The organism is Rhizobium sp. L43, from assembly GCF_002531725.1.
Taxonomy (GTDB): Bacteria; Pseudomonadota; Alphaproteobacteria; order Rhizobiales; family Rhizobiaceae; genus Rhizobium.
This window is the reverse complement of sequence record NZ_NWSQ01000007.1, coordinates 229,002-273,978: the sequence shown is the minus strand read 5'-3', so window position 1 is coordinate 273,978 and position 44,977 is coordinate 229,002. Positions and strand designations below refer to the sequence as shown.

General features: G+C 59.0%; 34 protein-coding genes and 11 pseudogenes (1 of these 45 running past the window's edge). 14 read left to right on the top strand and 31 right to left on the bottom strand.

Going from position 1 to position 44,977, the window contains the following annotated elements; translation table 11 throughout:
- A pseudogene (locus CO667_RS11970) lies at window positions 1-289 on the bottom strand (integrase); the annotation flags it as partial.
- A gap of 124 nt (window positions 290-413) precedes the next feature.
- Between CO667_RS11970 and CO667_RS11965 the strand changes: the two are divergent.
- Window positions 414-548: pseudogene (locus CO667_RS11965) on the top strand (transposase domain-containing protein); the annotation flags it as partial.
- A 95-nt stretch (window positions 549-643) separates the two neighbouring features.
- Here the strand turns inward: CO667_RS11965 and CO667_RS11960 are convergent.
- Window positions 644-1,057: a hypothetical protein gene (locus CO667_RS11960; protein ID WP_097618560.1), complete on the bottom strand. Its 414-nt coding sequence runs from the start codon at window positions 1,055-1,057 to the stop codon at window positions 644-646.
- Window positions 1,058-1,337: 280 nt separating this feature from the next.
- On the opposite strand from CO667_RS11960, the gene CO667_RS11955 reads away from it, so the two are divergent.
- Window positions 1,338-1,967, top strand: a complete 630-nt coding sequence (locus tag CO667_RS11955) for a septation protein IspZ (RefSeq protein WP_097618559.1) — start codon at window positions 1,338-1,340, stop codon at window positions 1,965-1,967.
- 442 nt (window positions 1,968-2,409) lie between these two features.
- Here the strand turns inward: CO667_RS11955 and CO667_RS11950 are convergent.
- Window positions 2,410-2,547: pseudogene (locus CO667_RS11950) on the bottom strand (helicase); the annotation flags it as partial.
- A 120-nt stretch (window positions 2,548-2,667) separates the two neighbouring features.
- On the opposite strand from CO667_RS11950, the pseudogene CO667_RS35845 reads away from it, so the two are divergent.
- Both CO667_RS35845 and CO667_RS11940 read left to right on the top strand, forming a co-directional pair.
- Window positions 2,668-2,802: pseudogene (locus CO667_RS35845) on the top strand (IS110 family transposase); the annotation flags it as partial.
- Between the two features lie 572 nt (window positions 2,803-3,374).
- Complete coding sequence (locus tag CO667_RS11940; RefSeq protein WP_097618575.1) at window positions 3,375-4,370, top strand: AraC family transcriptional regulator; 996 nt, start codon at window positions 3,375-3,377, stop codon at window positions 4,368-4,370.
- Between the two features lie 336 nt (window positions 4,371-4,706).
- On the opposite strand, the pseudogene CO667_RS11935 reads toward CO667_RS11940, so the two are convergent.
- The 3 genes and pseudogenes from CO667_RS11935 to CO667_RS11925 all read right to left on the bottom strand — a co-directional run.
- Window positions 4,707-5,345: pseudogene (locus tag CO667_RS11935) on the bottom strand (PAS domain-containing protein); the annotation flags it as partial.
- Window positions 5,344-5,754, bottom strand: a pseudogene (locus tag CO667_RS11930) (integrase); the annotation flags it as partial. The pseudogenes CO667_RS11930 and CO667_RS11935, both read right to left, overlap by 2 nt.
- An 80-nt stretch (window positions 5,755-5,834) precedes the next feature.
- Window positions 5,835-6,419 carry a TetR/AcrR family transcriptional regulator gene (locus CO667_RS11925; RefSeq protein ID WP_245433125.1) on the bottom strand — a complete coding sequence of 195 codons (585 nt, stop codon included), beginning with the start codon at window positions 6,417-6,419 and terminating at the stop codon, window positions 5,835-5,837.
- 86 nt (window positions 6,420-6,505) lie between these two features.
- On the opposite strand from CO667_RS11925, the gene CO667_RS11920 reads away from it, so the two are divergent.
- Window positions 6,506-7,345, top strand: a complete 840-nt coding sequence (locus CO667_RS11920; protein ID WP_097618557.1) for a crotonase/enoyl-CoA hydratase family protein — start codon at window positions 6,506-6,508, stop codon at window positions 7,343-7,345.
- Between the two features lie 170 nt (window positions 7,346-7,515).
- Here the strand turns inward: CO667_RS11920 and CO667_RS11915 are convergent, their stop codons facing one another.
- Complete coding sequence (locus tag CO667_RS11915; RefSeq protein WP_097618556.1) at window positions 7,516-9,516, bottom strand: AI-2E family transporter; 2,001 nt, start codon at window positions 9,514-9,516, stop codon at window positions 7,516-7,518.
- A 207-nt stretch (window positions 9,517-9,723) separates the two neighbouring features.
- Between CO667_RS11915 and CO667_RS11910 the strand changes: the two are divergent.
- Window positions 9,724-10,069, top strand: a pseudogene (locus tag CO667_RS11910) (IS6 family transposase); the annotation flags it as partial.
- 36 nt (window positions 10,070-10,105) lie between these two features.
- On the opposite strand, the gene CO667_RS11905 reads toward CO667_RS11910, so the two are convergent.
- Window positions 10,106-11,272 carry a PAS domain-containing sensor histidine kinase gene (locus CO667_RS11905; protein WP_097618555.1) on the bottom strand — a complete coding sequence of 389 codons (1,167 nt, stop codon included), beginning with the start codon at window positions 11,270-11,272 and terminating at the stop codon, window positions 10,106-10,108.
- Between the two features lie 31 nt (window positions 11,273-11,303).
- Window positions 11,304-12,092, bottom strand: a complete 789-nt coding sequence (locus tag CO667_RS11900; protein WP_097618554.1) for an alpha/beta hydrolase — start codon at window positions 12,090-12,092, stop codon at window positions 11,304-11,306.
- Window positions 12,093-12,408: 316 nt separating this feature from the next.
- On the opposite strand from CO667_RS11900, the pseudogene CO667_RS11895 reads away from it, so the two are divergent.
- Window positions 12,409-13,361, top strand: a pseudogene (locus CO667_RS11895) (PAS domain S-box protein); the annotation flags it as partial.
- Window positions 13,362-13,403: 42 nt separating this feature from the next.
- Here the strand turns inward: CO667_RS11895 and CO667_RS11890 are convergent.
- Together CO667_RS11890 and gatC are read right to left on the bottom strand one after the other, a co-directional pair.
- Window positions 13,404-14,027, bottom strand: a pseudogene (locus CO667_RS11890) (IS66 family transposase zinc-finger binding domain-containing protein); the annotation flags it as partial.
- A gap of 130 nt (window positions 14,028-14,157) precedes the next feature.
- Window positions 14,158-14,334, bottom strand: a pseudogene (gene gatC, locus CO667_RS35840) (Asp-tRNA(Asn)/Glu-tRNA(Gln) amidotransferase subunit GatC); the annotation flags it as partial.
- Window positions 14,335-14,676: 342 nt separating this feature from the next.
- On the opposite strand from gatC, the pseudogene CO667_RS35835 reads away from it, so the two are divergent.
- Window positions 14,677-14,760: pseudogene (locus CO667_RS35835) on the top strand (hypothetical protein); the annotation flags it as partial.
- Here CO667_RS35835 and CO667_RS11875 read toward each other — a convergent pair.
- The 3 genes from CO667_RS11875 to CO667_RS11865 form a co-directional block, all read right to left on the bottom strand.
- A complete protein-coding gene (locus tag CO667_RS11875; RefSeq protein ID WP_097618573.1) occupies window positions 14,728-16,554 on the bottom strand; it encodes an EAL domain-containing protein in 1,827 nt (608 codons plus the stop codon). The pseudogene CO667_RS35835 and the gene CO667_RS11875 overlap by 33 nt on opposite strands.
- A gap of 1,074 nt (window positions 16,555-17,628) precedes the next feature.
- Complete coding sequence (locus tag CO667_RS11870; RefSeq protein WP_245433124.1) at window positions 17,629-20,598, bottom strand: autotransporter outer membrane beta-barrel domain-containing protein; 2,970 nt, start codon at window positions 20,596-20,598, stop codon at window positions 17,629-17,631.
- A gap of 929 nt (window positions 20,599-21,527) precedes the next feature.
- Window positions 21,528-22,277 (bottom strand): sulfite exporter TauE/SafE family protein, encoded by a 750-nt coding sequence (locus tag CO667_RS11865; protein ID WP_097618553.1) that lies wholly within the window; start codon window positions 22,275-22,277, stop codon window positions 21,528-21,530.
- 457 nt (window positions 22,278-22,734) lie between these two features.
- Between CO667_RS11865 and CO667_RS11855 the strand changes: the two genes are divergently transcribed.
- The gene (locus CO667_RS11855) at window positions 22,735-23,637 is read left to right on the top strand and encodes a LysR family transcriptional regulator (RefSeq protein ID WP_097618552.1); all 903 of its coding nucleotides are present in this window, start codon (window positions 22,735-22,737) and stop codon (window positions 23,635-23,637) included.
- A 63-nt stretch (window positions 23,638-23,700) separates the two neighbouring features.
- Here CO667_RS11855 and CO667_RS11850 read toward each other — a convergent pair whose 3' ends face one another.
- The 5 genes from CO667_RS11850 to CO667_RS11830 all read right to left on the bottom strand — a co-directional run bounded on the left by CO667_RS11850 (window position 23,701) and on the right by CO667_RS11830 (window position 28,502).
- On the bottom strand, window positions 23,701-24,300 hold the full coding sequence (locus CO667_RS11850) for a nucleotidyltransferase family protein (RefSeq protein ID WP_348627811.1): 600 nt from the start codon (window positions 24,298-24,300) through the stop codon (window positions 23,701-23,703).
- Window positions 24,301-24,346: 46 nt separating this feature from the next.
- Window positions 24,347-25,321 (bottom strand): XdhC family protein, encoded by a 975-nt coding sequence (locus CO667_RS11845; protein WP_179874120.1) that lies wholly within the window; start codon window positions 25,319-25,321, stop codon window positions 24,347-24,349.
- 176 nt (window positions 25,322-25,497) lie between these two features.
- Window positions 25,498-25,872 carry a cytochrome c family protein gene (locus tag CO667_RS11840; protein WP_097618550.1) on the bottom strand — a complete coding sequence of 125 codons (375 nt, stop codon included), beginning with the start codon at window positions 25,870-25,872 and terminating at the stop codon, window positions 25,498-25,500.
- Window positions 25,873-25,878: 6 nt separating this feature from the next.
- Window positions 25,879-28,035, bottom strand: coding sequence for a molybdopterin cofactor-binding domain-containing protein (locus CO667_RS11835; protein WP_097618549.1), 2,157 nt, complete (start codon window positions 28,033-28,035; stop codon window positions 25,879-25,881).
- A 14-nt stretch (window positions 28,036-28,049) separates the two neighbouring features.
- On the bottom strand, window positions 28,050-28,502 hold the full coding sequence (locus CO667_RS11830) for a (2Fe-2S)-binding protein (RefSeq protein ID WP_097618548.1): 453 nt from the start codon (window positions 28,500-28,502) through the stop codon (window positions 28,050-28,052).
- Window positions 28,503-28,808: 306 nt separating this feature from the next.
- On the opposite strand from CO667_RS11830, the gene CO667_RS11825 reads away from it, so the two are divergent.
- Genes CO667_RS11825 through CO667_RS11815 form a run of 3 tightly spaced genes read left to right on the top strand, consistent with a single transcriptional unit; the run spans window position 28,809 to window position 30,786 of the window.
- Entirely contained in the window at window positions 28,809-29,594 is a 786-nt protein-coding gene (locus CO667_RS11825; RefSeq protein WP_097618547.1) for an SDR family oxidoreductase, read from the top strand.
- Between the two features lie 13 nt (window positions 29,595-29,607).
- On the top strand, window positions 29,608-30,387 hold the full coding sequence (locus CO667_RS11820) for a MoaF C-terminal domain-containing protein (protein ID WP_097618546.1): 780 nt from the start codon (window positions 29,608-29,610) through the stop codon (window positions 30,385-30,387).
- Between the two features lie 9 nt (window positions 30,388-30,396).
- Window positions 30,397-30,786, top strand: coding sequence for a nuclear transport factor 2 family protein (locus tag CO667_RS11815; RefSeq protein ID WP_017968736.1), 390 nt, complete (start codon window positions 30,397-30,399; stop codon window positions 30,784-30,786).
- 21 nt (window positions 30,787-30,807) lie between these two features.
- On the opposite strand, the gene CO667_RS11810 is transcribed toward CO667_RS11815, so the two are convergent.
- The 11 genes from CO667_RS11810 to CO667_RS11760 form a co-directional block, all read right to left on the bottom strand.
- A complete protein-coding gene (locus CO667_RS11810; RefSeq protein WP_097618545.1) occupies window positions 30,808-31,749 on the bottom strand; it encodes a helix-turn-helix domain-containing protein in 942 nt (313 codons plus the stop codon).
- Between the two features lie 10 nt (window positions 31,750-31,759).
- On the bottom strand, window positions 31,760-32,476 hold the full coding sequence (locus CO667_RS11805) for an SDR family oxidoreductase (protein WP_097618544.1): 717 nt from the start codon (window positions 32,474-32,476) through the stop codon (window positions 31,760-31,762).
- Window positions 32,473-33,210 carry an ABC transporter ATP-binding protein gene (locus tag CO667_RS11800; protein ID WP_097618543.1) on the bottom strand — a complete coding sequence of 246 codons (738 nt, stop codon included), beginning with the start codon at window positions 33,208-33,210 and terminating at the stop codon, window positions 32,473-32,475. The genes CO667_RS11805 and CO667_RS11800 overlap by 4 nt, the downstream gene beginning before the upstream one ends.
- A gap of 1 nt (window position 33,211) precedes the next feature.
- Complete coding sequence (locus tag CO667_RS36355) at window positions 33,212-33,916, bottom strand: ATP-binding cassette domain-containing protein (RefSeq protein ID WP_097618542.1); 705 nt, start codon at window positions 33,914-33,916, stop codon at window positions 33,212-33,214.
- Window positions 33,913-34,950, bottom strand: a complete 1,038-nt coding sequence (locus tag CO667_RS11790; RefSeq protein WP_179874119.1) for a branched-chain amino acid ABC transporter permease — start codon at window positions 34,948-34,950, stop codon at window positions 33,913-33,915. Before CO667_RS11790 ends, CO667_RS36355 begins: the two co-directional genes overlap by 4 nt.
- Complete coding sequence (locus tag CO667_RS11785; RefSeq protein ID WP_097618541.1) at window positions 34,947-35,813, bottom strand: branched-chain amino acid ABC transporter permease; 867 nt, start codon at window positions 35,811-35,813, stop codon at window positions 34,947-34,949. Before CO667_RS11785 ends, CO667_RS11790 begins: the two co-directional genes overlap by 4 nt.
- Window positions 35,814-35,896: 83 nt before the next feature.
- Window positions 35,897-37,153 (bottom strand): ABC transporter substrate-binding protein, encoded by a 1,257-nt coding sequence (locus tag CO667_RS11780; protein ID WP_097618540.1) that lies wholly within the window; start codon window positions 37,151-37,153, stop codon window positions 35,897-35,899.
- A gap of 69 nt (window positions 37,154-37,222) precedes the next feature.
- Window positions 37,223-38,818 (bottom strand): GMC family oxidoreductase N-terminal domain-containing protein, encoded by a 1,596-nt coding sequence (locus CO667_RS11775; protein WP_097618539.1) that lies wholly within the window; start codon window positions 38,816-38,818, stop codon window positions 37,223-37,225.
- Between the two features lie 3 nt (window positions 38,819-38,821).
- Window positions 38,822-40,228, bottom strand: a complete 1,407-nt coding sequence (locus tag CO667_RS11770; RefSeq protein WP_097618538.1) for an aldehyde dehydrogenase family protein — start codon at window positions 40,226-40,228, stop codon at window positions 38,822-38,824.
- Between the two features lie 126 nt (window positions 40,229-40,354).
- The gene (locus CO667_RS11765) at window positions 40,355-41,323 is read right to left on the bottom strand and encodes a helix-turn-helix domain-containing protein (RefSeq protein ID WP_097618537.1); all 969 of its coding nucleotides are present in this window, start codon (window positions 41,321-41,323) and stop codon (window positions 40,355-40,357) included.
- Between the two features lie 154 nt (window positions 41,324-41,477).
- Entirely contained in the window at window positions 41,478-42,404 is a 927-nt protein-coding gene (locus CO667_RS11760; protein WP_097618536.1) for a helix-turn-helix domain-containing protein, read from the bottom strand.
- A gap of 52 nt (window positions 42,405-42,456) precedes the next feature.
- Here CO667_RS11760 and CO667_RS11755 point away from each other — a divergent pair, with 52 nt between their 5' ends.
- Together CO667_RS11755 and CO667_RS11750 are read left to right on the top strand one after the other, a co-directional pair.
- Complete coding sequence (locus CO667_RS11755; protein ID WP_097618535.1) at window positions 42,457-44,019, top strand: 4-hydroxyphenylacetate 3-hydroxylase N-terminal domain-containing protein; 1,563 nt, start codon at window positions 42,457-42,459, stop codon at window positions 44,017-44,019.
- 9 nt (window positions 44,020-44,028) lie between these two features.
- On the top strand, window positions 44,029-44,541 hold the full coding sequence (locus CO667_RS11750; protein WP_097618534.1) for a flavin reductase: 513 nt from the start codon (window positions 44,029-44,031) through the stop codon (window positions 44,539-44,541).
- A gap of 43 nt (window positions 44,542-44,584) precedes the next feature.
- On the opposite strand, the gene hpaR is transcribed toward CO667_RS11750, so the two are convergent.
- Window positions 44,585-44,977 carry the 3' portion of a homoprotocatechuate degradation operon regulator HpaR gene (gene hpaR / locus CO667_RS11745; RefSeq protein ID WP_097618533.1) on the bottom strand. 81 nt of this gene lie beyond the right edge of the window, so the window shows 393 of its 474 coding nt (coding positions 82-474); its start codon lies off the right edge, out of view; it ends in the stop codon at window positions 44,585-44,587.

Here is a 44,977-nt window from a genome sequence, read left to right as displayed (position 1 = left end):
AAAGCAAGCGGCGGAGCGCCGATCGATCGCCCGAGTCGGGCTTCCAGTGTTTGAAACGATGCTCAAGAAAGCGGTCGACGTGAACCTCGCTCAAATCCTGCGGAGCATGTCCATTGCCAACATGCCAGTCCATCAGATCCCGAAACAGGCTCAGCGAGCGCCACGTGCATTGCTGACCCAAACCTTCGTTCGACATTTTGGCGGCGTAAACGCCCGCAAATTCCCGATGCGGACCATAGACCAGCTTCCGGTATAGGGCGCTGCGATTCAAATAGTCAGTTGCGTTCATGTGTCCTCTCCTTCGCGTCAACTGCGACGGAGAGACCCTAAACTATGCCGACTAGCTGCCCGCTATGATGCCGGAAACGTTGGCAAAAAGTTGATTAATCGGCATAGTTCGACGGTCGGCATAAACTGCCAAACTCAACAACGTCGAGCCACATGCCTATCTCACCGACGTCCTCGCCAAGATCGTCAACGGCCATCCCAACGGTCAGATCGACGAATTATTGCCCTGGTCATACCGGGCCGATAAAATACGCCAATAAAAGGAAGATGGAGTTGGGCCATGACAGAGGAAAGCATCTGGAGATCAGGGCGCTGTGAGCGGCCCTAAACCCGCCACAACTCGCATCGCTTGCCATCATTCTTCAAGGTCATGGCTTGGCTTTTGTGGACTCTCTCCCCATTCGGTCAAGCCGTATCCAAATCCCTTGAGGTTGTTAAATCGCTTAGAGGTGGCCAGAAAAGCAGAGAGTGTCTTTGCCGGAATCTTGCCGGTCATTGTCACCCCGGCATCTTGGACAATCGGAAGAAGTTCGCCGGAGGATGCTCTCACCCTTGTCTGCGCTAAGTGCTTGGACACAATCTCATCAACCAACGCGGCCTTTGAGCCTTGGCGATAACTGCTTGCAGCGGGCTTAGCGTTGTTGGAGTCGCCAACCTCGTAAACAGAAATAAGTCTTTGCACCTGCTGGAGCTTCTGCCGAGTGGCGTTCAGTTCCGCTTGGAGCCTTTCCCGCTCTCTGTATGCGATTGCTAGGATATCACTAGACATGGGCGTTCTCCGCGATTCTGGTGCAGCACCATATGTACCTTGCCGCCCAAATCAACAGATGCTCTGTTCATTTACGCCTACTATCTTCGAATGAAGACAGAGCATATAGCTGACGGCTCTGCGTTCGATGCAAAGGCTCACCCAAATCCTGAGATGTGGAAAGTCACGGCCCCGTTTGCGGCGTCAGTTCCAGCCAAATAGCAAGCTCGGCCCAAGGGCGTCAAAAAACGTGTGTGATTGCAACAGCGCTTACGTTGCATCGGGAGCGGGCGCACGCCAAATGAAAGCCTTTCTGCAAACAGTCAGATTGCTGTTGAGCGATCTCGCTTCGAGCCTACTCTTCCTTCTCCTTTTCTCCCTTACGCACAATGCCGCTCTATCCGCCTGCCTCGGAATGTTGCTCGGCCTCCTTCAGATCGCGATGCAGTTCCGCCGGCGAGAGCTAATCGAAGTCATGGAATGGCTAAGCCTTTTTCTGGTCATCGCGTCTGGCACGGCAACCGTGTTGACGGATGACCCGCGCTTCGTGCTGTTCAAGCCAATCGCGATCTACGCAATCATCTGTATTGTGATGCTGAGACGCGGCTGGATGAATCGCTACCTGCCCGCAATTGCCAAGGCTACCGCATCTGATATCGCCACTTATGTGGGCTTTGCATGGTCCGGTCTTATGTTCATTTCGGCCATTCTGAATGCATACCTTGCGGTAAGCACAGACTTCGCCACCTGGGCTCTGACGATGACGATATTCGGAATCGCCAGCAAAGCGATACTGTCCATCGCCGGATTTGCGGCGATATGGCTGACAGCGCGACACCGGATCAGAGCCATGCCGGCGGATGAGCGCGAAGACCTGCTAATTTCGACAGGCTGGCGTGTTCGGTCGCAATCGGCGACAAAGTCAGCTTAGGGCGGAAGTTGCCATTGGTGGCTTGCTATAGAACACTGCAAACACGTGATCGGTGAAGCCGCCTGCACCAGCGACTGCTCGCGGATATGGCGGCCGGCGTCGTTCATAAGCAGATCGTCGAGGATACAGGGCGCTTCGCTTAGAGCGGCGTTTTATAACTGGAAAGCCAAATACGGCGCCATAGAGGTCTCCTGCCAGATCATATCAGCCGACCGGAAGCCGATCTGCTACGACGGCGACTTCGCACTCGTCCGCCGATGGCCGCCGGGGCAAGCGTTCGCGCCAAAATGGCGCCATGTTCCCTGCGTCGATGCTTCCATTTTCATGAGATGTCCTTTCGCTAACCATCTCCTCCGGCGCTCTCGCATTCGCCCTTCTTGTCCGTTTCTTTTCTCCCCGCAGTTTGCCGAGACCCTTCCCGGTGGCCGGCGAAGAGCAAAGCGAATTCGGCGATAGTCTCGAGTTCGTCGCTCGGAAGAACGCCGAACTCGTCGCCGGACCTGAAAAGGGTCGCCGGAACGATAAGGGTGCGGGCGAGCTGGAAGGCGTGGTTCTGTGCAAGAGTGAGATCCTTGGACATTAGATCAATGCCTTGCGCGCTCACATGGGTGGGCTTGGCATCATCGCGACAACGGGGATCGCTAACATAAAGCCGTTGGCAGCGATCGTTCGGGATGAAAATGACGCAGGCGTGCCTCCGATGGCACGACGGCCGTACAAGGTCGTTTCCGTTGCCCTCGCTAACAAGACAGCGAGGATGATCTGGGCTCTCTTGGTCCGAGGAGGAACATACCGGGGTCCTATAAGATTAGCCGCGGAGCGCGTTCCCACGTGATGAGCAAAACCGCGCAGAAGAGCTGACCGGCAGAGGCCGGCAGGTCGAGGTGCATAAAAGACGATGAATTAACCGGGACAACACCCCGAAGCAGGCCAGGCCGAAACCCGCGACGTGCATCACAGCACGCACCCCTGATAAAGCCACTTGCTTCGCGAACCTCATCGAGGCCAGCGGTCATAAGCCGCGCAAGAAGGCCGGACACATGACCGCACCGTTCCCGTCTGATGAAATCGGAAAATGCATCTTGCACCGCGGGCCGTTCCAAATAAGCGGGTTGATGGTGGAAGATCCGGGGGCCGGACCAGGAAGCCATCACCAGAGAGCGGGATTGGACCGCCTTCCCTGGAGGTCAGGCATGCATCCTTGATCTTTCCGGCACAAAAACCCGAACAGTCACCGCCCCTGAGCGGCAGTCCGGTTCGTCGCCGGCGACTGGCAGCGTGATCACCCTATGCATGATTCATGCGTCTTTGGCCCGGAACTTGCTACAAACAGCGACATACCTATTCTGGGGCGCACCCCTCATTCTGTTGTTTTGTAGTTCTCCAGTGGATTCGACCGACTTTGCAATGCATCAAAAAAATACATCATTCGATTTTAATCCGCGCTTTCAAGGCTCAAATTTTGAGCAGATGGCCGAAATTTTCGCAGGAAATTTCGGCCCGTTCGATGCTTCTCCTGTCGGCCGAGTGCATGATTTTCACTGGAAGGCCGATTTCTGGACGGATCGCACATTAACTCTCGTGACCAGTCAGTATTTCACCGGGTGGAGCGTAAAAGCAGTATCCGAAACATCAGAGTGGCTGTCGCTCATCGTACCGCGCACCGGCGCGGTCGACGTGGCGCTTGGTCGCAATACGATCGAAGGCACGCCCGGCAAGCTGCTGTTGGTAAACAATCATGAGGCGGAGCGCTTTCTTGTCAGAGGCGATCCGCATTTGTCGGATGTACTGCGGCTGGACTGGGCCGTGATTGTTCAGACCCTTTCGGCACTTTTCGAAACGCCGCAGACCGGTTCGCTGGCGCTATCTCCCATGCTGGATCTGGTCTCTCCCGCCGGTCAACTGATAGCCAATCTGGCCCGCTCAATCATCGATGGCGTGCGAAATGACGGACCGCTGCTACACTCTCCAATCGCCAGGTCGCACCTCGCGCAGGCGTTAGCCGACCTTGTAGTGCGGACAGTACCGCATCGCCTCTCCCACCTTCTCGACAAACGCCCCTTCCTGATTGCGCCGGTACATGTCCGCCGCGCAATCGATTTCATGCGCGCCAACATAGATCAGCCGATCACAATGGCAGCGGTCGCTAACGCGGCCGGTGTTTCGCTTCGCGCCCTCGAAACCGGCTTTCGCGCGTTTAGGGAAGCTTCGCCGTCGGGCTATCTACGGAACATTCGTCTGCGGGCTGCACGGGAGGATCTGCTGGACCCAACGAACCGCCAAACGGTGCGGGAAATCTGCCTGAAGTGGGGCTTCTTTCATACCGGACGGTTTTCATCGGTTTACAGGACGCGTTACGGCGAAACCCCTTCGGACACCAAAAAACGGTGCGTGTCGCTCTAAGCAGGTTCCGAACGCGATCAGGAAGATGTCGCCGCATGACGACGCCTTATCAGATGCAGTGGAAGGCCGGCGTCAATCGTAAGCGTCCGATGAAGCAGCCTGTGAGATTTTGCCCAGTAGTTTGAAGTTACATCGCTAAGTCCGTAGTTAGCGACGTAGCCAAGGGTGAACTTGTGGGGCGGGTTGAGATTCTAACAGGCGTCGAGCGCAGCTGTGTCTGGAGGGACGAGGACAAGCTTCGGATTCTGGCGGCGGTTGAGGCGAGCGGCTCGGGTTTTGGCGTACGAAGCCGTAGGCCACTGCGAGGCCAAGACCCGCGCCTCCCTCCGCGTCGGTGCCGATCATGTTGCCCACCTCGTGGCTAACCTGGTGGGTCATGCGCATGATGGCATCCAGCCGTTGGATCTTCGCTGCCTCGGTTTCTTGCCGGTCGATTTCGGTGATGTCGCGCGCCAGCAGCACGATGCCGCCATCCGGTTGCCGGGATATCGACACTTCCGTCACGCGTCCGGCATCAGTGCGGTGGCGCAGCACATACCGGTCCGCTAGCAGGCCAGGATCGTTCTCGGCCGGCAGGGGTGCCAGATCGATCTCGGGCAGCGGCATGACGAAGCTGCGGAGTGGCAGTTTTCTGGCCAAACCAGACCAGCCGAGGAGCGCGATGACGCGGCGGTTCATGCTAATCGGTTGGCCGCGCGGATCGAACAGCGCAATGCCTTCGTTCATGCTGCGGAAGGTGGAGCGAATGGTGCGGGCGGCTGCTTCCGTCGTGCGTCTCAGCCGCGTTACGCGATCGACGCTCTCCCGAAACGCGCGGAAGGCTTGGAGCAGACGCGCCACCTCTGTTTCCGTGCCGGTATAACGCGGCGCTTCGACCTTCTTTCGCCCCTCAGCCAAAGCATTCATGCCGTTTGAAAGGGAGACGATGCCGCGCGAGACGCGCATGACGGAACGAATTGAGACCACGGCCATTACCGCGCCACCTGGTCAGCGTCGACCAGGTGGCGAGCCGTCGTCCGACGGTCGCCGGCGCATGCGGTCCCGACGTTCTCAGAAAACCGCCAGTCCGCAACACCTGGTCGATCTCATCAGGCATGCCATGCTCCGGATCAGTGGTCGCGCCGGGCCGGATCCCAGAGATGGTGGGCGACAAATTTCAACAGTAGGGCTTCCGGCGCCGGCCAGGCGGTGGATTTTCGGTCGCGGCCAGGCACCGGGCTTCGAGGTAGCCGAGGTCGGAGGTCAGCGCCCTGAGCGTGTTGTCGCCCATGCCCTGGTTGACGAGATGGCGCAGTGTCGCGACGTCCTGGTCGGTGAGGCTCTCGGCGAGCTTGTCGCGGTCGATCGGCAGCACCGGTGGAACTTTGCAGTTCGACTCGCCCATCGGAACGAGCAAAGAGCGGAAGTTCACTCGATCCTGCGTGATGCCGGTTTTCGCCCCCGAGGGAGGCGTAGAAAATCCGACTACTTCCCTGCACTCGCGGTACGGATCAGCGAACGGGCCGCGTCCCCGGCGGCTTCGATGTATGCCGGGTCGCGATGCAACAGAACGAGGGCGAACGAGCCATCCAGCAAGAGGACGATCTGGCGGGCGAGTTGTGGCGCTCCTGTCCCAATTCCTGCCGCCTCGAACATGACCCGCAGCCAGTCCTCGACTTTCTTCTTGTGGGCAGTCCCGATTTTCATTGCCGGATGGCCGGGCATGTTAGCGAGTTCCGCCGCGGTGCGTAGAAAGCCGCAGCCCTTCCATTTCGGATGACGGGCCGATGAGGCGAGATTGCGAAAGATGCCTTGCACCTTGTCCGCCGGATTACCCTCGGTTTCCGCGAACCAGCGTTTGAACAGGGCGAGATTGGGCGGGTCGCGCGCTTCGAGATAAGCCCCTATGAGGTCGTCCTTACTCGCGAAATGATAGTAGAGGGTGCGCTTCGTGACGCCCGCCTTTTCGGCCACCGCATCGACGCTGACGCTTCTGATCCCCTCGTTGTAGAATAGCTTGGCTGCCGCCGAGATAATGCGTTCGCGTGTCGGGATCGTATGTGAGGCCATGCAGCAATGTATACCGACTAGTGAATATACACAAGCGTCGACTAACGACATACTCTCCGGGTGCAGCATGCCGGAAAGGAAACCGAATGGCCGACACTGTTCTGATCGAGAGCCGCGATGGAGTAACCATCCTCACTCTTAACCGTCCCGAAAAACTCAACGCGCTCAACTACGCCCTGATAGACCGTCTGCTCGCGATCCTCGATGCGATAGAAATTGACGGCTCGATCCGTGCGCTTATCCTGACCGGCGCGGGCGAGCGAGCGTTCTCGGCGGGCGGCGATATCCACGAATTCTCCGAAAGTGTGGCGCGCGGCGCCGATGTCGCCATGCGCGATTTCGTCATGCGCGGGCAGCGATTGACAGCGAGATTGGAAGCGTTCCGCAAACCTGTCATTGCGGCCGTCAACGGTCTTGCCTTTGGCGGGGGCTGTGAGATCACCGAGGCCGTCCCGCTCGCCATTGCCAGCGAACGCGCCCTGTTTGCCAAACCCGAGATCAATCTCGGAATGCCGCCGACCTTTGGCGGAACACAGCGCTTGCCGAGGCTGGCTGGACGCAAGCGCGCTCTCGAAGTGCTGTTGACGGGTGATACGTTCTCGTCGCAGCGCGCCCTTGAACTCGGCCTTGTCAACCAAGTGGTCCCGCATAACGATCTGATGCTGGCGGCGCATGAACTCGCACGGCGCATCCTGCGTCATTCATCGCTGGCAACTGCGAGCATTCTGACGGCGGTGACGCGCGGTATCAACCAGAGCATCGCGGAGGGGCTGTTGATCGAGGGAGAACAATTCGCCCGTATGGCCCCGACCGCTGATCTGCGAGAGGGGCTTGATGCCTGGATTGCACGTCGCAAGCCGAACTATCGCGGCTCCTGGTCGCACGATGAAGCGCGGCAGGCATTGCGGCTGAATTCCGAGAGATAACCAGCCGAACAGATCGCCAGCCTAGAATAAGGCAGCGACTTAGTCACTGCGGAGGACGATGAGATCGTTTTCAAGAGTGACGGCTGCGAGCCTTCCACCGGCGAATGTGCTATTCTTATGATGAGCTCCATTGTTCTCACCGGCCGCTGGACGCCACCAGGAGTTGACCGCTAAAGCTCGGACCGCGCGGCGGTTATGCCTGTCTTTTTCGAGGACCGCCTGGTACGAATCTTGCGCGCGGGCGTCACCAATGATGCTGGTGCATCGGCGAGTGCCTCGCGGGCAGCCGAGGTCAAGGTGGTGGCAGCGAAATCCGCCTCCCGAAGCGCAGGCGGTTGCCTTTCCTTCTCGTTTTCGACCCAAAGGACCGCGCCGACGCGAATGGCCGGGTATATGCGCTTGAACCGACGAATAAGTATGCGGGCGTGCCTTGCCGAGTCCTCGTTGAGGAAGCAAACCACGATGGCGTTCGATCGTTTCGGAACGAGGCTCATGGCGCGGCGACTGGAAATGTCAGAATGCCTCGCTGCGACCACCTCGGCTCCCTGTACCTGAAGAACCTGGGCGAGCATCGCAGCCGACGCGTCGTCGAGCGGACCCCTGCCTCCGATGCAGACGACGGTCTTGCCACGTCCGTCAGGGAGTTCGCTTTCATCTCCATTGCCTTCTTTGGGCGGGGTGCTAGGCGGACCTGCCGATTCCTTCTCCTTCGGTTCTTCCTCTTCCTCGACGTCTTCTTGTTCTTCTTCCTGCGCAATTTCCGCAAGGTTCGAGACCAGCGTGATGGCGGTCCCGAACACCTGTTCCATCTGCTCCGCAGTCAACACGCCTCGACGCCTATCCTTCTCGGCGAGTAGAAGGGCGGGAATGGCGACCTTGCCGTAGTAATCTTCCAGATAATCCTGCTCTAGGAATTCCTCAGCGTAATCGGTCGCCTCGTCGGGATCGCCGGCAAGAAGCCGCTGGTACAGCCGCTCCTTAGGATCGAGCACCGGGTCACTACCAAAAACCACCTCAAGAAACTCAAACTGCGGGACATACCGCCCCAGGACTGCAAGACACACGGTCAGCGGCGTGGACAGAACAAGACCGACTGGCCCCCACAGCCATGCCCAAAAAATCGCCGCGACGATGATTGCCAGCGGAGAGAGTCCAGTACGAGAACCATAGAGCCAAGGCTCGATGACGTTGTTGCTGGTCAATTCCAGCGCGACGAAGATGGCCGCAACCCACAGAACCAGGCTCCAGCCAGGGTCAACTGCAAAGGCCAGGAACAGCGGCAGAACTGTCGCGATTACAGGCCCGATATAGGGGACAAATCGAAGGACGATGGCCAGCATTCCCCAGAGCGCTGGATTTGGAATGCCAACCGCCCACAGTCCGAGCGCCAATGGAACGCCGTAAGCGCAGTTCACCACCAACTGCATTAGAAGATACCGCGCGACGCGGCTTCCCGCCTCCTGGATGGCTTCTGTTGTGCGATGCAGATCGCCATAGCCAACGAGCCGGATAAACCGATCGCGAAGCTCTTCCCGCTCTAACAGCATGAATATTACGACGACGATGATCAAACCCAATGAGGCGATGGGGCCAAGCAGAGGACCAATCAGGCTAGTAAGCGTTTCAATTGGTCTGCTAGGCGCGAATATTTCAACAAGCACGGGCTCCCTTGGTCTTGATCCGGTACCTGGAGCAACTGGGCGCTCCTCGGCGTTGCTGAGCTCACGACCGACGCTCTCAATGACGGATGTCAGGCGCCGCACAATACCGCTATCCGTTCCACTTTCCTGGAGAGACCGAATTTTTGCTATGATGTTGCCCTGGTAGGCCGGAAGGTTTTGGGCGACTTCGGCAATGTGTCCCGCTACGACCAGCCCGAACAGGACGAGGACAAGAAAAGCGAGCACGACAGTGAATATTACAGCCGGAATACGGGGCAGGCCAAGCTTTCGAAGACGAGAGGAGATGGGAGCCAATGCGAACGTCAACAGGACTGCGATTGCTAGAGGAAGAAGTACTTCCTTGCCGAAATACAGAATAGCAATAACAGCGAGTACACTCGCAAAAGCAGGCATGCGTGAAGGGGAGGATGGCGAGGTCGAATAGACGCGACGGGGGCCGGGGTCATTTTCCAATTCCGCCTCCGTGATCTTGGCGTTGCTCCAATACATCGATGTGTCGGTCGCTCTCGCCAAGTCTTTTCAATTAGGGCGCAGTGTGGCCTCGGCAATGGTTGTGACGTACCTCCCTTGACGGCCTCTACGGCATCGCGTGCGGGAGGTGACCGCACGGGCAAAGAGATTGCCTGCAAATGGGCTCTGTTGCAAAAATCCCATTGATGTTTGAAAGAGCGCCGAAGATTTTCAGCGAGATTTTTGATGAGCGATTTCAAGCAGCGCCATTTTCAGGGTGATGTGATTTTGTGGACCGTGCGGTGGTATTGCCGCTATGGCGTCAGCTACCGCGATCCTGGACAAATGATGGGCAAATCGGGCGTGATTGTCGATCATTCGACAATTATCGCTAGGTCCAGAAATACGCGCCAGAGATTGAAAAGCGGCTGCGCTAGCACTGGCGACGGCCACAGTCAACAAGCTGGCGGGTCGATGAGACCTATGTGGAGGTTGGTGGCAATGGACGTACCTTTACCGAGCCGTCGGCAAATTCGGCAACACGATGGATTTCTATCTGTCTCCGACGCGCAATGCCAAGGCGGCGAGTCGTTCCCGCCCTTGTCGCGCATATCTTCTGCGGCCGCTGTTAGACCGGCAACCGGAACAGGAATTCGGTCTGGTTGTCGTCCGACTGGACCTCAAGCCTACCGCCATGGCTTCGAGCAATCTCATATGAGATGAACAGACCAAGGCCAAGCCCCTGCTTCTCCGCAGAGCTTGTGACCCGGAAGAAGGGCTCGAACAGGTGGTCCTTTACGTGCTTGGGGATCGGTTTGCCCTCATTCGCAACCGTTATCAGGATTTCATTCAGGGCCGATACCGCGACGACCTTCACCGGCCGGTCGGGGGCCCCATGCGCCAATGCGTTACCCAGCAGGTTGGATACCAGCTGAGCGACCCGGCCGCCGTCACAACGTACCTCGATCCCGATATCAAGCGAGCTCTGGATGTCTCGGCCGGGATGTGCGGTCTGTAATTCGTGGACAACCTGCTCAAGCACGGCCCGCAAGTCGGTCGGGTTCGGATTGATAGCGATGCCTTGGCCAGCTCTGCAGCGCGCAAGGTCGAGCATGTCCCGGATCAGGCTGGACATGCGCTCGGTACTTTGGCTCATCATCGTCAGAACGCGCCGTGCCTTGTCGGTCTGAGGTTCCCGCGACAGAATGTTGAGCCCTCCTGAAATCGACGCGAGCGGATTGCGCAGATCATGGCCCAGGATCGCGACAAACTGCTCCCTTAAGCGAGCCACCTCCTTTTCCGCAAGCAGCCCTTGCTCAAGCTGGAGCCGCTCGGCAATACCTGCATCGATACGCTCTTCCAGAGTTCTGTTCAGTTCCTCGAGCTCTCGGCGGGCTCGGTCGGCGGCGTTCTTCGCGTCCACCAGGTCGCGCTCGTATCGCCGTCGATCCGCCGCCTGAAACAGGGTTATGCGCGTAAACTGAACACCTCCGTCGCTCGATCGGCGTTCGGCCGCATTGGCCAGGACAGGCAGCTTCCGCCCGTCCGGACCGACGAGGTCCAGTGCGACTTCATTGAAGTACCCCTGCATTCGCAACAAAGGAGCAAAGTGTGTCTCGTAGAAAATCTTGCCTGGCACGTTCAGCAGATCGTAAAACCGCTTGCCGAGGAGCTCAAAACTCTGCGTACCCAACCATCCTGCAAGCGTTCGATTGACTTTTACGATCACGCCGTCAGCTGCGAGGGAGACGTAGCCACACGGGGCATTCTCGTAGAGGTCGTCCAGATCCTCCATGGTGCCCTCCAGCCCTCCTTGAGGCCCAGCCTTACACAAAGGCTTTGATCGCGGAAATAACCTGAGCAGGCGCGCTCAAGTTCGGACAATGCCCTGTTGCGTTGATCACGATCATTTCCCCGTTCGGCAGATGGTCCCGCACATACTCCCCCACCCCCTGCTGGGCGATGACATCCTGCTTGCTTTGGATCACAAGCGCCCGTGCCTGGCAGTGTGGAAGGTCCGCTCTATTGTCGGACAGAAAGGTGACGCGCGCAAACGCCTTGGCAATATCCGGGTCGGTACGGCAAAAACTGTTCACAAGCTCTTCGCTGAGCTCGGGCCGATCAGGGTTGCCCATGATCACCGGGCCCATGGCGGCAGACCATCCCATGTGATTATCGTCCAGGAATTCAAGCAATTCCTCGATCTGTTCTCGTCTGAAGCCGCCTTCATACCCTTCGTCGTTGATGTATCGGGGTGATGGCCCGATTAGCACAAGCTCGCCGAACAGGTCAGGCGCATTGATAGAGGCCAGAATGCCGATCATGGCGCTGACGGAATGTGCGACGAATATACCACCTGTGATATCCAGGGCCTGACCTATCTCAACGATATCGGCAGCGTAGCCCGAAAGACTGGAATATTTAGCATGGTCATAGGCTCTGAGGTCGGACTTGCCGCAGCCGACATGGTCGAAGAGGACGACCCTATAGTCCTGTTCAAAGGCTGGGGTGACATGCCGCCACATGTTCTGGTCGCAGCCGAAGCCGTGTGCAAAGACCATGGCGCGCCGTCCTTCGCCCCGCACGGTGACATTGTTTCGTGCGATAACAGACATAATCCCTCCGACTTCGGTACAAGCGCCAGCCGCTCCTCGTGGGCTTCCTGCCACCACACGCAGTGGAACATAGGAACATTATCGGCAGCCGTCGAGTGCCTTAACCCGTTGGCCGAATCTCGGTGGTGTGTCGGTAATCCCCAAGGTATAATGATGATGTAAAGCACCGGAATAAGCACGCGGTCGCCTGTTCGTGGCGCGTGGAACCATTTTCGATTGTAGCGTTTGTTGGGGTTACGCTCCCAGCGGAGCGGAATTTGGTGTGGCTGCGGCTGGCGCTTTGTTCCGGACTCACGGTCCGAGGGGATAATATTGCATGTCCAACATCGAAGAATTTCCTCATGCCCCGCGACGGCTGACCGAGTTCGAGGCGCTCACGGCAGCTGCCCCAACTGTTCTCGAATGCCATTCCGGGCGCGGTTTACCTTTGCGACCGCGATGGCTGGCTCGTCCGCTATAATTCCGAGGCAGCGGAGCTGTGGGGGCAAAGTCCTCCAGTGGGCGACGCACGCCACCGCTTCTGCGGATCGCATGCCCTCTTTCTCCCCGATGGCACCCCGCTTGCCCATGACGTTTGTCCTATGGCAACCGCCGTTTTTGCCGGCACTTCGACCCGCAATGCTGAAGTCGTCATGGCACGCCCCGATGGCTCTCGCTTCACGGCGCTCGTCAATATCCGGGCTCTGAGGACCATGAGGGCAGTATCCAGGGCGCGATCAACTGCTTTCAGGACATCTCCGCGCATAAGGAGCTGGAAGAAACGATCCAGCAGAAGAACGCCGGTCTTGAGGATTTCTTCGAGAATAGCGCGATCGGTCTCCATATCGTTGGTGGCGACGGCATTATCCAGCGTGCGAACAAGGCAGAAGTTGCTCTCTTCTCGGGTATAAGGCCGAGGAATATGTCGGCCACCATATCGTTGAGTTCCATGTGGACGGCCCCGTCATCGGCGACATCCTCCACAAGCTTTCCTGCGGCGAAAAGCTGAATAGGTATCCAGCACGCCTGCGTGCAAAAGATGGAACCTGGCGTCTTTACGATACTGACGGCACGCTGCTTCCCCACGACCAATGTCCGATGGCGGTCGCGTTGAAGGAAAATCGGCCCGTTCGCGGCGCGGAGGCCATTGCTGAAAGGTCGGATGGCACGCGCATCCCGTTCATCCCCTACCCCACACCTCTTCATGACGCCGGCGGCAAGCTTATCGGTGCGATCAACATGCTGGTGAACATCACGGAGTGCAAGCAGGCGGAGAACAGACAGAAGCTCCTGATCGACCAACTCAATCACCGCGTGAAGAACACGCTTGCGACGGTCGAGATCGATACCCTGGCGGCTCATGATCTGGGCCTGCCGATACAGGGGCAAATGATCGGCGTACTAGGACACCAATACATGAGCGATGCTCGCCTCTGTCGGCAACCCGGCCTGGATTAATCGTGCAGGCGCTGGAGCCTGGGCAACGCCGTCGGTGCAAGCGCGGCAGGCATACTTGGGACGACGGGTGACGATGACCCGGAACTGCGTGGGAATGACGTCAGCTGCTCGGATACATCTTCGCCGATGCAATGCAGGCCTCCGCCGCAGGCGCAGGTCAGCCTTTCCGGCTCGATGATCTCTTCGATACGAGCAGATGGGCGGGAAGAGAGCCACGATTAGCGGCGCGTTGTTTGGGGCGCGGTTTGCCCGGAAGGCTATCGGCCGCATCTTCGGCATGGACGGCCGCGATTGCCGTTTCCAGGTCTTCCAGCGCAAGATCGAATTGCTCGGGGTTGACCTTCTCGGACTTGCGGCCGAAGGCGGCCTGCTCGAAAGCGGCGACCAGCTTCTCCAGCCTTGCGATCCGCTCGTCGTTACGAACCTCACGGGCTTGCGCCGCGATCAGCATCGCCTCAGGGCAGCAACATCACAGGGAAGGTCGACGGCGTCCAACATGGTGGAAGTCTATCAATCCCAGCCGCGCTTCGCCGTAGGAACCCGCCGTCCGAGTCATCGTGCCGCATCTATTCGATAGCATCAGGTGCTCTCGCCTCCACGCAGCGGACCCGACGCCAGTCGAGGCCTGAACCGAGGTCATCGGAGGGATACCTTCGACATCAACGTCCCAAAGTTGCTCGACAAAGGTCAGAATTTCGTTCAGCTCGCCGCACACTTTTTCAGCCTCGTCTTCGCTGAGTGCGAGGCGGGCTAGGCGGGCAATACGTCTAACGGTCGCGATATCTCGACATAGTCTGCGTCCGATTTGATGGCTTCCGTCGCTGCAACGATTTGCCAATCTATGACTTCTGCCGCTAACACTGACTGCAGGCTGTCGCGGCCCTGTGTCCGGATTACGTGATGACCAACAGAAAGCGAGCCCCGTCACGGAACAGCTCAAGGGCGGCTAGCCTTGAGTTGGTGGCTCGGCGCACTCGGCTACCGAAGTGACCAGGATTCTGTTGAGCTCAATGACCATATCCCCGGCGCGAAGGCCGGCGCGGTCAGCTACGCTGGCAGCGGCCACGCTCTCGATGACGACACCGGAAACTCCAGCTGCCCGGATCCAGCAGCTGACGCATCCCGCGGTCTCGCGCCGTCGAGCGGCGTGCCGGAGAAGTCCGCGGACCCCGAGACGCTGTGCCTTGAAGGCATCCAATCATGTTTGAGTTGGCGCACGATCCTGGCCAAGCGAGAGAATTTTCGATCTGCCTTTCTGGGTTTCGATTTCGACCGTATTGCGCGGCATATCGGGAGGAATGGATACTGGCTGCTCGTCCGCTCGCCCGACATGCTTGCCGTAGTCGGAGATCGGGCGGGGGCGGCCCACCAGGTAGCCCTGCACTTGATCGCACGACTCACGGGTCAAGAACGCCAGTTGATCCGTTGTCTCCACGCCTTCGGCGATAATCGGCAGATCCAGTCCGCGCCCAAGCCCGATCACGGCTCGTATGATCGCCGAAGATTGGGAAAGCCCGATGTTGCGCACAAAAGACTGGTCAATCTTGATCTTATCGAATGGAAAGGACTGCAGATAGGACAGCGACGAATAACCGGTTCCGAAATCATCCATGGCGATGCGTACGCCCAGCGCTTTGAGGTGTCCCAACGTCGAAATGGCCCGTTCTTGATCATCAATTAGCACGCCTTCGGTGATCTCGAGCTCCAACCGTTCGGGCTCGAGTCCGGTTTCAATCAGCACTGACCTTACAAGCCCGGTCAGATCGCCATGCTTAAATTGCACCGGAGAGAGGTTGACGGCGATAAAAAGCTTTCGCGGCCATGAGGCCGCCTCACGACAGGCCTCCTGCAATACCCACGCGCCAATCTCGATCATCAGACTGCTCTCCTCTGCAATCGGAATAAAGACGGACGGCGGGATATTGCCTTGGCTCGGATGATTCCACCGCAGCAAGGCTTCGAAACCAGTGACGTCCCCGCCGATATTAGCCTGTGGTTGATAAAAGACCGACAATTGTTGCTGCGAAATCGCAGCCTGCAGGTCACGCTGCAATGCTCTGCGTTCTCGCAGCCACTTATCCATTTGCGGTTCGAAAAACCGGGCGACGCCTCGTCCGTCAGCTTTCGCGCGATAGAGAGCGGCGTCAGCGTTGCCCATGAGGTCGGCGGCACTGTCCCCATCGGCTGGATAGACTGCTACGCCAAGGCTCGTCCCCATTCGGATCCGGGCCCCCTCGATGTCGGCGTCCTCGCTCAGAGCGGAGATAATCACGTCGGCGAGCTGCGCTATGGAGTTGGCATCAGCTTCAACCAGGACCATGAACTCGTCACCGCCCAAGCGTGCGACGAAGGCACCGTGCGCGACCTCGCTCAGTCGTTTGGCTGCCAGGCTTAAAACCAAGTCTCCGACATTGTGGCCGAATACGTCGTTGACCTCCTTGAAACGATCTAGGTCGAGGCACAGCACCGCAAACGACGATCCTTGCGTGCGGTGCTGTTCAAGCATCGCGTCGAGTTTCGGCTTCAGTGCGGCACGGTTGGGCAGATCGGTTAGCGGATCATGCAGCGCTAAATGAACTATTTGGCGTTCGGCGGTTCGGTGCTCGGTAATATCCTCGTGCGTAGAAACCCAACCGCCATCGGATGTTCTTTCGTGGTGAACGCGAATGACTTTGCCCGACTTCAGCTCCATCGACCAGTCCTGGGACGACGAACGGGAATTGATCGAGTCGCACCAGGCCAGATATTCGTCGGACGCCACGACGGGGCAAGCGCCGACGGAATAACGAAGCTCGGTTATTTCGCTCAAAGTCATTCCAGGCCTGATCATCTCCGGGGCAAGGCCATATACTTCGGCATAGCGGCGATTGGACAGTACCAACCGCTGGTCAGCGTCGAACAAGCAGGCACCCTGACCTATACTTTCCAGTATGGTGGTGAATTGCTCGTTGCACTGGTCAAGCTGTTTCTGGGTCCGGAGCAACTCGATGCGGACCTGTACACGCGCGACTAGTTCTTCCAACAGGATAGGTTTGACGACACAGTCCACCGCGCCGGCGGCGAATGCCGGCGGCCTGTCGGCGGCTGTCTGGACCAGATGTATCGCTGGAACGCCTTCAATCTCCTTGCGACGCTTTTCATCGCGCAGGAATGCGTGGGAGACGCCGCTATCCAGCAATAGGAGGTCCGGCTTGAGCAATCGCGCCTGTTGATCGAAGGTCCGGTAATCTGGCGAGCAAACGCATGACCATCCTAATTCTCGGAGTCTGACGGCGACAGGCGCCACCTCTTCAAAGCTGCCGGCGAGAATAATCAGAGGTTGCGAGGAACGAATAATTCTGGCGGACTGAATCAAGGCAATGCTCCTCTTGCATTTATCGAATGACGGCGACTCGCCGGACCATCTGCCCATCCCGCAATGCAACGCAGGATGTGATTTGGAAACAGTATACACTCAGAAAGGGTCGCGATTCGACCCTTTGTCGAGTTTTGGTAAAGTTTTTGACGGACGCGATAGGTAAAAGTGGTGCCGCTCCGGCTCAGCGACTCGACCCGAACCGTCAGGATCTCTGCTTGCGGGCGATGTTTTGGCTACTTTATTGCCAACCCAGCTATGCGCCGGCACAGTCGGGACAGCCCAATGGGCCAGATGCCCCGATCTCCATCGTTCCTCAATAAAGAATAGCAGCGACTACAGACGGCTTTCGGACCAAAGGCCCGCAACCGGGCCGCCGGCCCCGAGAAGGATGCTCACCAAACGACCCTCAAAACCGAGAAGCGGTGACTAACTGCGACTCCAGACGCTCGAATAATAAAGTCCGAGAAAGACAGCAGCGGCGAGGATCACCAGTACGATCGAGCCGACGACAATGTAATTTGGCTCTTTATGCATGCAGATTCCCTTTGCTGGTCTCAATAGGGACGACTGCCACATCTGCACCCAACCGCCGAACGCTATTCGAGGACGAGCGCTGGTTTCCCGCTGAACAATGCTAATAGAACGAACGATGTACGCGTGTGCGACCCAGTGTATTGCAGAAAGGTGGAATGGTTTTTCAGTCCTTGACTTTGCGGCACAATCTAACAGGAGTCTCCGCGGTCACCACTTCACATTGAAGCCGACCTTTCCGCCAATCGAGTAGCTGTCGCCAAAGTCCTGCAGACTGGTGCGCGCGAATGCTTCGCCGTTGATAGAATAGCGCTCGTTCGACCAACTGTAGGAGCCACCGAGGCCCACTCCGCCCCAAAGCGCCCGGTTTTCGCTGACGAGCCGCGTTCCCGAGACGTCGACATCGGATCCGTCGAGGAAATCATAGTAGAGATTGGCAATCCCGTAGACGCTTGCGCGGCTCGCCCGACCGCTGGCATCCTTCCACTCGTTCTCATAATCGGCGGAGATTCCAAGGCGACCGATCAGCGTGTCGCTATCGCTGAGCGACACCGCGGCGCCATAAGGATCGGTGAAGTCGTCGAAGCGCACGGACGAGTAGGAAAGCTGGGCCTGCGGCGTCAGCGACCAATGGGTGCCAAGACCGATCTTCTGTCCAGCTTCGATGCTCACTGCATAGCCGAAGCCGTCGTTGTCCTTTGTCAGCGTTCTGCTCAGGTCGTCGGAATGAAGATCGCTGTCATACCAAGTCAGCTGCCCCTGAGCGTCGAGGTAGAGGCCGCTATTGCCGTACCAAGTCAGTGTGCCGCCAAGGCCATAGCCGGTGGTGTGGATGTCGCCAGTGCCGAACAGAGAGGATACATCTGCGGAAGCCGTCCCATAGTGAACGCTGAACCCGCCAATCAGGGCGCCGGCCTTGCTTTCGGCCAACGCTCCGTCCGCGCCCGTTTCCAACTTCCAGACGTTCGCGTCGTAATCGGCGCCGGTCGTCGATGTTGCCGGCTCGAAATGGCTATGCGCAGTCTCGATCCGTCCCCATATGCCCTGCGCCCTCGTGCTCTCGTCGACGTTAACGGTCGAGTCGCCGGCCGTCCAGGAGCGGCTGCCGGTGCGCTGCTGGAGAGTGCCCAGCTGGTTGAAGCTCTGCAGGACACCCGCATAGGCCTCGTAGAGCGGCACGCCCGGTGCATAAAGCGGCGATGAGCCGGTACCCGAATCATTGATCAGATGCGACCGAAGATACCAGTCGCCGTCGCTGGGCGTGCTGACGCCGTTCTTATAAAGCCGATAGGCATAGGCGCCGGCGACCACCGCCTGGTCGCCCTGAAAGATGTAGTCGCCCAAGAGCGAAAAAGTGCCGTTGGAGGTCCCGCCGACATCGACGATCTTAATGCCTTCGACGGTCTGCGCGCCGCCGCCGCCGACGTTGATCACCTTGACGTTGGTGCTGCCCGATGTATTGCCGGTAACGACCAGCCGGTCGGTGGCCGAGGCATCGTCCCCCAGTGCGGTCTCAATCTCCAGCGTGCCACCATTGCCGGCATAGTTGCCGCTCACCGTCAGCGTGCCGATCGAATTGCCGGGGGCGATGATGCCGGCGTTGCCGACATCGCCGATGATGGTGCCGAAGCCCTGCAACCGGCCGCCAGCGAGCACGTCGAGCGATCCTGTCAGCGTGGCGGAGGCGTGCGAGGCGTCGCCGACGATCAGAGTGCCGCCCGACACGGTGGTGCCGCCCGAGGCCATGCCAGTGCCGTTGAGGAGCAGGCTGCCGCCGTTGACCGCAAGCGTGTTGGTGGCGAGGCTGCCATCGATTTCGGCCGACCCCGAATTCATCGCGACGCTGCCCATGCCGCTGATCGCATAGGCGGAGTCGTAGGTGAAGCTGCCGGTGCCGAGATCAAAGCTCAGCGCCGTATTGCCCCCGCCGCTGATGTTGCCGGCGATGGTGCCGCCCGCGATGGAAAGAGTATTGCCGGCGGCGCTGAGGTTGACGTTTCCGCTCACGGTGCCGGCGGTGGTGATCGTGGCCGCGCCGCCGGTCTGGCTGAGGGCGATGCCCGAGGCTCCGGCATTGACGGTGGCGCCCGAGCCGATGTTGATGGTGCCGCCCGAAGCAGCGGCTGCATGAACGGCGGCTCCCGCGCCGGAACCGCCGGTCACCGTGCCGCCTGCGACGCTGATGTCGTAAGTCCCCGTCCCCTTGTTGTTAGCGAATATGCCGTCGCCGCTGCCGCTGTTCGTGACGGTGCCACCGCTCATGGCGATGCTGGCCGTGCCAGTGCCGGCGGCGTTGTTGACCACCGCGCTCAGCGCCGGGCTGGTGCCGCTTTGGACCTCGACCGTACCGGCCGTCATGGTGATGCCGGCGCTGCCCCGCTCCGACTGGCTGAGGACGGCCCTGCCCGATCCTGCCGCGACCGTTCCGCCGCTGATGTTGACGCTGGCTGAGCCGGACGAGGCGGTATTGGAGATCAGGGCGCGCAGGACGGCGTTAGGGAGCAGGGAAGTGTTTAGGATTGCGGGGTTTGTGACGCTGACCGATCCACCGGTCATCGTGACGCCGGCATTGCCCGTGCCCGCATTCTGGGCGTTCACGCCATTGCCGGCGCCGTTATTGATCACCTGCCCGCCATTGAGGGTGACCAGGGCATTGCCGGCGTTGGCAGCGTTGGTGATGTTCGCAAGGACGCCTTGGCCGAGGGTGTTCGTATTCACCGTCGCGATGCCGGTGTCCATCCGGAGGATGGCGTTGCCGGCGGTTCCCTGATTCGACGCGCCAATGCCGCTCGTCAACAGCACCGCCGAGGTGACCGATTGGAACCGAAGCGCATTGATGACGATGTCATTGGTATTGCCCACCGAACCGCTGACGAAGACGCCGCCATTACCCCCACCCGTTCGCTGAGCGACCAGATTGGGATTGTCGAGCGTCAGGGTCAGGCCGGTCGTGTTCGTGTAGAGGATACCGTTCGGCGCCGGATAGCTGCTGCCGGTGCAAGTGACCACGCCGCCGACCGGCGCGCCGCATTCATTGGCCGCGTCAGCGCTTTGCGGTAGGAACGTCAGTATCGCCATCGGCACGATCAGCGCTACAGATGAAGAAAGCGCGGCGTGTAAATTGCCGCTACGGCTCTTGGCTCTCTTGCGCTCGGCAACGGCGATCTTCGTCGAAGACATGACTTTTTTCGATCCTGCTGTGTTGATTGCATTGGGGCGGGTTGCTCAACGACGGGCAGAAGCCCGCGACAAGAGCGTCGACCGATCATCCGTATCGAGGTTTTTTTCGAAAAGCTCCCAAAGCGTAAATGAACGCGGTGCCGTCGCTTAAGGAACCCCGCCTCCTGCGAAATTGTATGCTGTGATCAGAAAGGCCATTGGCTACTTGCACCACGCCATCGCTCACTTAAGATATTGGTTAACAACGCCTTTCTCGAAGAATCGAGCTTTATGAAAAAGGCAGAAAACAGCGCGAACGTAAATCAGAATCTCACTGCTTAGTTTAAGTTGTCGCGATTATCGTGATTTAATTCAACGTGTTGTTGCTTGAAAGTCACTCCATTGCCCCCGCAATCAGACCGGGTCAAAAACTTCGGTGGAACAGCCCTTGCTCAACACGCGAAGGCAGAATGGGGCATGAAACCGTCACGCTGCCTGCTGTTTTCCAGCCAAGTTGACGTGGGTCCGATTGGTCGCTCTGGCGGCACGATCCCGGAGGAAATCTCCGGAAAACGTGACGTGCTCGCATCCGGCCCGTGAGATATGGGTCGAGATCGTCCCGGACGATTTCGCGTTGTGACCGCAGGTGCACCACGGCGTCGGCCAAATAGATCGAGTTCCAATAGACGACCGCCGCGATGGCGAAAGAGCATCGATCGTCCCGTCTCGGTCGGCGGACGCCTCGTCCAATTCCCCGGTGGGCCGCTCCTGGCGCGCTGAACCTCGTGAAGTTCGGCTGATCGGACGTCACCCTCCCATGAACGCATGTTTTCTGAAATGGGCCATGACGCTCAAGGACATGGCCGCCTCAGCGCTGAAGAAAGAGCGTCTCAAATCAATTCGGACTTTGGCATTCAGTACCTCAGATCCGTGGAGGCCCGGACCTCCACTCAAAGGTAAGCTCGCGAAAAGAACACCGCGGTCATCAACAAGGCGACAGCGAGGGTTAGCACCCGGACGACCGATGATGGCAGCTTACGCCCGACATGCGCTCCGATCCACCCGCCGATAACGGCTCCGATCGTCAAGGAAATGCACTCTTGCCATACGATTGCCCCGGCCAGTACGAAGACGACTACGGCGACCGCGTTTGCGGAAGTTACCATCACCATTCTCGTCGGATTCAGGCTCTTGATGTCCCCGCCCCCGAGCGCGCTCCATGTCGCGAGCATCATAAGACCGACTGCGCCGCCAAAATAGCCGCCATAAAGACCGAGAAAGAACTGACCCGTTCCGAAGGCCAGAATACTCGGACGTGCCTGCGCCCGAAACCGGGCACTGAGCCTCGGACCCGCAGCTAGCATCGATGTCGCCACGAGCAAAAGCCATGGCAGGATACCATCGAAAATCTTGGATGGAGTTAGAAGTAATAAAACGCTTCCGGCCACACCGCCCGCCACTGTCACCACAGCAATGGGCACGACGTTGACGCCGCACACACTCTTAACACCGTCACGATAGACCCACGAGCTCGTCATACCGCCGGGGAACAAGGCTAAGGTGCTGGTCGCGTTTGCGGCTACGGACGGTACTCCGACGGATATCAGCGCAGGCAGGGATACGAACGACCCGCCGCCCGCCAGCGCATTCATGCTGCCTGCCACCAAGCCAGCAACGAAAAGAAGCATGATGTCGTACATGTTCAGGTCGCCTTAGCACCCAAGCCTGATTTCGGCCGAGCCTCTTGTCCAATATCGCGGTCACATCGCCGCATGACGTTGTGGGTCCATAAGAGTTCGCCCTACGACTGCCATCCGCCGTAGTCAAGGAAACGTAGCTGAGAGCCATTCATCCGATCACCATGAGCGTAATTGATGCTATCCCGAGGAGTACGCCAACCGCCTGATGCCAGCCGAGAAGCTCGTCGAAAAGTAAGACGGCGATCGGGTTGATCGCGATGAGCTGCGGACGGCGACAACGAAATAGCAAGGGAAGCCCGCTTCTCCGTATGGGAGCGATCATCGTAAGTTGCCATTGCTGCGAGCGTCGCCTGATATATTGTTTAGATTTGAATGCTAGTGGCCGTGGCATTAGATAAAAGTCACTGGTGTTTCCTTTCGAGAGACCCGTGAACGAGCCGCTGAGAAAAGGGACCGAATGGGTCGCGAAAAGACATTCGATGGTGTGTCCGAGTTTCTGGCTGTCGCAAAGCGGCAGAGCGTTCGGAAGGCTGCGCTCGAGCTTGAAGTGACGCCGGGTGCTATCAGCCAAGCGCTGCAGAAGCTCGAGCGGCGTCTCGGAGTCCCCCTCTTCTACCGCACCACCCGCCGCATTGCGTTGACGGAGGCGGGGGAGGCTTTGCTCGCAAAAATAGCCCCTGCGGCGGAACTGATCGAGACGAGTTTAGGGGATGCGGTTCAGTCTTCCAACAAACCGTCCGGCACCCTGAAACTCATCGTCGAGCGCCTCGCATTGCCCCATGTCATAGAGCCGATTCTACCGGCTTTCCGCAAAGCGTGGCCAAACGTAAAAGTCGATATTACTGTAAGCAATTTGCACGGCGACATTGTTGCCAGCGGGTATGACGCCGGCATCCTGATCGGATCATATATCGCCAAGGAGATGATAGCGGTGAGGCTTTCACCTTCATTTAAATGGGCGGTGTTCGGTTCACCTGACTATTTCAAAGAAAATGGCCGTCCTACGGTACCAAGTGATCTTATCAAACACCAATGTGTCCGATTTCGTCGGCCGGAGAAAGGCGACATTTATCGGTGGGAGTTCATCGAAAATGGACAAAATATCAGCATAGAGCCGAACGGGCCCATTACAGTGAACGACGGGGAGCTTATGCGGAAAATTGCGTCGCAAGGCTTGAGCCTGATCTACTCATCAACCTTCCACGCATCAAGAGAACTCGCGAACGGGCAGCTTGAACCCGTCTTGCTCGACTATTCGCCGGGAAGCGACGGGTTGTTTCTATACTTTACCAAGACAAAGCAACACCAGCCGAAGCTACGTGCGTTCATTGACACATGTTCCCAACTGAGGGGCTTGTAGGTCACTTTGAACTCGCAGTGAAGACGCCTCGAACGGCGCAGCTGTTTGGCGAAAGTTGTGAAGTCAGCCCTTGAGCATGCCGCCTGCGGCAACGATGGCCTCGGGAGTGTCAACGTCAATATGCGCACCTTGCCCGATATCAACTTGGATGCGAGCAAGTTTGGAATGCCCGATGATCCCGCGGGCGCCGAGGTCTCCCTGCAGTTCTAAGATCCCCTGATGCAGCGACCTTGGCAGGATCACCGGATTGCCTGGTCTTCCTTGCCCGGCAGCTTGCACGATCGCACGTCCCCCCGCCTCTTTGAAAGCAGCGATCAGTCGATCGAGATCGAAGCTCGATATGAACGGCATGTCCGCGAGCATGATGAGGCATCCGTCGGCCCCGCCTGCCTGCGCGGCCCGCCAACCCGCTGTGATCGAGCTTGCAATGCCAGATCCAAAAAACGGATTGAATATCACCGCTATATCGACCCCTTCGAGCGCGGCTTCTATCTCGAAACGGCGGTGACCAGTGACCGCAAAGACTGTTGAGGCTTGGCTCGCGCTGGCGGCACTCGCGGACCTGCGAACGAGCGATACGCCATCGAATTCGCATAAGAGCTTGTGCTGATGATTGTCACTCATGCGGGTTGATCTGCCGGCGCAGAGCAAGATGATCGACACCTCGATGTTTTGGGAACTCTGAGACCCCTCCACCAAAGGCACGCCTTCAATGCTCGTTCATCACGCGGAGAACTTCCGCAATCACAGAGATAGCAATGGCGAAGGGACTTGATCTGCCGACGGGCAGCCCAACGGGTGATTTGAACTTGGCAATCTCTGCCTCGCTCAGCCCGAACTCCCTTAAACACCTGTCTTTCGCAGGGCGCTGCCTCCTAGCTCCCACCATGCCAACGTAACCGGCTTTCGACCTCAGCGCTCGGGCCACGTCTTCTCTGCTGGCCTCGAAATCATGATTGGCAAAAATGACAGCTGTCCGATGATCAAGCCGGAACTCTTCGAATACTTTCTGAGGGTTCGTCGTACGATAGAGATGGGGCGCGATAGGGGGCGGCAAGTTCGGTCCAAGCGGCCGCACGAAAACGACCTCGAATTCGGCCTCTTTTGCAAGTTGCGCGATCGCGAGGGCGGTCGGATCCGATCCTATGACGATAAGTCTTGTTTGAGGGCGGTATCGCACCCAATAGCGCTCAGCGTCGATCCGGCCTGCTTGCCGCGGCGCCAAATGACTTTGTTCGACGCCAACCAACTGAAATGACGGATCACTCTGGCATGGAGTAGTTATCCTGGATCTGCCATCGGAAATCCAGATCACTTCCTCTCGCCTCGCTATCGCTTCAAGGAGGCTATGAACGACGGGATCCGAGGGGAGAACGCGCTCTACCGCAATAGTGATAGAGGCTCCGCACTGAAGTTGGAGGTCGCGGAATGGGCTTCCTTGCCCATAGATCAATCTCCGTGGGTGTCCATCAAGAAGCGCTGCCCTGGCATGAAGGGCGACATCCGCCTCTATACATCCGCCGGATAGAAACCCCGTCATCTGGCGATCCGTAAAAGCCATCTGCGTGCCCGCAGGGCGTGGCCCTCCTCCATCGGAATGGATGATGGTAGCGAGCGCAATTTTTCTCCCGCCGGTCAAGTTCGAGAGCGCAAACTGCAACGCGTCGTCCTTAAGTCCAAACATGGGCCACTCGGGATATGCCCAACTCATAGGGGCCATGTGCACGTTGCGTCCTTCCTTGAAAGAAGATCGAGCTTGGAGCGTGTTTGCGGTAGCGAAATCTAAAGGATATCGTGGTCGGTAGCGGAGGGCGGGCCTCACACCGCATCAACGCTTAGCGGATGCATCATAATGCCACCTCACTGAGCGGGAAGTGTCTTGAGGTACGCTACGATGTCCGCACGATCGGCCTCGCTCAAAACACTCGTCGTCATGCGTGTGCCCCGCAGCATTTTAGACGGTCCCGACAAGAAGGCATCGAGCGTTTCATCACTCCAGACGACGGCCGAATTCAAGAGGGCTGTCGAATAGCGATAGCCTTCCATAGCGCCGGCTTTTCTGCCGAACACGCCATTCAAGGCGGGCCCTGACTTGTTCTTCCCTTCGATCGAATGGCAAGCTGCACACCGGCTGAAGAGCTGCTTGCCACGAGCGGCATCTCCTTCCGCGAGCACTGTTGCGGGGCAGACGAGACTAATAATCGACACTGAAATAAGGACGCTCAGAACCTGCATGACAATCTAGGCCTTCAACTCATCGGTATTGACCGGAAGTGTCCGCACCCGCTTGCCGACAGCCGCGAAGATGGCGTTGGTGACCGCCGGGAAGACTGTCGAGGTTGCAGCTTCGCCTATTCCTCCCGGGGGCTCGGCGCTTGGAACGATGTGAGTTTCAATGTGAGGCGCTTCTTCGATGCGTAGCGGCTGGTAGTTGTCGAAATTGCTCTGTTCGACACGACCGTCCTTCAGCGTGATAGCGCCGTAGAGAGCCGCCGTCAGACCATAGAGGGCGCCGCCTTCCATCTGCGCCGCGATCGTATCCGGATTCACGGTCAAACCGCAGTCCACAACTGTGACGATGCGTGAAACCCGGACAGTGCCGTCCGCTCCCACAGTGGCGTCGGCAATCATTGCGAGGTAAGTGCCGAATGCGAATTGCACGGCGACCCCACGGCCCCGCCGGCTCGGCATTGGTTTGCCCCACTCAGCCTTCTCCGCGGCCAGCTCTAACACTTTTAGCGCGCGCGGGTTTTCCGTAAGGAGCCGTTTGCGGTACTCGACTGGATCGGCCTTGGCGGCAGCGGCAAGTTCATCAACGAAGCTTTCGACCATGAACACATTGTGCGAGGGGCCGACACCACGCCACCAGCTTGTGAGAACGCCCTGCGGTTCGACCTGCTTGAATTCGACGTGTATCGCTGGGAGCTTGTAGGGAGGATGGGCCGCCCCCTCTACCCCATCGGGATCAACGCCGTTCTGCATCGCGCCTGGCGCAATTCGAGCGAAGATCGAAGATCCGGAAACGCGATGCTTCCAAGCGACTGGGTTTCCGTCGGCATCGATCCCGCCTGACATTCGATCATAGTAGTACGGCCGGTAATAGCCGTGCTGGATATCTTCCTCGCGACTCCAGATGACCTTCACCGGCCCTTTAACCTGCATTGCCACCTTGACAGCATGGGTGATGCCGTCGACCTCGAGGCGGCGTCCGAACCCGCCGCCAACAATGTGATTGTTGATAATGATACTTTCGGGCGCCAGTCCCGTAACCGTGGCTGCCGCTTGTTTGGCCGCGGAGAGATTCTGGGTTCCGACCCAAAGCTCGCACGAGTCCTCCCGTACGTGAACGGTGCAGTTCATCGGCTCCATTGCCGCGTGGGAAAGAAAGGGCAGTTGATATATGGCCTCGACCCGCGCCACCGCGTTGTCCAGTCCTTTCGCAACGTCGCCTTCGCTACGCGCTACGGCACCGGGTTTGAGGGATTCCTGATCCAGGTGTCGTCTAATGTCGGCGCTGGACACCTGGGCATTCGGGCCGTCGTCCCACTCGATCGCCGCCGCCTCCAGCCCCTTTCTGGCCGCTCCGGTATGATTCGCCAAGACCGCCACCGCGCTGTCAGTGAGCACCACCTGTCGTACGCCCTTGACCTTAAGCGCAGCCTGTTCGTCGACGGACTTGGGCTTCCCACCGAGAACGGGCGAGACGGAAATCGCAGCTATCTTGGTGCCATTAGGAAACGCGTCGATACCGTACTTGAGAGATCCGTTGACCTTGCCAGGCGTATCCAGCCGCTTTGCAGCGGTCCCCAGGAGCTTGAATTCGCCGGGAGCCTTGAGCTTTACGGTGTCCGGTGACGGCTCAGGAAGTGACGCGGCAACGTCGATCAATTCCCCGTAGGCCAGTTTTCGCGTTCCACTCTGGTCGATAACGAAACCCAGCTGGGCGCGGCATGTGGCAGGATCAATATTCCAATCCTTGGCGGCTGCCCGAATGAGTAAGGTACGGGCCTTCGCTCCCGCCATACGCAAGGGCGTCCAGAATGCGCGTATCGACGTGGAACCGCCTGTCATTTGACGTCGGAGCATCGGATGGCCGTAGAGCGACTCGTCAACGGGTGCAGGTTCTAACTTTACGGCATCAAGGGCGACTTCAAGTTCCTCGGCGAGCAACATCGCTTGCGCAGTGTAGATACCTTGGCCCATTTCCACTTGCGGCATGACAAACGTGACCGCTCCTTCGCGGTCGATACGAATGAATGCGTTGGGCACAAAGTCGGCCGCGGCCAGGGCAGAAGCAGGGCCGAGAGTGAGGTTGACCACAAGACCGCTCCCCATTGCAGCGCTGGCCTTGAGGAATTGGCGCCGATCCAATCGAGAGCCGAGAGTGCTGTTAGACATGATCTTCTCTCCCCTCACGCGCTTGCCTGTTTAATGGCGGCGCGAATGCGCTGATAGGTCCCGCAGCGGCAGACATTTCCCGACATGGCATCGTTGATGTCCTCGTCGGTCGGTTTGGGGTTTTCGGTTAGCAGCGCGGCGGCGGACATCAGCTGCCCCGACTGACAGTAACCACATTGTGGGACCTCAAGCTGAATCCAGGCCTCCTGAAGCGCCTTGCCGTGCGCAAGCGTATCCAAAGCTTCGATCGTGGTGATCTGGCTGTCTCCCACCATTTCTATCGGAGTGATACATGAACGTGTCGGAGCACTGTCGACGTGAACGGTGCAGGCGCCACAAAGCGCTTGGCCGCATCCAAACTTGGTGCCAGTCATGCCGAGCACATCACGCAGAACCCACAGCAGTGGAGTGTCGCCGTCCACGTCGACCACGTGGGTACGTCCGTTGATTTGGACTGAAAAAGTCATAGGCATGCTCCGGCTTACCTCTTGCTTGGCAAAGATGGCTTGATCATTGGCAAAGATAAACGTGCTATCCGTGCACTGGGTGTATAGCTACGCTGAACAGTGGCTGGGAAAACTGGAGGTCTTCGATTAAGGGCTAAGGTCGCCACGCAGAAACTCCAAAATTGCGCGTCGCCCGGTTCGCCGAGACTCATCGGATCGGCACCCACCACCATCTGTGCACTCTCAGTCAAAACTAACTGCAGAGGTAGGCACGACGGCTGCGCCGTTTTCGGCCATGATGTTTCCTCTAGGGTGAGAGGAGATTTCATGCGCTTCAAGAACAAGACCGCCTTGATTACGGGCGGAGGAACAGGGATTGGAGCGGCGGTCGCGCGCCGCATTCGCTTGGAAGGCGGAAACGTCGCGCTCGTGGGGCGGCGTCCGGACCCACTTCACGCCGTTGCCGAAGAGATCGGAGCCGCGGTCGTTGTAGCCGATGCAGCTGACGGCACCAGCATGAAGGCTGCGGTCGTTGCCGTCGCCGAGCAGTTCGGCAGCCTGGATATTCTCGTGGCCAATGCCGGCGGCCATGGTGTCGGCCCTACTGTCAGTATGTCGGACGAGACTTGGGATCTGGCGACCAGGCTCAACCTCAACACGGCCTTCGTCAGTGCGCGCGAAACGCTTCCGCATTTGATCGAGAGCAAAGGTAATATCGTCGTACTTGCCTCGATAGCGGGGCTTTTTGCCGGTCCGGATGCCGCAGGCTACGTCACCATGAAACATGCGTGTATCGGCCTAGCGAAGTCGCTGGCTCGGGACTACGGCCGTCTTGGCGTGAGGACCAACACCGTCTGCCCCGGCTGGGTGACGACCGCGATGGCCGACGAGCAGATGGAATTCATCATGGAAAAATTCAAGCTGAAGAACATCGAGGACGCTTATGCCCTGGTGACGAAGGACGTGCCGCTTGGCTGCCCCGCAAAGCCTGAAGATGTCGCCAATGCGGTCTGCTTCCTGGCCTCGGCGGAAGCCGCGATGGTCAACGGCGCCATCCTGACCGTCGACGGCGGAGCCGGGACCGTCGATCTGCCCACGCTCGCATTTACCTGAGGAGGAGACAACAATGAACCAGAATCCGAAAGATTGGAAAACTTACGATCAGTTCGCATACGGGATCGATGCGAACCGACTGCCGGCGACGAATGCCCTTTCCGGCTCATCCCACAAGATTGCTTTTGACGATGGCCGCAAACTCGAACTCACCTTCCACGATAACAATGTGCAATGGTCGGACGGCGATGACAGCGCAACCGACAAGGTCGAAGTCATCGAGGTCGCACCCGACACCTTCTTCGTCGAAGTCATTTTCGCGGGTCGACCCAAAGAAGCCGAGACCTTGATCCTGAACGTTTCCAGCCGCCGCGTTCTCTCGATCTATTCGATTGTGCGCGAAAAAGAGGAATCTGTCGGCGAGCCGCAGGTGGCGCAGATTTTCCGACCCGGTATTCTCGAAGGCGGTGCGGTCAGCGGACCGGTTCCCGCCGAAAGCCGCGACCTGATCGGGCTGAGGGCGCATTTCACCTATAGCCCGAACCACGTCTACGAACATACCTATCTCTCGTCGCAACGCTATGCGTGGCAATGCCTTGTCGGCGTGCAACGGGGGCACGGTGACGTCGACCTGACGACCACCTATAAGTTCGACGAGGACCAGTACATCTTCACCTTCCGGGAATTCAAGATCGCTGTCGCCTCGACATTCTTCTACAATTTCAAGGATATGCGTTCGACAGGCAAATTCCTTGGCATCACTGGTGATGGCCATATCCAGAACAGCCCAGCCGGCGCCTTCATCCGCAAGGCATCGATGACCTACTATCTCCCGGGGCAGGAACCAGTTTGAGGCAGAACGATGCGCACAGCCTATGAAATCGTGAAGGCACACTACGACGCCAACGCGCGCCGGGATATGGACGGCATGCTTGCCGACATCGCCGCCGATTGCCGATGGACGGAAATGGATGGCTTTCCCTGTGCCGGCACCTATGTCGGTCCGCAAGAGGTTTTCAAAAACGTTTTCTTCGCACTCGGAGAAGCCTTCGACGGCTACACGTTCGCCCTGGAACGGCTGCTGGACGCAGGCAGCGACGTGATCGGAATCGGTGATTATGCCGGGACTTACAGACAGACCGGCAAGTCCTTCAAGGCGCGTGTCGTTCACGTCTGGAGCGTCGCAGACGGCAAGATCCGGCGCTTCGAGCAATTCACCGACACGCTGCGTGTGGCGGACGCAATGCGATAAACGCGTGGCGGCCTCGCGGATTCACGCCGGGCCGCCCTTTCGCCAATCGGAGGGCGAAAGCGCATAGCGGCCACGAAACGCCCGGGAGAAATGCGCGCTCGAAGAAAACCCAAGCGCAAAGGCAATCTCCGATATTGCGCCCGGGCGGCATGTAGCGTCCCGTAGTCGGGACGCGGCTCTTTCCAGCCGCAGGCTCCAGATGTGATCGGCCGGCGTCGTGCCCTCGGCCTCAAATGCACGATAGACGTAGCGAATGGAACAACCCATACGGCGCGCGATCATGCCGACATCGAGATCGGGCCGCGAGATATGGTCCGAGACAAAGTCCTTCACACGCCGACGCAGCAGGTCAAGGGAATGGGCGCTTGATCGTTCCCGTTGCGGATCGACGCCGATCATCGTGCGAACGAGCTCGATCATCGTCTGGCCGAGGCTGGCACGTGCCGTGTCGTCCAAACTGCCGATCTCCCGGATTGTCGAATCCATCAGCGAAAGTAGGATGCGCTGCATCCCCGCATGTTCAGGCATGGCGACAAACGGCTCCATCAGCCGGTTGACCGCTTGAACTGGAAGCGCGCGACGCGGCAATTGCAGGAGAAGCAGGCGGACAGCCGTTCTATTGGTCAGCACATAGGGACGGCTTGGATCATACATGATGCTCGCGCCGGCGCCGACGGGAACACTACGGCCATTTTGGTTGAGGGACGAAAAGCCATGTGTCTGGAAAACCAATTTGATGGCATCGGGAGTGTCCGAGCCGAGGGTCACGCGATCGCCAAAAACCGTGTGCGTATCGGCTTCCAGCAGCGTCAGACGGCATGTGCCGAGCATTGCCGACAACAGCCTGCTTTGATCTTCATCACCCGATTGAAAATCGAGCCGCACATTGCCGAACAAGCTGCGGGCAACGCTCGGAAAATCCCTTCCCCCTGCAACGTTGACGGATGAGAAAACCGGTTCCATGCTGTCTTCCTCATGAGGTCAGGTAGCCGCCGTCGACCGGAAGGCAGACGCCGGTTATGTAGCGTGCTGCCTCGGACGACAGGAAGACGATCGCGTCGGCGACTTCCGCTGCCTCGCCCCATCGTCCCGCCGGTATGCGGTTTCTGATCGGCGCCGAAACGACGTCATCGGCAAACAATGCTCGGCTCAGCGGCGTTACGATCCAGCCCGGCGCGACAGCATTCACGCGGATATTCTCCGCCGCAAATTCCTGCGCCAGCGACTTTGTCAGTTGTACGATCGCTCCCTTGCTGGCCGAATAACCTGGCCGATCGGCCGCGCCGAACGTCGAATACATGGACGCAATGTTGATGATGGACGAACCGGATTTCATCCGGCTGCGGCCCAAGCGACAACAATCCATGACAGACGTCAGGTTGATTGCTATGACCTCATCGAACTTCTCTTTCTTCCATTCGTCGCGATCGCGGCTGACGCCGGTGCAGTTCACGAGCACATCAATCTGATTGAGGCTCGCGAAGAAATCGTTGAGAGCGCCGGGCTGAAGGACGTTGATGTCCCGGCTCTCGATCCGCTCGCTGCGTGGTCCGCCGGCGGCGCCGAGGCCGCAGCAGACGACCCGGGCACCGAGCGCAGCAAAACGCTCAGCCGTCGCAGCCCCAATGCCCGATGTTCCGCCGGGAATGACGACCGTGCGGCCGGCAAAAAGATCATTGGCAAAGGTCATCGTCTCTCCTTGAGATCACTGGCGAGATAGGCGCCGTGCAGGATTTCGGGATTGGCCTTCAACGTTGCGGAGGCACCGTCATAGACCAGCCGACCGCGCTCCATGACCATCGCGTGGTCGGCAAGATCGAGAGCAAGATTGGCGAATTGTTCGATCAGAAGCACACCAATGCCGTTTTGGACCGCCATCTTCAGAGCTTCCGCCAGCCGTTTGACGACAGTCGGCGCCAGCCCAAGCGAAAGCTCATCGACCACCATGAAGCCCGGCTTGGCGATGAATGCTTGTGCCATCGCGACCATCTGCTTCTGCCCCCCTGAGAGATCGGAAGCCAGCTGGCGTTTGCGCTGGGCAAGTTCCGGAAATATCTCGTAGGCTGTTTCGAGCCCCTCGCGGCGGGCGGATGTCGACCCGTCGAGCGCGGCAACGAGAATGTTGTCTTCCACCGAGAGCTGGCCGAGCACCCGATGCCCCTCCGGCACCAGCGCCAGGCCGGCCCGGCGTATGCGATCGGGCGAAAGCCCTTTTAGTGACATAGCGTCGAGCCGTATCGCGCCATGAGCGACAGGCAGAACGCCAGCGAGCGCCATGACCGTGCTGGATTTGCCGGCGCCGTTTGCTCCCAGCAATGCCGTGATTTCTCCGCGCCGTATTGCAAAGGAGAGACCGTGAATGACCCTTTTGCCACCGCGCTCGACGGCGAGGTTTTCGACGACCACGGATGAGATCGCTACCATCTCAGAATTCCCCCAGATAGGCGCGACGGACGTTCGGGTCGGCAAGCACGATTTCCGTTGGCCCCAGCGCCAGCAGCTTTCCATAATCGAGCACCATCGTCTCGCTGCACATGGCGCGAATGAGTTCGACGTCATGATCGATCACCAACACTTGCGCCCCGACTTCGGCGGGGATGCGCAAGACGAGCTCGCGAAACATGCCGCCCTCCTCTTCGGTCAGGCCAGCTGCTGGCTCATCGAGCAAAATGAGTTTAGGATTGCCGATTACGCATTTGCCAAGCTCGACCAAACGGCGCTGGAACAGATTGAGCGACTGGCCAAGCTTATCGGTTACGCTGCGAAGGCCGATAAAGGCAAGGGCGGCATCGACAGCCGCACTGCGATGGAGTGGTGCCAACACATGATCCGCAATCGCGGCGAGATTGCCCGACACTGTCAGGTCCTCGACGACCTGCTCCGTCTGGAAGGACCGGCGGAGGCCGGCACGCACGCGCTGCAACGGAGCGAGATGAAGGAGTTGATCGCCATTCAGCGCAACGCTGCCTTGAGCCGGCGTGACAAAACCGGAGAGAACATTGAGGAGGGTCGTCTTGCCCGCACCGTTCGGGCCAATCAGGCCGGCAATCGGCGCGGCGAGTGTTGCGGTCAATTCATTGATCGGCCTGACGCCGCCGAACTGGACGACGAGATTGTCGATGGCGATCATCGCGCGCTCTCCTTTGCCGAACGGAATTGAAGCCGGGTGATCAGCGAGGCGATCTGCCCGGCAATGCCGGATGGTGCGGTGGCCAATGCCTGGAACAGCGCGACACCGAAAATACCGATGGTCACATATCCATCAATGCCGAGATCGGTCAGCAGCGCCGGCACCGCTCGCAGCAACAGACCGGCAATCAGCGCACCGTACCAGTTGTAGACGCCGCCGACGATCGCCAGCGCAAAGAGGTTCAGGCTCTCGAAGGCGCCAAAGGCACGACCATCGAGCTGACCGACGTTTCCGGCCAGAAGTGCACCGGCAACGCCTGCGAGGAAGCCGCTAAGCGCAAACGCCCACGCCTTGTAAGTCAGGACATTAACGCCGCTTGCAATGGCAACCGTCTCGCCTTTGCGGATCAGAGCCCAGGCGCGGCCGGGTCGTCCCAACTTGTGCCATTGTGCGATCAACAGAGCGATCGTCGCGGCAAGGCAAACATAGAGGAAATAGCCGACCGCTCCCTCGGCAATCTCAGGCCGAGGCAACATGGCGCGGCCGGAACCGTCGGCGCGGCCGAGGAAACCGTCGCCGCCGTCTGGAAATCCCCAGGCGCTGATGATGATCTGGAAGGCGCCCGCCAGCATCAACGTGACAAGGGCAAGATACAGCCCTCTCAGGCGCAGCGCCGGCAAGCCGAAGGCGAGGCCGACCACGGAAGCGATGATACCTCCGGCCAGAAGGCTGACTTCGAACGGCGGGTGAAAGGCATGGCCGACACGAAGCGTTACCCAGCCGCCAACCCCGACGAGCGCGAATTGGCAAAGCGAGACGAGGCCGAGCTGCCCATAAAGGATCGCCAGACCCGCCACCGAGAGCGACAGCGCCACCGCAGACGTCGCCGCCGAGAGCCAATAGGAATTGGCAAAGCACATGACCACGGCGGCAAACAGCGCCATCGTCGCGGGAACCTGGAGAAGCTGTTTGGGAAAGCGCGTCACCGGGACGCGTTCCGGTAATGCCTGTATCGTCTGCTGCGAAGTCATCATCGGTCCTTCAACACGGCCTTGGCCGTACTCCCCAAAATAGTGACCGCGACGAGCGCGATAATGAAGGGCGCGGCAGCGCGATAGGGCGATATCCAGCCGAGCGGAGTGAGCGCAGCTTCGGCAATGCCGATTAGAAGCCCGGCGACAGCCGTTTCCCAAAGCGAGCGCAATTGACCGAGAATTGCGGCGGCGATCGCCGGGATCACCAACAACGTCAGGAACGTGCCCTGGAGGCGGACGAGGTCGGCAAGTAGCAGGCCGGCAAAACCGGAGAAGACGCCAGTAATGACCCAGGCGGCCGTCTCGGTGTAGAGGATGCGAACACCGAGGATTGCGCTCAGGTCGCGGTCGTTCGCCAAGGCTCGCATGTCAAGGCCAAGGCGCGTTCGATTGAGCAGCAGCGTGATCGCGCCGACCATGACGACTGCAAGCAGGATGGCGATGATGCGCGTGTAGGTCAGGCGAACGCCGAAGAGGGAAACGAACATCTGATCGGTCGGAAACTGCAGGCGACGCGGCAGCTCACCCCAGATAATTCCCATCAAGGCGATTAGCACCAGGGCCGGCGCCAATGTCCCGACGGCACGCACGACCGTGTCGCGATGCGACAGCATGGGTGCGAAGATGCGCCCGTAAAGGAAGCTTATTGCCGTGGACACCACGACGGCTGCCAGGATAGCAACGGCGAGCGGCATTTTCCATTCGAGAAGCTGCCAGGCGCAGTGCGCGCCGATAGCACCAAACGCGCCGAAGGCGAAGTTGAGTACCCCGGTCGCGCGGAAAAGAACGACGAGGCCGACGCCTGAGAGGGCATAGACGGCCCCAATTCCGAGACCCGATATGAGAAAAGGTAAGAAGGTCATGAGCCGATTCCGATGTTGCGGCCGAGGAGACGGCGAGCATCATCCCGTGGCCCAGACCACGGGATGATGCGTGATGCCTCGATTTACGGAGCAAATCCGGCGCTCTTTTCAAAGGCGCGGATGTCGGCCAATTCCGGATCGGGTGATGGTGCGCAATCGGAAATCACCTTCCACTTGCCGCCTTCGCTGACCGCCATGCGCGTCGTTGAATTCGCATTGTGGCGCGGCTGACCATCGCCGAAATACCAGGGCGCACAGAAAATATCGCTGGCAAAGCCCTTGACCTGCCGGACAGCGGCGCTGGTGCTTTCGCGCGTGATGTCCTTGGGATCGAGTGACGTCAGTGCCTTTTCCGCAATGCGGGCGGCAAGATATCCGGCCTGGGCGAACGTGTCGCGCGGATCGGAAGGCTGGCCATATTGATCCATGACGGCAAGCCAGTTCTGATTGTCGGGCGTCGCGGCCTCAAGATCGTTGAACTCCATGTTGACATAGAAGTTTCCATCCCAGCCTGCGCCGATCGTGCCGGGCACCGAAAGATCGTAAGCCGACGCTGCACTCAGGAATTTGATGGTCTGATTGAGCCCCTGTTCCTCGGCCGCGGTCAGAAGCGGGATTGTGACGCCCTTGGGAAGGGCGAGGATAATCACATCAGGCCTGGAAGCCGCGGCTTGCAGTATGGTCGAGGTCGAGTCGGCCGTACCGGGATCCATCAGGATCGTTTCGGCCGTAAAGCCTTTTTCCTTGGCCAGCGATGCAATACCTTCGCAGGACCACGTACCGACGTTCGGGATGTTCGGACCGATGCAAACGACCGACTTCGCCTTGAGATGATCCAATGCATAGCCCATGGCGCCCAGCGTGGAGACGCGCGGTCCGGCATTCGTGGCAGCGTAGTTCTCGGCAAAGAAGCATTCGCGAGGAACACCGACGCCAGCGACGACGACGATGCCGGATTTCTTGTAGAAATCGGCATTTGCGCCACATTCGACAAAGCTCGAATTGCCTACCATCAGCACCGCCTTCTCATCGTTGACGAGCTTGGCGGCCAGCTGAGCGGCCGTCTCGGGATTCCACTGATCGTCTTCCACCAGATATTTGACAGGTCGCCCCTTGATCCCGCCATTGGCGTTCAAGCAGTCGAAATAAGCCTTGGCGGCCCTGGTCGAGTTCGAAAAATCGTCCGGACCGGTTTTGCCGGTTATCGCACCGATGACGATTGGCTCGCCGGTCGCCGGTTTGCCGGTATTGTCTCCGCAGGACGCAGCTGCATGGGCACTGAACGCCGAAAGTAGCGTCAGGCCTAGACCGACGACCAGCCCCCTCATATCTATTCTCATCGTTTCCTCCTCCAGTTTTCGTTGCTGTCCGCACTCCCCGCGGACGTCTTCCATCGTGGAACCCCTGCCTCAGCCGGCGATCGCCTTGCCTGTCATGAAGGCGGCGGCGCGGGCTGCGATCATCATCACCGGAGCGTTGGTGTTGCCCGATACCAGCGTCGGCATCACCGACGCGTCGCATACCCTCAGCCCTTCGACGCCGCGCACCTTCAGATCGGCTCCGACGACCGCCATCGGATCGTCTGCTCGGCCCATACGCGCCGTGCCCGCCGGATGGAAAACGGTCTTGGCAGTCTGTCGGATATAGTCGCGCAATGCCGCGGGATCGTTTTCGACCCCCGGCTTCGGCAGGATGCGTCGCTTGACCAGCTTGGCAAGTGCTGGCGCATCCAGAATGCGGATCGCTGTCTCGACGCCACGCACGAGCGTATCGAGGTCAGCCGGGTCGGAGAGAAGATTGGCGTTGAAATCCGCCCTGTCGTTCGGATTAGTACTTCTTAGGCGAATGGTGCCGCGCGAGCGCGGCCTGAGGTAGCAGGGCCCGATGCTGAGACCATGACCGGGCTCGGGATCGCGATCGACGAAGCCCACCAGAACTGGCAGGACATGGAACTGAACATCCGGCTGGCCCGTACCTGCAGTATCGACGAAACCACCGCATTCGACGACGTTCGAGGCAAGCAGGCCGCGATGCGACAGCAGGTAGCGCGCCATATGTCCGACCGCGCGAATCCCGCTGTCATGTCCGAGAATGGAGATCGGCTCGTGCGTTTCGCCTTGAACCGGCACTTCGAGATGATCCTGATAGTTTGCGCCGACGCCTGGCAGGTCCGCCACCACATTGATGCCGTGAGAGCGGAGATGCTCGGCCTCGCCAATGCCCGAAAGCTGCAGAATCTTGGGTGTCGCGATCGCACCCGCTGTCAGGGCGATTTCCTTGGAAGCGGTGAATATGGTCCCGTCCTGCAACGCCACACCCGTCGCCCGCCGGCCTTCGAACAGGATGCGGGCGACCTTTCGTTCGGTCAGGACCGTGACGTTCGGCCGTGTCTCCGCGTCGCGCAGAAACGCCTGCGCGGAACTCCAACGACGCCCTTTGTAAGTCGTGCTCTGGTAGAATCCGACGCCTTCCTGACTGGCGCCGTTGAAATCCGGATTATACGGGATGCCGATTTCCGTCGCAGCCTGAACGAAGGCTTCGCTCAGCGGATGACGGTGACGGGGGTTCGAGACGTGCAGGCCACCCTTCCGGCCATGGAACTCGCCATTGAGGCTCTCGTTGTTCTCAAGTGACCGGAAGGCCGGCAGCACATCGTCGTAGGACCAGCCGTGACACCCCATCTGCGACCAGGTATCATAGTCGTTCTTGTTGCCACGGATGTAGATCATCGCATTGACGGAACTGCCTCCGCCAAGCACATTTCCTTGCGGGGTAATGCAAGGGCGGCCGTTCAGGCCTTTCTCTGGTTCGGATGCGTAGGGGTGAATGTCGACGCCCTTGCCAAGAACCTTGAAGAAAGTCGCTGGAATATGGATCCAGGGGTCGGCGTCACGCCGGCCGGATTCGATCAGCAGAACCTTGTTGGCCGAGTTCTCGGAGAGCCGGTTTGCCAGCACGCAGCCGGACGATCCGCCACCGACGATGATATAGTCGAAGTTCGTCATGGCTCAGCTCAACACCGTCTGGATCGTGGTAAATTCCTTCAGCCCTTCGGCGCCGAACTCGACACCGATGCCCGATTGTTTGACGCCGCCGAAGGGGGCGTTCGGCTGGATCGTTCCGTGCTTGTTGATCCATACCGAGCCGCATTCGAGCTGCATTGCATAGCGCTTGGCCTTTTCGGCGTCCGCCGACCAGACAGAGCCGCCAAGCCCGGCGGGATTGGTGTTGGCGCGAGCGATGACCTCATCGATATCGGTATAGCGAATGATCGGCAGTGCCGGCCCGAACTGCTCTTCGTCGACGAGACGAACACCATGATCGACGTCGGCAACAAGCGTGATCGGATAGAAGTAACCCGGCCGATCGATCGGCGTGCCGCCGGCGAGAATTCGGCCGCCATTGGCGCGCGCATCATCGACGAGTTCGCGAACTTTGTTGAACTGCATTTCGTTCTGGATCGGGCCAAGAATGCTGGTTTCGTCAAGGCCGTCGCCGATCACGATCCTGCCGGCGTAGTCGGCAAGCCGTGCGCAGACGTCTTCATAAATGCTGTCGTGCACATAAAGGCGCTTCAGCGCCGCGCAGGTCTGGCCGTTGTTGATGAAGGCTCCCCAGAACAGGCCCTCGGCGATCTGCGCAGGATCGGCATCGGGAAGCACGATACCGGCATCATTGCCGCCAAGCTCGAGCGTCAGGCGTTTCAACGTCGCGACAGCCGAAGCCATGACCTTCTTGCCGGTCTCGGTCGAGCCTGTGAAGGTCATCTTGGCGATGCCGTCATGGGCGGAAAGTGCTGCACCAATGCTGTTTTCGCCGGTGATGACATTGACGACGCCGGGCGGCAGCACTTCATTCATGATCTCGACAAGACGGATCGTCGAAAGTGGCGTCAGCGGCGACGGCTTGATGATGACCGTATTGCCGGCTCGCACCGCTGGCACGATATGCCAGCAAGCGATCATCACCGGCCAGTTCCAGGGTGTGATCGAACCGACGACGCCAATCGGCTTGCGATGCAATTCGACACGCCCTTCATTGTCGTCCTGCAGAATTTCGATTGGCAGATTCAGCTCTGCCGTATGGCGTGTCCACGCAAGTGCACCGCCTATTTCAAACCGGGAACCGAGACCATTGAGAGGCTTGCCCTGCTCCAGCGTCAAAAGGCGTGCAAGTTCCTCGCCATTGGCTGCGATCTTTTCGGCAATGGCGCGACAGGCTGCCTGGCGCTCTTCTTCCGACGCCTGGCTCCAAGTGCGAAAGGCGACTGAGGCTGCGGCAACGGCATGGTCGAGATCCGCCGACGTCGCCAGCGGCATCTGACCGACGACTTCGCCGGTCGATGGGTTGCGAACGTCGGCATAGTTTGCGGTCTCGATGCGTGTTCCGCCGATGAACAGACTGTACTGCTTCACGATTGGCTCCTCCCTGAGCTTTGGAAGGAGTATGGCGGGGTAGAAGAAAACCGTCTTGGGCAGGAGCGCGCCACGACTTGGCTTGAAACGCAACAGGTCGTGGGCTCGTCAAGTATTCATGTCGCGCTATTGTGCGGTTGACAGCGGTCTGAGCAGATCGGTCGGCGCGCAGTCGAACAGATCCTTGAAGCTGCGATTGAAATAGGAAATATCATTGAAGCCGGCCGAATAGGCGACTTCCGCAATCGTTCTTGCGCTCTTTTGATCTTTGATCTGTGCGATCTTTTCACGCACGAGGCGTAACCGCTTGTCACGGATGACCGTGGTGCAGGTCATGCCGATACCTTGAAAATCCTGCTGCAGCGTGCGGATGGATACGCCGATCCGTGTCGCTAGCCACTTGGCGCTGAGATCGCTCTCGGTCAGGTGTCGGTCGATCAGTATGTCGACCATTTCCAGCCGCCGCGAAGCGCTGTCGTTGAGCGCGGACATGGCGTCGCCGTTTGAGACGAAGGCCTGTCGCGTCGCATTGAACATCAGGTGCCGCAGATTGGCAGACGCGGCATCCGATGCCGAATTGGACATGATCTTCGCCACCAGCGCACGCAGCATCATTGCCATCGGGTCAAAGGCCTCCAGTTTGCGGGCGATGTCGAAATCGATCGGGCTTTCGGCATACATGATCTGGCGCGGCAAATGCAGCGACAGATGATTGCTGAACTGCCCGCCGAAATGGAATGTCGTCGGCCGGGTCGAGTCGACGAGAATGCAATCACCGACATCCAGGACTGCCTGGTGGCCGACGTGCTCGAGACCACAGGACCCTTCGAGCTGCATGATGAGAAAAAGGTGTTCATTGGCGTCTCGGCGAATGTCATCCCAATCTCGATGGACGCGATCGAGATCATTGGAAACATGGGCGAACTCCATACCGCAGACATCGATACGCCGGGCTGCCCCCGTTACGGCCTTGACGCTCTCCACTGCTTTCGGATTGAAGTTGCCGCAGATCGATTGGAGATCACTGGTCCATTGATCATAGGAAACGGTTGCCCATGCGTGTTGCATCAGGGTCTGATTGTTCAAGAGCTCCAACTCTGCCTCCCAACAGTGTCAGTCAACGACATGTCCGTCTCGCGCAAATCTCCCACAAGCGCAAAAAGGCGGCAACCGCCTGAGACTGGTAAAATCGAAGAGTGTCGAAGATCCGTCGTGCTGTCAATATACTTCACATGTTAAACAGAGTCCGTCATTCGCGTCTATGCTCATCGACTATGTTTTGCCGCCGCCATTCGCTGGGCGGCATTCCGGTTCGCGTGCGGAAGAAGCGCGAGAAATAGGCGGCATCCTTCAAGCCCACCTCATAGGCTATGTCCTCAAGTGGGCGGATGGTGAAGAGCAACAGCCGCTTGGCCTCGATCAGACGACGCTCGGCAATCATATCCTTCACGCCCTGGCCGAAAGCCATATGCCCGGCCTTGGCAAGAAGATGCGGCGTAGTACCAAGGCTCGAAACGTAACGCTCGACCGGCCAGTTCTCACGAAAATGCCGGTCGATCAACCGTCGAAGCTCGCCAGCAAGCAAGCGTTGCGGCGATTGCGCCAGCCTCGGCGCGTCCGAAGCCAGGCGTCCGATCTGGGTCAGCAGGGCGGCAGTCAATGGTGCAATGATCGTGTCGGCCTGGCCCCTCCCCTCGGCGTACTCCTCCAGGACTAATTGCATGGTCCGCCGAAGCCTGTCCCAGAGCGCCTCTGCTCCCTGCCCTGTCACCATGACCGGGCGATCCAGCGGGAGCGTCGTCTGGCCGGCGATCGATGGCAGCAGACTGTCTGCGATCGACACGACGGTCGCGTCCGAGACAAGCGGGTCGACGTTGAAGCCGTGGATGACGCCGCTCGGCACGACGCTGACGGCAGGTGCCAAAAAGTCCAAACGCTGGTCTTCAATGAAATAGGATCCGCTGCCGCCGGTCCAGAAAGTGACCTGCATCATTCTATCGTGCTTGTGCGCCTTGACCTGGCCGGAATGGAGATTTGCTCGCGACATCACCGTTTCGACATGAAGAAACCCGATCTCCAAAGGGCGATCCGGTTCGCCGTAGACAAAGAAGCTTGGGACGATATCGCTCATGCGGGCCGCCGAAAAAAGTACAAGTGATTTCCCTATTCTGTCCATGGTGGAGGACGTATGCAAGGACTAGCTTTGACTGACATCATAGGAGGAGACGATGAGAGCAGAAGAGTTTCGGGCCGATACCAGGCGGCCTTTCACCGGCGAGGAATATCTCGCCAGCCTGCGCGACGGGCGCGAGGTCTACATCAACGGCGAGCGCGTCAACGATGTGACGGCGCATCCGTCGATGCGCAATTCGGTGCGATCGCTTGCAAGGCTCTACGATGCACTGCATGCGGAGAAGACGAAAGAGCGCCTGACATCGCCGACCGACACCGGCTCTGGAGGCTACACCCACAAATATTTCCGCGTCGCAAAGTCCTCCGCCGATCTAGTCGCCCAGCAGGGCGCTATCGCCGATTGGGCCCGCATGTCCTACGGATGGATGGGCCGTACCGCCGACTACAAGGCGGCGCTGATGAATACGCTGGGCGCCAATGCCGACTGGTACGGTCCCTTCAAGGACAATGCTCTCGCCTGGCACAAGCGCGCCCAGGAAGCGGCTCTCTTCATGAACCACGCGATCGTCAACCCGCCGATCGACCGCCACAAGCCAGCGGATGCCGTAAAAGACGTATTCGTTCATATCACCAAGGAAACCGATGCAGGCATCTACGTCTCGGGCGCCAAGGTGGTGGCGACGTCCTCTGCGCTGACGCATTACAATTTCCTGGCGCAAAGCTCGGCGACGGTTACGGAAGACCCGTCGCTATCGGTGATGTTCATCGTTCCGATGAATGCGCCCGGCATCAAGATGTTCTGCCGCGTCTCCTATGAGGAAACGGCAAACCGTGTCGGCACGCCGTTCGACTACCCGCTCTCTTCCCGCTTCGATGAGAACGATGCCATCCTCGTTCTGGACAATGTCTTCATCCCCTGGGAGGACGTGCTGGTCCTGCGCGATGCGCCGAAGATCCTGTCCTTTCATCCCGCTTCCGGCTTCATGCATGGCTACTGCTTCCAGGGCTGCACGCGTTTCGCCGTCAAACTCGACTTCCTGGCGGGCCTGCTCGCCAAGGCTTTGCGGGCGACCGGCGGCGATGCCTTCCGTGGCAACCAGGCAGCACTTGGCGAAGTCATCGCCTTGCGCCACATGTTCTGGAGCTTCTCCAACGCCATGGCCTACAATCCGATCCCCTGGGCGAACGGCGCAGTGCTTCCCAATCTGGAGGCGGCTCTTGCCTATCGTACCTTCATGTCCGAAGCCTATCCCCGCGTCATCGAGACGGTCCGCAAGGTTGTCGCCTCGGGACTGATCTACCTGCCGTCCTCGGCTAAAGATTTCGGCAATCCCGACATCGATCGTTATCTCAGCCAATATGTGCGTGGCTCCAACGATATGGGCCATATCGAGCGAATCAAGATCATGAAGCTTTTGTGGGACGCAACTGGGAGCGAGTTCGGCGGACGGCATGCGCTCTACGAATTGAACTATGCCGGAGCGCCGGAAGAAGTCCGGCTTCAGGTGCTGAAGGGGGCCGAGCGTGGCGGACGGTTGCGCGAAATGGAGGCCTTGGTCGATACCTGCATGAGCGACTACGACGAAAACGGCTGGACCGCTGACACATGGTTGCCGCCGATCGGCAATGCAGACCAGTTCAAGTCCGCTGCTGAATAGGAGGCGACCATGGAGGAGGCCTTTTCCAAAACCGAGTTCCGCAACGCCATGGCGCGCGTTTGCGCGCCGGTCAACGTCATCACCACCAATGGTCCTGCCGGTCGCGGCGGGTTCACCGCCACGGCCATGTGCAGCGTCACGGATGAGCCCCCGACGCTGCTCGTCTGCATGAATAGCCGATCCGCCCAAACTGCACTGTTTCTGGAAAACCACCGGTTCTGCGTGAACGTGTTGAGCCATGACCACAGAGAACTGGCAGGGAAATTTGCCGGGTCAACCGCCGATATGGAGGCGCGCTACGCCTCTGCGGACTGGATCGCAATGCCTTCAGGCACGGATGCTCTCGCCGATGCGATCGTCTCGTTTGATTGCGAACTGTCGGAGGCAAGACTCGTTGGCAGTCATCACATCTTCATTGGGCGGATCGCGGGCATCAGATCCCGCCCCGATGGGGATGCGTTGCTTTACTTTGACCGGAACTACGTCCATGTTCCAACGCAACTTGGCAGCTTCGGGGGATGAGTTGTCTGCCGCCTTGTTTTACCAAGGCACGGCAGGCATCCGACTACTTGTTCAACGTCGCCAGTTCGTCGAGCATATCCAGCAGCATATCGATCCGTTCCCGACCAAACCGCTGCTCCAGCGCCGTGTAAATCATTTGGCTGTCGGGGCTGACTTCATTGATGACCTTCAACCCGGCGGCTGTGATCTCGAGCAGAATGCGGCGACCGTCTTCAGCATCCTTGGTCTTGGTGATGAAGCCACGTTCCTCCAGGGACCGGATGATTCGCGTCAGGCTAGGCGCTAGAATGAAGGCTCGTTCCGACAGCTCTGAGGCATCCAATGTTCCGGCTTCCGCCAGAATGCGGATCACCCGCCATTGCTGTTCCGTTACGTCATGCAGCGCGAGCATCGGACGGAAATGCCCCATCACCGCCTCACGCGCCCGAAGCAGCGC

Coding starts and splice junctions, on each gene's coding strand:
- CO667_RS11960 (WP_097618560.1), bottom strand. CDS start 1,057: ATGTCTAGTGATATCCTAGCAATCGCATACAGAGAGCGGGAAAGGCTC.
- CO667_RS11955 (WP_097618559.1), top strand. CDS start 1,338: ATGAAAGCCTTTCTGCAAACAGTCAGATTGCTGTTGAGCGATCTCGCT.
- CO667_RS11940 (WP_097618575.1), top strand. CDS start 3,375: ATGCATCAAAAAAATACATCATTCGATTTTAATCCGCGCTTTCAAGGC.
- CO667_RS11925 (WP_245433125.1), bottom strand. CDS start 6,419: ATGGCCTCACATACGATCCCGACACGCGAACGCATTATCTCGGCGGCA.
- CO667_RS11920 (WP_097618557.1), top strand. CDS start 6,506: ATGGCCGACACTGTTCTGATCGAGAGCCGCGATGGAGTAACCATCCTC.
- CO667_RS11915 (WP_097618556.1), bottom strand. CDS start 9,516: ATGTATTGGAGCAACGCCAAGATCACGGAGGCGGAATTGGAAAATGAC.
- CO667_RS11905 (WP_097618555.1), bottom strand. CDS start 11,272: ATGGAGGATCTGGACGACCTCTACGAGAATGCCCCGTGTGGCTACGTC.
- CO667_RS11900 (WP_097618554.1), bottom strand. CDS start 12,092: ATGTCTGTTATCGCACGAAACAATGTCACCGTGCGGGGCGAAGGACGG.
- CO667_RS11870 (WP_245433124.1), bottom strand. CDS start 20,598: ATGTCTTCGACGAAGATCGCCGTTGCCGAGCGCAAGAGAGCCAAGAGC.
- CO667_RS11865 (WP_097618553.1), bottom strand. CDS start 22,277: ATGTACGACATCATGCTTCTTTTCGTTGCTGGCTTGGTGGCAGGCAGC.
- CO667_RS11855 (WP_097618552.1), top strand. CDS start 22,735: ATGGGTCGCGAAAAGACATTCGATGGTGTGTCCGAGTTTCTGGCTGTC.
- CO667_RS11845 (WP_179874120.1), bottom strand. CDS start 25,321: ATGTTTGGACTTAAGGACGACGCGTTGCAGTTTGCGCTCTCGAACTTG.
- CO667_RS11840 (WP_097618550.1), bottom strand. CDS start 25,872: ATGCAGGTTCTGAGCGTCCTTATTTCAGTGTCGATTATTAGTCTCGTC.
- CO667_RS11835 (WP_097618549.1), bottom strand. CDS start 28,035: ATGTCTAACAGCACTCTCGGCTCTCGATTGGATCGGCGCCAATTCCTC.
- CO667_RS11830 (WP_097618548.1), bottom strand. CDS start 28,502: ATGACTTTTTCAGTCCAAATCAACGGACGTACCCACGTGGTCGACGTG.
- CO667_RS11825 (WP_097618547.1), top strand. CDS start 28,809: ATGCGCTTCAAGAACAAGACCGCCTTGATTACGGGCGGAGGAACAGGG.
- CO667_RS11820 (WP_097618546.1), top strand. CDS start 29,608: ATGAACCAGAATCCGAAAGATTGGAAAACTTACGATCAGTTCGCATAC.
- CO667_RS11815 (WP_017968736.1), top strand. CDS start 30,397: ATGCGCACAGCCTATGAAATCGTGAAGGCACACTACGACGCCAACGCG.
- CO667_RS11810 (WP_097618545.1), bottom strand. CDS start 31,749: ATGGAACCGGTTTTCTCATCCGTCAACGTTGCAGGGGGAAGGGATTTT.
- CO667_RS11805 (WP_097618544.1), bottom strand. CDS start 32,476: ATGACCTTTGCCAATGATCTTTTTGCCGGCCGCACGGTCGTCATTCCC.
- CO667_RS11800 (WP_097618543.1), bottom strand. CDS start 33,210: ATGGTAGCGATCTCATCCGTGGTCGTCGAAAACCTCGCCGTCGAGCGC.
- CO667_RS36355 (WP_097618542.1), bottom strand. CDS start 33,916: ATGATCGCCATCGACAATCTCGTCGTCCAGTTCGGCGGCGTCAGGCCG.
- CO667_RS11790 (WP_179874119.1), bottom strand. CDS start 34,950: ATGATGACTTCGCAGCAGACGATACAGGCATTACCGGAACGCGTCCCG.
- CO667_RS11785 (WP_097618541.1), bottom strand. CDS start 35,813: ATGACCTTCTTACCTTTTCTCATATCGGGTCTCGGAATTGGGGCCGTC.
- CO667_RS11780 (WP_097618540.1), bottom strand. CDS start 37,153: ATGAGAATAGATATGAGGGGGCTGGTCGTCGGTCTAGGCCTGACGCTA.
- CO667_RS11775 (WP_097618539.1), bottom strand. CDS start 38,818: ATGACGAACTTCGACTATATCATCGTCGGTGGCGGATCGTCCGGCTGC.
- CO667_RS11760 (WP_097618536.1), bottom strand. CDS start 42,404: ATGGACAGAATAGGGAAATCACTTGTACTTTTTTCGGCGGCCCGCATG.
- CO667_RS11755 (WP_097618535.1), top strand. CDS start 42,457: ATGAGAGCAGAAGAGTTTCGGGCCGATACCAGGCGGCCTTTCACCGGC.
- CO667_RS11750 (WP_097618534.1), top strand. CDS start 44,029: ATGGAGGAGGCCTTTTCCAAAACCGAGTTCCGCAACGCCATGGCGCGC.